Below are 56,232 nucleotides of genomic sequence, written 5' to 3' on the forward strand. Positions count from 1 at the left end.
TCATTCCCTTTGACCCATCGCATGATGCCGACGCCGATCAATCCATTGGCCGCAGCAGCCATCGTCGACAAGACACCTTCGGGCTCCCAGGTTTTTTGCAAGACCCGGCCAGGAATAAGGTTCTGATCTAGCCAGCCGCTTATCCCCTTGCCTGGCTCCATGCTTGGCGGCGCTCCATCTGGCGTTCCTACCTTCAGCAGCATCCACGAATGAACAACAAGCAGCATTACGGCGATAAGCATGGGCAGAACTGCGCTGCGCCTGATGAATATCACCGCCGCGCAGACCAGATAAACGATTCCAATACGCTGCAATACGCCGCTCCAGCGGATCATGTCAGGGTCGAGTGTCGGCCTAATCAGCCAGCTCAAAGCAACGCCGATAATAAAAAGCAGAAATACTCTCCTGCAAATGGCTGTCCAGCTGACAGTGTAACCCGCCTTATCCAGCGCCAGCGGGGCAGATAGTCCAACGATCAAAAGGAATATCGGAAAAACAAGATCGGCAAATGTCAGGCCGTTCCATTCGGCGTGCCTGAGCGTCGCAAATGCGGCGTTTCCATTACCCTGAACGTTCACCAATATCATCAAAAGCACGTCCAGCCCACGAAAGCTGTCCAGCGATGGATCGCGACCAGAAACGGAATTGCTCACAATATTGCAAATGGCCCGCGCAGTTCGCTCACAAACTCATATCGTTCGCCGCGATAGGCAGAACGGGTAAGTTCGACCGGACGCCCATCTGCCCGTCGGGTAATTCGCTCGATGCGTAATATTTCTGTATTTTCAGGGATGGAGAGCAAACTCGCCTCCGTTGGCCCCGCCAGTGCAGCCCGGATTTTCTGCTGCCCAATTATGGGCCGGTTACCGTGCTGGTCGAGTGCCTGATAAAGCGAATTTCCCAGATGCGCCATATCAGGCAGCATTTCCGCAGGTACAACCGCATTCTCTATTGCCAGCGGTTCTCCGCCAGCCATTCGAACGCGGCTGAGCCGAGCCACATCAGCTCCGTTCGGTAACTCGAGAATCCGCGCTTCTTCTTCGGACGCAACAGCGATGACTTTCATCATCCAGATCGTGCCGGTTGCCTCTCCGCGTGCTTCAGCATCTTCGCTGAAACTGCTCAGAAAGGAACCGGGAGCCTGAATCCGGGGCGTTACATATGTTCCTGAGCCCTGACGTCTCGACAGTAGACCGTCTTCGATCAGCAGTTCGATTGCCTTACGCACGGTCACTCTTGACGCGCCGATGATCTTGCAAAGGTCGCGCTCGGAGGGAAGCGCTTCACCCGCGCTGATGTCGCCATCCTCGATCTGCTGCCGCAAGCGATGGGCAAGCTGCATGTAGATGGGCGAATTGCGATGTTCGCTGGTATGCGCAATGCTCGGCTTCACGATGGGCTCCTGTCCAATGTCTCTACCGCGTCGCGCAATATGCCATTATGTTCGCGCAGTAACTGAGCAGCAGCAGCCGGGTCTTTCCCAAGGGCAATCAGCACCGCAGCTTTTATATCGTTTTGGGCAAGACCTACGGCTTCCATCGCGACAGCTTCGCTGCAATTGCTCAAGGCCCTAACGATGCCGAACGCCCTGTTGAGAAGCTTATCATTGGAAATGACCATATCCACCATCAGGCCGCGATACACGCGGCCAAGCCGAAGCATGATGGCTGTAGACAATAGATTGAGAATAGCCTTTTGGGCGGTTCCAGCTTTCATCCGGGTCGATCCGGCGATGGCCTCGCTGCCGGTCGCCGCCAGCAAACCATATTGTGCTGCGCGAAGAAGGTTTGTCCCCGCATTATTGACTATCGCAATGGTCAGTGCACCTGCGTCATTTGCTGCATTCAGCGCCGCTATCGTAAAGGGTGTTCTGCCACTGGCCGCGACCCCGATTACGACATCGTCAGCGCTGACCCCGGATTCCCTAACCCGTGACCTTGCATCATCCGCATCGTCTTCCGCGCCTTCTGCGCTGTGGACGAGCGCATCGATGCCGCCTGCCATCAAATATAGGAGGCGCTCGCTCGGCCAGCCGAAGGTCGGGCCAAGTTCCACACCGTCCTGAACCGCAACCCGCCCCGAGGTTCCTGCGCCGACATATACAAGCCTTCCGCCGTTCTGCAGGCGCGCGGCGGCAGCTTCGGCAGCCTCAGATATCTGCTGTGTCTGGCTTTTAATCGAGGCGATGGCCGACATTTGACCCTCAAGCATAGCTTCAACGGCCTCGATTGTCGGCCAACTGTCGATATCCGAAAATCGCGGGTTGAGGCTCTCGGTATTAGGCATGTTCGATACTCTTTGTAACGGATTTCGATTGCGAGCCGATAAGGCAGACAGCGGTTGCAACAACAGTTCCAAGGCAGAGCTGCCACGGGAACGCTATAGTTTTCATGACTTGCGGTAGGCCCAAATTGTCAACGACATATCCCTGAAAAGCGAGAATGGTCACAAAGCCTGCTATCAGCGCTGCAATCACTGAAGTCGACGATCCGCGGCTGGTAAAGATCGCGGTAAAATAAACCCCAAGCAATCCCGAATAGGCGAACGCCATAACACCCAGTACAAATTCCAGCAACGGCAGACTACTGTAGCGCTGCCAATAATAGCACAGGATTGACATTGCAAACAGCGCCAGACCCAACAAAACTGTTGTCACGCGCCCTGCGAGAATGAAATGTCTTTCGCGATGCTCACCGCGACACTCTTTCCATGGCCGATAGAAATCATTGATCAATACCGCCGCCATCGAGATCAATCCCGAATTTATGGCAGCGGCAGCGATAACGCCCACCGTCACAAGACCGCGAAGTCCAGGCGGAATCTCGCTCAATATGAAATGCATGAAGACCGTTATTTTTTCGCCTTGGAAAGTCTGGATTACTTCACTTCCGTTCGATCCCATCAAATCGGGCCGCTCGTAAAATATATGTAGCAAGGAGCCGATGACGAGGAACAGCAGGATGACAGGAATGGAGGCCCATACCGATGCATACAGCGCCCGGCTGCCATGCTTGGCACTGTCGCAGGCGAGTAAGCGTTGCGTGGTGTCCTGGTCGAGACCCGAATTGCCGATATTCAACAGAACGAGCCCGGTAACAGCTGCAAAAATCGAAAAGGGCGCTGTAAAGTTGAAAGACCAGTCGATTATCTGCGTCTTGTCTCCGGATGGCGATAGGGTCAGGCTGCTCACAATTTCCGGCAATGGAACCGGTATTTTGACCAGCAAAAAGATCAAAACCATGATGGCAGCGCCGACATACAGCACCACCTGCACCAGATCGCTCCATATTACGGAGTTTAATCCACCCATGAAGGTAAAGGCCAATCCGAATATGAGCAGCGTGAATGATGCGATGACGATATGCTGCGGCTCGACGTCAAGAAACATGATCATCGAGACCGCGATCGCCGCCAGATACAGTCTGGCACCACTCGCGAAAACACGGCCCAAAAGATACATGGCGCCTGCGGCCCGACGCGCGGTGACATCAAAGCGCTGCTCAAGGAGTTCGTAGACGGTCGTAGCCCCAATGGCATAAAATCTGGGTATTAAGATTTTTGCGACAAACCAGGCGGCAAGCAAAGCGCCGATGGTGCTGGTCAGATAAGTATAATTTCCACGAAAACTATTGTCAGGCACGCCAAGGAAGGTGGCTGCAGACTGGACGGTTGACAGCACGGACACCGCCACAAGCCAAGTCGGCGCATGATGACTTGCGAGGAAATAATCGTCAGCATTCTGCATATTGCGTTTGGTGGAAAAATATCCCGCCGCAGCAAGTATGCCGACATAACCAGCCAATATGGTCCAATCCAGTGCGGTGAACTGCAGTGGCGTCATCCGCCAAATCTCCCCATTTTCCGCAGCCTAAATGCCCGCAAGGCGAATGTCATGATGAATAGTGTTTTTGGCAGAACCGTAGAGGGACAGCATCGAAATGCTGCCCCCCTTCACGCGCTTATCTGCGGATCGTAAGCGAAAAGCCGAACGTTCTGCCAAGCACGTCATATGTGTCGGGGAAAGTATTGAACGCTCCCGGATTGACCGCAAGGGGCGGTTTCTTATCAAAAATATTGTCGATGCCGAACGTCAGCGACAAGCCTTTGATCGGCGGGCGTAGGGCGATGTTCAGATCGAAATAGTTGAATGCATCGATCTTGCCTACACTGCCTGCTGTGCTGTCTTTGACAGAACCGATCCGCTTCCAGCCGAATTGCACGGTGAGGGGCTCACTGTCCCAGGTAAAGGTCGCACGATGACGGTAATCGGGAACGACAAGCGTTACGAGATCGGAGGAGCACCGCGATCCGTAACTGCCTTTGCAGTCTACAGGGGTCAGGACCGCATTACGCTGGATCGTGTAGTCGGTTACGAAGCTTCCCTGATAACCAAAGCTCCATCTGTCTCCCGGCAAACCAAAGGGAACATCGAAGCCATATTTCAGATCGACATCGATCCCCTCTTGCTTGATCGAAGCCAGATTGCGGTCGTCGACAAATGCATTCTTGATAAATCCGGTAACGGGATCGCGTGTCACTGCCGCACATAGCGGATTGTCCGCGCTGGGGTCAGTTACGTAACAACTTGTGATAGCATCGATCGGCTGGATCTGGCCCACGGCGTCACGAATGCTAATCTTGTAATAGTCAACTGAGAGGTTGAGGCCCGGAATGAAGCTAGGCGTTAGCACGCCGCCGATTGTATACGTCTTGCCGCGCTCCGCCTGGATATTGGCGTTGCCGCCGAAGAAATATCCGCCGGTCAAATTGGCCGGATTGTTGGAATCATAAGCGGCTTTATAACCTTGGGCCGTGCACTGGGTGACCGTCGCGGCGTTTGTGGCACCGACACAGGGGTCGCCCGCGTAACGAGGAAAGAGGCGCGCCACTGTCCTAAGGTTTGCAAACGGTATCGAGAATACCGGATTGGCAAACTCGCCGATATTCGCATCGCGGATAACGGTTTGGCGCGTTGCGCGAAACCGCAGATCGTCACTGACCGTCCAGTTAATACCGACCTTGTTGGTATCGTAACTACGGTCGGGTCCGACGGATTTTTCATACCATGATCGGCGATACGCTCCTTCGACATTAAGCTGCTTGATCAAAGGTACATCCGACAACAACGGTACGACCAGTTCGCCGAACAACTCGTTGACCTGGATGAACGGCGGAATCGGTGGAGCCGATTCCGCACCCTGGTTAAACGATGTGCCAAGATTGCTGCCATAAGCGAAGCGTCCGGTTTCCTTGCGGAACTCATAGCCCGCTGTAAACCCGACCGGCCCTGCCCAGCCGTTGAAGAAATCGCTGGTGTCGCCAGCAATATAGGCCGAGGCTACCTGCTGGGTACGCTCGCGGTCGCCAAAATCAAAATCTTGCAGTACGCTGGTAAAATTACCGCCGGGACCGAAGATGTCGGTTGTGTTCACAAGGCCGGCAAAGCTGGCTTTAAGGCCGTCACCCTTGACCGTTATAGACTCTTTCGAACGTCCATATTGATAATATGCATCCCAGCTAATTGCTGGCGTGATCTCGCCTCGCAATCCGATCTGGGCCTGAATATTATCCCGTTTGTTTTCTGCAAAGGTCGCCCCCAATTCGCCGAGAGAACGGCGGACGTTGACGTTGGCAAAACCATTCACAAAAGTCAGTTGCGCGCGCGCCTGCGGGTCGAGGAACGGATTGGTCTGCGCTATTTGTACGTTAACACCCGCTGCTCCTGTCGTGGGTGGGTTCTGCCCCGAACGTGTGCCACCTTGGGTTTTGACTGTCGAATACATGACCCGGCCGTAAGTTTCGACGCCCTCGAAAAGCTCATATTTGAAGAATGCGTTAGCATTGATACGCCGGAGCGGCTGCGAAAGCAGGAATAGCGGCGTATAGTCGGTGGTCTGGGGCGTCAGTGTAAATGCACCATTTGCGTCATATGAAAATGTACGTCCGCTGACTACATCGGTGAAGTTGCCTCCGATCGGAAGCGTCGCCGCCCCGTTTCTGGCAAAGCTACGCTTACCCGCAAGCAGAGGGTCACGATCCGTATATTCGACATAACCGACGATGCTCCCGCGATCGCCCAGGTTCATGCCGCCCATCAAATGCGCACTTTTTTGAGAAGCACCGCCAGCAACGGCACGATAGTTGATGTTTGCCTGTAACCCTTCGAAATCGTCATTGATTATGAAGTTCACCACGCCTGCAACTGCATCGGCGCCATAGACCGCTGCTGCACCACCTGTGAGAACATCGACGCGTTCCAGAAGCGGCGCGGGTATGGAGTTCACGTCAACCGCGTTGCGGAAGCTGAATGGCAGTGCGCGTGTTCCGTTGATCAGAACCAACGTCCGATTCTGCCCCAGATTGCGCAGATCGAGAGTTTGTGCGCCAAAAGCGTCGCTGCCGACCGATGTCGAGTTCACACCGCCAGCAAGTTGCGGAACCTTGACCGAAATATCTTCGATTGTGACGGCGCGCTGCAGTTGGATCTGCTCGCCATCAAGCGTGCTGATCGGGCTCGTTGAAGAAAGGCCCGCACTCTTGATCCTCGTTCCTGTAACAACGATTCCGTCATCCGCTTCTTCAGCGGACACCGCATCCTGCGCGATTGCACTCGTTGAAATGGTCGACGCGACCAATCCAAGAAACGCGCAACTCCCATAGAGTATTTTTGATGTTTTTCTTCTCATTGCCAATCTCCCTTCCCATTGTGCTTTTCGGCAAAGCTGCAAGGAGTTAACCGGCTTGTCTAATTTATGCAATACCATTTTAATACCAATGTAAACTAGGGCCAGGACCCGAGGGCCAGGACCACTTAGCTGCTTGATTGGTGTGGCACGTTGCTATAGCTCGCCTGTCAGGGGGAGAGTTATTTATGCCAAGTTTTGCCGCCAGCTTTGCTGGTTTTGCGCTGCGCACCACGGGCTATTATCGCCGGATGTTTTCTGGTGGGCCGCAATTTGAAAAGAATATTGCAAAGGTCCGTTCCGGGCCGTTGCCATCGCCCAAAACGCATGCCGACGTCGATATTCGGCAAAGCGAGTTTCAGGGCCGTCCTGTCTGGCACCTTGCGCCCAAGGGCCGTGCGCCGTCGGTGCATATCCTGTTCTGGCATGGCGGCGGCTATGTCTATCCGGCAACCGACATCCATTGGAAATTTCTGTCGCGCATGGCGGCGCAACATGGCTGGTCCATCACCGCGCCGCTCTATCCGCTCGCGCCCGAAAATACGGCCGCCCATATCACCAATTGGGCCATGGACTATTATACAGGCTATCTGACGGAGATGGGCGAAAAACCGTTTGTCATGGGCGGCGACTCTGCAGGTGGCGGACTGACCGCTGCTTTGGCGCACATGGCGCGCGATAGGGGCCAAACTTTGCCTGCCAGTCTGTTGCTCATTTGCCCATGGCTCAACCTTGACCCGGCGCATCCCGACCAGTTGAAGACGGAACCACGCGACGGCATCCTGACCATCAGCGGTATTTCCGCAGGCGGCATGCTTTATGCGGGCGATTTACCCCGCGATGACCCAAGATGCAGCCCGATTTTTGGCAATTGGGACGGATTACCGCCGATCCTGGCCTTTGCCGGCGGCGACGACATATTGGTTACTGACTCGCGGGCATTAAAGGCTAAGCTGCCGTCGGTGGAGCTTATCGAGCATGCGGGGATGCTGCACGATTGGCCGATTTTCAGCTTCCGTGAGTCGCGCAAGGCGCAGGCAAAAATGGCCAATTTTGTCGCACCGGCGGTGACGTAACGCATTTGCGCGGACCACTTATGCCGGCCTTATCGCCCGCTTTACGGTCGCCCTTATTGGGTGAGTTATCACAACGAGCATCATCTGTTCATGGGTGTGCCCTGCTACCATCTGGCGGCGACCCATCGCCTGCTCGGAACGGGCGGCTATCATCCGAAGATGACCCTATCGCCCAATTATCGCGACGTTCTGGCGCAGGCCGTCAACTGACCGAGGCCGCACGGGCGCTTTCGCGTTCGATGATTTCCAGAAGCGCGTCGATTTTTGCATGCAAGCGCAGGATTTCTAGCTCGGCGCGCAAATTGACTTCATAATCATGCGCGGCGGCAATGCGGTCTTTGGCCGACTGGCGATTTTGGCTCATCATGATGATGGGCGCTTGAATCGCCGCAAGCGTTGACAGCATCAGGTTCAAAAAGATGAACGGATAGGGGTCAAAGGGCGTGCCCAATTTGCCCAATATCTGCGAGTTCAAAAGCATCCAGCCAAGCAATACAGCGGCAAAGACCATGATGAATTTCCATGATCCGCCAACCGCCGCGACCTTGTCGGATAGGCGCTGACCAAAAGTCGCCTGTTCGTCGACAATATCGCCAACGTCGCGGCTGGTGCGCTGCACATGGTGAATATGGTGCAGCACCTTGGCCTCTTCGGCCTCCAACTGGTCCAGCGACTTTCCAAGCAGGTCAATCGCCAGTTTTTCGACCGAAGGCACCTCTTTCATGTCAATACTCCTGCAATGTTCCAAACGGACGGCGCTCGCGCTTAGCTACGCAAGCGCCTCTGCGATGAGCTGGCGGCTATTGGCCACGCCATATAAAGCGATGAAGCTGCCCATGCGTGGACCGGCGCTGGACCCCAATAAAGTTTCATACAAGGCCTTGAACCAGTCGCGCAGATTTTCAAATCCACCCTCTTTGCCGATGGCATAGACGATGTTCTGAATATCCTCGGCGCTGGCATCCGCAGGCAATTCCGCCAGTTGCGCATCGAGCGTTTGCAAGGCGGCAATCTCAAAGCCTTCGGGCTTGCGCTTGTGCAAGGTCGGCGCAACGAAATCGCGGTTATAGGCAAGCGCAATAGGGATCAACTCGGCCAGTTCGGGCGCGTTTTCGGGCGAGACATTATCGGCATAATTGCCAAGATAGGCCCAAACCTGCGCCTCGGTGGCACCTGCACCCATCACGCCGACAAGGTTCAGCAACAGGCCGAACGTCACCGGTGGCTGTCCGCTGGGTACTTGGCCATTGTGGACATGGTGTACAGGGTTGCCCAGCCGCTTTTCAATCGGTTGTTCATGCCATTGCGCGCGGAACTGGAAATATTCGTCCACGGCCTTGGGCACGACGCCCAAATGCAGTTGCTTGGCGCTTTTGGGTTCGCGAAAGGCGTAAAAGGCAACGCTGTTTTCGGTGCCATATTTCAACCAATCCTCAAGCGCGAGGCCATTGCCCTTGGACTTGGAAATCTTCTCGCCTTTTTCATCGAGGAACATTTCGTAAATCAGGCTTTCGGGCGGACGCCCGCCAAGCACGCGCGCGATCTTGCCCGATTGCACGCCGCTGTCGGTCAAATCCTTGCCATACATTTCATAATCGACGCCCAACGCGACCCAACGCATCGCCCAATCGACCTTCCATTGCAGCTTTGCCTTGCCGCCCAAGACCGATTGCGTGACCATATCGCCATTGTCATCAAAACGAACAAGGCCAGCCTCGGCATCGACAACCTCAACCGGCACCTGAAGCACGACGCCCGTCTTCTCGCTGATCGGCAGTATCGGCGAATAGGTCGCGGCGCGTTCCTTGCGCAACGTGGGCAGCATGATGTCCAATATGCCCTGATAGTTGCGCAGCACATTTTTCAGGGCATCGTCAAACGCGCCGCTTTCATATTGCGACGATGACGAGATAAATTCATATTCAAAACCGAACTGGTCGAGGAAATCACGCAGCATCGCATTGTTATGCGCGGCAAAGCTCTCAAACTTTTCAAACGGATCAGGGATGCGCGACAAAGGCTTGCCCAAATGTTCGGTGAGCATCGCCTGATTCGGCACATTGTCTGGCACCTTGCGCAGGCCATCCATATCGTCCGAAAATTCGATGAGCCGCGTGGGCGCGTCGGACAAGGTCCGGAACGCATTGCGCACCATCGTCGTGCGCAGCACTTCGTTAAAGGTGCCGATATGGGGCAGACCCGATGGGCCATAGCCACATTCAAAAATAATCGCCTGACCATCGGGCTTGCCATGGGGATAGCGTTTCAACAAACGCCGCGCCTCTTCATAAGGCCAGGCTTTTGATGCCAATGCTATGTCGCGAAGGTCAGTCACATGTTGCTCTTTCGTTCCAAATAGCCCAACAGGGCGCATGGAAACTCCACTAGCCTTTCCTGCGCTCCACGCAAGCCATGCCGGTATTTGGATGGGCAGCAATGGCGGACATGTGCAAACAATTGGCAAGGGTGAAGCGGCGGGCCGGGCGGCGGAAACGCCGATGGTCATGCTGAATGCGCCTTTGGTGGCACAAAGGCTTGGCTATCCCGATTTGTCGGGGCTTGACCTTCTGGAGCTATATGCCTTTGTCTACCCCGCGCGCTTTGCCGTTCCAACGCCCAAGGGGTTGGCAAAGATGCTGAACTTACCCGCCCCTGCGACCGATCAAGATGTTCCTTTATTCTTGCTGCGCGCCGCGCATAATTTGCTGTCGGTGCTTGGCGATCCTGCTTGGGCCGAACGTGAAGGCGCGTGGGATTCGGCCCAAGCACTGATGCGGCTGCGCTGGCCATGGGCCAATCTGGTGCTGGCGCAACTCAAAAAGCCCGAGCGATCGGAACGGTGGCTGTTCAGCCGCCTGCCCGAATGGGAGGAGGCCGCGCCGCGCACCCCGCCGCGCGTGGTGACGTTGCAGGCGGAAGCTGTGCAAGAACGCTTGGCATCTTTGGTCGGCGGCTCTGCGGAAACACGGCAAGGGCAGCGCGATTTTGCCCAAGCCGCAGCGGCCATTTTCGCACCGCGCACGCGCAAGGGCGAACCGCATATGGTACTGGCGGAGGCCGGCACAGGTATTGGCAAGACGCTTGGATATTTGGCACCTGCCAGCCTGTGGGCGACCGCCGCCGACGGCACGGTGTGGATTTCCACTTTTACCAAGGCGTTGCAACGGCAATTGGTGCGCGAGGCAAAGCGCATGTATCCCGACCATGAAACGTTCAAGTCCAAGGTTGTCGTCCGCAAGGGTCGCGAAAATTACCTATGCCTTTTGAACCTGGAGGATGCCTTGCAAGGCGGCTTTGCTGGGCGCGCGGCGACCCTTGCGCATCTGGTGGCGCGATGGGCGGCCTATTCGCATGATGGCGACATGATCGGGGGCGATTTACCCGGATGGTTGCCGACCTTGTTCCGGCGCAATGGATCAACCGCGCTGACCGACCGGCGCGGCGAATGTATTTATGCCGGATGCCCGCATTATAAAAAATGCTTCATCGAACGTGCCGCACGTTCATCGGTGCAGGCCGAAATCGTCATCGCCAATCATGCTTTGATGATGGTCAACGCCGCGCGCGGGCGAGATGAACAAAACCGGCCAAGCCGGATCATTTTTGATGAAGGTCATCATCTGTTTGATGCCGCCGATTCGATGTTTGCCGCCGCGCTGACGGGGCAAGAAACGATTGAGTTGCGCCGCTGGGTCATTGGTCCCGAAGGCAAGGCACGCGGGCGACGGCGCGGGCTTTCTGCGCGGCTTGCCGATGTCGCGTCTTATGATGAAGAAGGTGGCCTTGCCATTGAAATGGCGCGCGTCGCGGCTGAGGCTTTGCCCGGCGACGGATGGTTGGCGCGTTTGGCCGAAGGCACGCCATCGGGACCAATTGAACGATTGCTGTCCGCCGTCCGGACGATGGTGTTCGCCCGCGACGAAACCAATGCAACCGAAAGTGGCTATGGTCTGGAGACCGAGCTTGCCGATCCAGACCCAAAAGTCATAGACGCCGCCGCCGATGCCGCCATCGCGCTGGAGGCGCTGGCAAGGCCGCTGACGGTGCTTGGGCAACGTTTAGAGGCGATGATAGCCGACCCGCCCGATTGGCTCGATGGCAGCGCCCGCGCGCGTGTCGAGGGGGCAATGGCAAGCCTAAGCTGGCGCATCGACACATTGCGCGCTTGGATATCGATGTTGGCGCGCGCCGTCGGCCCCGTTGACCCCGAATATATCGACTGGCTGGCGATTGACCGGTTCGAAGGCCGCGAAATGGACATTGGCATGCACCGCCGTTGGCTCGACCCAATGAAGCCGGTGGCGGAGGTCTTGCTGAAGCCGAGCCATGGCGTGCTGGCCACCTCAGCAACCTTACGCAGCGGTGGCGACTGGCAAAATGCCGAGGCGCGGACCGGGGCAAGTCATCTGGATAAGCCAGCGACGCATTTTTCGGCGATCAGCCCGTTTGACTATAAAGCGCAGGCCGAAGTGCTGATCGTCACCGATATTAAAAAGGGCGATGCTGCCGCCTTGGCGGGTGCGTATGCCGCGTTGATTACCGCGTCAGGCGGCGGCGTTCTGGGCCTGTTCACCGCGATACGGCGGTTGCGATCCACCTATGCGCGCATCGCCGACCGCTTGGCACGCGACGGGCTGCCGCTGTATGCGCAACATGTGGACCCCATTGATACCGGCACACTTGTCGACATATTCCGCGATGACCCGCATGCAAGCTTGCTTGGCACCGACGCTTTGCGCGACGGGGTGGACGTGCCCGGCCATTCGCTGCGGCTAGTCATCATGGAGCAAATCCCTTGGCCCCGCCCCGACATCTTGCACCGCGCGCGGCGTTTGAAACATGGCGGCATGGAATATGACGACCGCATCATCCGTGCAAAAATGGCGCAGGCCTTTGGCCGCCTGATCCGGAGTGCCGGCGACAAAGGGCATTTTGTGTTGCTGTCATCGGCGGTGCCAAGCCGCCTTTTGTCGGCATTTCCATCGGGCACGCCCATCCGCCGGGTGACGCTGGAAGAGGCGGTAAATTCCGTTAAATCAGGTCTTTCGTCTGACACAAATTTGCGGCAGGACGCTGCAAACATGTTGGAAGCGAGCAACCCGATTTGACCTTCACCCTTACCTTGTTCCGCCATGCCAAATCGAGTTGGGATGACGCCGTTCCACGCGATTTTGACCGTCCGCTCAATAAACGCGGGGAAAAAGCGGCGCTTATCATGGGCATCTGGGTAAAACGCAATGGATTTACCTTTGACCATGTCGTCGCAAGCCCCGCGGTGCGCGTGATCGAAACGATTGATCATTTTGTGAAGGGCACTGGTGGTCGGATCGAGCCCAATTGGGACCGCCGGATTTATCTGGCGTCCTCTGCGACGTTGATGGACGTGCTGCGCGATCAAGCCGATGCACATAAAAACCTGTTGATGGTCGGGCATAATCCGGGGCTAGAGGATCTTGTGTTCGACATCTGCCCCGACGACGGCACATCGCCTTTGCGCGATTTGGTTTGGGAGAAATATCCGACCGCCGCGATTGCGCGAATGGAATTGAACGTCGCGCGCTGGGCCGATGTGGATCGCAAATGCGGGCAATTGACGCACTTCATCCGGCCTCGCGATCTTGACCCAGAGCTCGGACCCGAGACTGAATGACGCCCATCATCTGGCGCAAGGCCGATGTGCGTGATGCCGAAGCGCTGAGCTTTCTTGGCGCGGCAACGTTCATGGCCACCTTCGCTTTTGACCATCCCGGCCAACCAATGATGGAACATCTGCGGCAAGAACATAGCACCGCATATTACGCCGCGGCACTTCGCGATCCGGCAACCGATATCGTGCTTGGCGAAACCCCGCTTGGCGCGCCTGTCGGCTATGCCATGGTCACACCTGCGGCCCATCCTGCGGTGCAGCAAGACAGCGATATCGAGTTAAAGCGTATTTATATGCTGGGGCCGTGGCAGGGCGGTGGTAATGGCAAAGACCTGTTAGATCTGGTGTTCGCGGTGGCCGAAAAACGCGGGGCAAGACGCATGTTGCTGTCCGTCTACGAAAAAAATGTGCGCGCCATCGGCTTTTACGAACGGGCTGGCTTTGTGGCGATTGGCGAAACGGTCTTCATGGTGGGCAAAGTGCCCTTTCGCGATTTGGTCTACGCGCGGAATATGGCTTAAGCTGCGGCCAAAGCGGACGCCAGCCGGTCGCGCACCGCCTGCAAAGCACCAAAGTCGAACGCTGCAACCGACGATTGCTCGGGCGCAGGTGCATGAGGCCGCGCATCCAGTGCCCCGCCTTCCGTCAGAAAACGACGCGCGCCCTTTACGGTATAGCCTTCTGCATACAATAAGCGATGGATAGTGTGCAGCAGGACGACATCTTCGGGCCGATACAACCGTCGGCCACCCGCACGCGTCAGTGGCCGCAGCATGGGGAACTGTTCTTCCCAATACCGCAATATATGCGTGCGAACGCCCAACGCCTCGGCCATTTCACCAATATTACGGAAGGCGTCAGCCGATTTTTCGCGCATAAAAGTTATTTTACCTTTTGGCGCATGCCTTGGCTTGCACGGAATGTAAGCACCCGGCGCGGCGTAATTGGCACTTCCACGCCTGTTTTGGGATTGCGCCCGATACGCTCGGCCTTGTCCCGAAGAACAAAAGTACCAAAACCAGAAATTTTGACATTGTCACCGTCCAGTAACGCACTGGTCATATGGTCGAGAATTGATTCGACCATCGCCGCGGCGTCTGCACGCGACAAACCGATTTGACGGTTAAGCATCTCGGCCAAATCAGCGCGAGTTAAAGTTCCTGCATCAGCCATATTCGTCTCCGGACCTTGACATCGAATGGTAAGATCATAGCATACAACATAAATTTGAATTGTAAAATAGAGAATAAAATAGAGATAATGTGAAAAACTTAGAGTCTGACTCATAATTATCATGTTTAATATCATAGTTTTGCGATTCGTCTAGCGAGGAACTGGACGGAGGCCATGAACAGCCATGCCGTTGCGGAAGCGATGCTGCGCTCGAAGTCTTTGGCAAGGCGCCGGTTGCGGTTTAGCCATGCGAACGTTCGCTCGACGACCCAGCGGCGCGGTAGAACAATAAAGCCATTTGCCCGGTCAGAACGCTTTATGATTTCGATGGTCCAGTCGCCGATCTTGGTCAGCGCGGTTTTGAGCTTGTCACCGGCATAGCCGCCATCGGCAAAGACATGGCGCAGCCAAGGGAAGCTATAACGGATGTCGGAGAGCACGATCGGCGCGCCGTCGCGGTCCTGTATATCGGCGCTGTGAATAATGGCGTGTACCAGAAAGCCGTTCGTATCGGTGATGATATGGCGCTTGCGCCCCTTCACTTTCTTGCCCGCGTCATAGCCGCGTATGCCGCCGCTTTCCGTCGTTTTGACAGACTGGCTGTCAATCACTCCGGCGCTGGGTGAAGCCTCGCTACCCTGCGCCACCCGGGCATCCTGGATCAGATAATGGTTGATCCGTTGCCATGTGCCATCATCGCGCCAAGCGTAAAACCAACGCTGCACCGTCGAGGAAGGTGGAAAGCCCGGCGGCAGCATCCGCCATGGCAGGCCACCGCGTAGCAGATACAGCATCGCTTCTACTATCCGCCGCATCGGCCATTTGCGCGGACGGCCGACAAAGGACGGCAGCGGAAAAAACGGTTCCAGAACCGCCCACTCCTCATCAGTTAAATCACTTGGCAAAGCCAATCCGTTGCGTGCATGATGCGCGCGAGTGGTGTCGGTCCACATCGTTGAAATCCTTCGGGTTGTTGCAAAACCGCTGAATCAATGATGTGGAAAAGCGTCAAGCTAACTCGCTGACACTACTCAACTTAATTTCGGGTCAGACACTTAGGGTCTTGACCCTACATCCGTACGATTGATGCGCCCCAGGTGAATCCGCCACCCATCGCTTCCAGAACGACAATGTCCCCTTTTTTGATCCGGCCATCGCGCACGGCGACATCCAAGGCCAACGGAACCGACGCCGCAGATGTATTGGCGTGCTGGTCAACGGTGAGGACGACTTTATTCGGGTCAAGCGCCAGTTTCTTGGCCGTCGCCTCAATAATCCGGGCATTAGCCTGATGCGGAACGACCCAGTCAATGTCGGCTGGCGTCAAGTCTGTCGCGGCAAGCACCTCGTGCAATACATTGGTGAGATTGGTCACGGCATGGCGGAACACCTCGCGACCCTTCATCCGCAATTGGCCGACGGTGCCCGTGGTGGATGGACCGCCATCGACATATAATAATTCATTATGTTGACCATCGGCATGCAATTTGGTCGCCAGCGCGCCGCGAATGCCAACCTCGCCTGACAAGACAACCGCGCCAGCGCCGTCACCAAATAATACGCATGTCGTGCGGTCTTCCCAGTCCAATATGCGGCTGAATGTTTCGGCCCCGATGACTAATGCATTATGGGCTGACCCTGCGCGGATCATGCTTTCCGCGACAGAAAAGGCATAGAGAAAGCCCGAGCAAACCGCGGCCACATCAAAGGCAACGCCGCCATTGCAGCCAAGCGCATGTTGCACGATGGTGGCAGAGGCGGGAAAAGTCTGGTCGGGCGTAGCGGTCGCCAATATGATGAGATCAATGTCGTTCGCCGACATGCCAGCCGCGTCAAGCGCCCGGCGCGATGCTTCGATCGCAAGGCTGGATGTTGTTTCATCGGGCTCGGCGATGTGGCGAAACTTTATGCCCGTCCGCTCTGTAATCCATTCATCGGTCGTATCGACTCTGCGGGCCAGTTCAGCGTTCGACACGCGGTTGCGTGGAAGCGCCGACCCAGTGCCTTTGATAACGGCACGAAGAGCGACTTCGGTCACTGCGCCTGTATCCGCGCAAGATCTTGCGTGATCCGCGCTGTAATGTCTTCTTCGACCAATCGCGCCGCAACCTCGACCGCATTGGCCACGCCCTTGATATTGGCGCTGCCATGGCTTTTGACGACGACACCGTTCAGTCCCATGAACACAGCGCCATTATGATTGTTGGGATCAAGTTGGTGCCGCAGCAATTCGGTGGCTGGACGCGATACCAGAAAACCGAATTTCGAACGGATCGAACTGGTGAAGGCCCGGCGCAAAAGATCTGTGACGAAACGCGCCGTGCCTTCGATGGACTTCAACGCGATGTTGCCGGTAAAGCCATCGCACACAACGACATCACATTCGCCTCGGTTGATCTTGTCGGCCTCAACAAAGCCCTGAAAATCCATGTGTAGCCCGGTGGCGTCGCGCAAATGCTGCGCCGCATCACGAAGTTGATCGGTGCCCTTCATTTCCTCTGTACCGATGTTCAGCAAGCGGACACGCGGACGGTCAAAGCCGAAAATGATACGCGAATAGGCCGCACCCATGACGGCAAACTGGACAAGGTTTTTGGCCTCACATTCGGTGTTTGCCCCCAGATCCAACATCACCACATCAGTATCTTCCAACGTCGGCAGCAAGGCAGAAAGCGCTGGCCGGTCGATGCCGGGCATCGTGCGCAGGGCAAGTTTGGCGGTAGCCATCAATGCGCCGGTGTTGCCAGCGCTGACGGCGGCACTGGCATTGCCTGACTTTACGGCATTGATCGCCATGCCCATGGAGCTGGTTTTGGCCTTGCGCAAGGCGGCGCTGACCTTGTCATCGGGCGTAACGACGACATCGCTATGGAGGATTTCGGAGGCTGCCCGCAAATTGGGGTGCTTATCGAGCGCAGACTTAATCTGCGTTTCGTCACCCACCAAAAGAAATTTGAAACTGTCGTGCCGGTGACGTGCCAAAGCCGCGCCTGCGATCATCACAGGAACGCCTTCGTCACCGCCCATCGCGTCAATGGCGATACGCGGTTTCATCGACACCAGCTATTCTCCTTGAACAGGATTAGGCGACTGCTACCACTTCGCGGCCATTATAGTGGCCACAGGCATCGCACAGATGATGTGGACGCTTCAATTCGCCACAGTTGGCGCATTCTTGGTACGCGGCAACCTTGAGCGAATCATGGCTACGACGCATGCCGCGCTTCGAAGGGGATGTTTTTCTTTTGGGGACAGCCATTTCGGCACCTGTTCCATTTCAAAATCAATAAGTTCTAGGGCATGATAGGCGAAAGAGATGGTCGTGGCAAGTACGCGCCAGAATCGGCCTCATTCGTCCGCACATGTCTGTGTGAGCGGCGCTCTATACTTGTTTTTCGGTGCTTTGCAAGCCGAGAGATAGCAGTTAGGGTCAGGCACCGAACAGGGAGAGAATATATGTTGAGTTTACCCGTTACCCTTACAATAGCCGCAGGTGCGGCATTGGTAAACATCTGGCTCATGATCCGTTGCGGTCAGGCGCGGACAAAAGAAAGCGTGTCGATTGGCGATGGCGGCAATGAATTTGTCATTCGCCGGATGCGCGCGCACGCGAACTTCGTGGAAAGCGCGCCCTTCATTTTAATCCTGATTGCTGCGCTTGAGGCGACAAGCGGAACCAACCAATGGCTTTGGGGCTTGGGCATCGTCTACATTGTCGGGCGGCTTGCGCATGGCCTGGGCATGGATGGCGGTTCATTGGGCAAGGGCCGGATGGTCGGCACGCTGACCACGATGATAACGCTGCTTGGCCTTGCAGGCTGGGCCTTGTGGAACGTGTACGCAGCGATTCTTTAAACTAACGAGCCGTTAGGGCCAGGACCACGTGAATCTGCCACAGCGGTGGTGGATTTAAATGGCCCTGGCCCTCAGCACGTCGTCTGCGACAAAGGCGTTGTGCTTGCGCTCATAACCAAATTGGCTGGTGGGGCCATGTCCGGGGATGAAGGTTACATCATCGCCCAATGGCCATAATTTTGTCGTGATGGCGTTAATCAGGTCGGCATGATTGCCGCGCGGGAAATCGGTACGGCCGATGGACCCTTGAAACAGCACATCCCCAACAATCGCCAGACGGCTGGGTTGATGATGAAAAATGACATGTCCAGGCGTGTGGCCGGGGCAGTGAAGGACATCGAGCGTGAGATTGCCGACGGTCACGGTGTCGCCGTCGATCAGCCAGCGGTCGGGTTCAAAACTATGCGCCTCCATGCCATAGCGCGCGCCGTCATTGTCGAGCTTCTCGATCCAGAAACGGTCGTCCTCATGCGGGCCTTCAATCTTTAGCCCAAGCTCTTGCGCCAGCATCCCAGCTTGCCCGCAATGGTCGAGATGGCCATGCGTCACCAATAATTTTTCAAGCTGGACGCCCGTTTGCGCGACAGCGGCTTTCAATTTGTCGAGATCACCGCCTGGGTCAACCAAAGCGCCCTTGTTCGTCTGCGTGCACCAAAACAGCGTGCAATTCTGCTGCAACGGCGTGACGGGAATGATCGCGGCCTTTAGCGGCGGGGTCTTTGTGGGCGTGGGTGTGACAATCGACATGCATATTCATGTGCCGCACTGACGCGGCCGAGGCAAGCCTTCAAAGGCGCCGCCCTGCCCAAACAACCCTGCCGATGATAGCGACGGTTGCGCGGTCAACATCTGACCAACCGGGATAGGCCGGATTGTCCGACAACACCGACAAACGCCCGCTTGGTCCGCTGGCGAGCCGTTTGACCATCAGCGCATCATCCAGCCGAATGACATGAATGCCGTCGCGCAACGGGCCAGCCGCGGCGCGATTGTCGACCATGATGTCATCGCCATGGTTCAGTGTCGGCGACATCGAATCGCCCTCCACCTGAATCAACGAAAGCTGTGCCGGGTCCAGCCCCTGCTTGCGCAACCATTTTTCATCAAAACCGATTTTGCCGGCCAGCGTTTCGCGACCCGGAATGGCACCGGGACCAGCCGACGCGCCAACCGCCAGCTTTGGAATAAGCCGAATGCCCGTTCTGGTCGCGCCCGCGTCCGGCCCACCCAGCACGCTTTCATCCACACCAAAATATCGTGCCAATATCCCACGCTCCGTCTCTGGCAGTTTTTTGGGTGACCCGCGTTTGATAAATTGTTGAATATAGGTGGGATTACGACCGATCAATTTCGACAGGCCAGCGAAATCTTCTGCGCTTTCCGCGATCAAGCGCTCCAAAACAGCCCTTGGGTCTTCTCCCATGTTGTTCCCTCCGGTTTGGTTGGAAATTTCCTAGACATGTAGGATTTATCCTACCACTTATGTTCTATATTTGTTCTAACCGATTCGGGCAAGCCAATCCGGGTCGATCATGGAGGAGACATCATGCACATCAAGCGCCTTATTGAGCGGTTTCTTCGGGAGCAGGACCTGCCACCGACCAAATTCGGGCGCTTGGCTGCGGGTGATCCCCGTCTTGTGCTGGACATGCGCATGGGGCGAGAAATTAGACCCGAAATGGAGTTAAAACTGCGGCATTTCATATCCAACTATGGCCAACTCGTCCAAATCCAAGGCAGGAAGGGGATATGAGCATGCCAACACAGGCGGCCGCCCTGCACAAAGCCTTGCGCGCAATCATCCCTGTTGCCGACATCAGCATATTGCACGAGCGGCCATGGCACAGCCTCACTTTTTGCGGCACGCAACTGTGCCTGTCCGTACACATGCAGGATGGAACATGGCATAGCGACGCGGAGGCGCTATCGCAGCTTTTGTCAGAACATGAATTTGATTTGCCCCGCCAGATCGTCGCCGACATTGCGGTAACGCAGGCGGTTATAGCCAAAGGCGCGCAATGTTTGATCATTGATGCACTATTGCTCGATAGCTGATGCGCGGTGGTGGACATGCATGACAAGACTGCTGCCGCACCGCAAAACTTGTGCACCGTCGCCATCGACCGTAAACAGGGTGCATGACCACACAAACCGCATCGACCTTAGCGCGCATCGCTCCGGAAGCCATTGGCCCGCATCTGCAAATTTATTGGGACGCCCTGACCATCTGGGTGCAGAATAATTATGTCGAACTTGGCATTGCCGTGGTGGCGGCCATCATCGTGTTCGTTGCGCTAAGCTGGCTGAAAAGAATCGCCGCAAACATCGCCCGCGCCAGCGAGCACCGCGCCCATCTGAAATCCATCGTCGCCCGCACCTTGGCGCGGACGAGCAAATTTTTCCGCATCATGGTGTCGATTGAACTGGTCAACCAAATTGCGAATGCGCCAGCGGCACTGACCCAGACCGTCGATATATTGTTCACCATCGCGATTGTCATTCAGGTCGCCATCTGGCTGCGCGAAATCATCTTGGGCTTGATTGAACGGCGCGCAGGCGAAGGCATTCATGAACATGACACGTTGCAAAGCGCGATGGTGCTGATCCGGTTGCTCGTCAGCTTTGCCTTGTTTGCCGTCGCCGCCATTGTGGTGCTTGATAATCTGGGTGTTAACGTCACGGGCCTTGTTGCGGGTCTTGGCGTTGGCGGCATTGCGATTGGCCTTGCCGCGCAAGGTATTTTCTCCGACCTGTTTGCGGCAATCTCAATCATTTTTGACAAGCCATTCCGGCGCGGAGACACGGTGTCTTATGACAACACCATTGCGCGGGTTGAAGTCATCGGCATGAAAAGCACGCGACTGCGCGCACTGACGGGTGAAGAAAAAATCATCTCGAACAGCAAATTGCTCGAAAAAGAAATCACCAACAACACGCTGACCTTGTATCGGCGGGTCACTTTCGTACTCACCCTTGTGTACCAGACACCCCCTGCCCTTGCCCGGCGCGTGCCGGATGTTTTGCGTGCAGCGGTTGAGGCCAATGGAGCGCAATTCATCCGCGCCGGGTTCAACAATTTTGCCGCAAGCTCGCTCGATTTCCATGTGGTGTTCGACATTGAAAGCGATGATGTCGAAGAGATGTTTCAGGCACGCCACGATATTGGTATCGCGATCCTCGATAGCTTTGCCCGCGAAGGGATTTCTTTTGCCTATCCCACGCAGACGACTTTCACAGCCGCGCCCGATGGCAATTTGGTGATGCCCTATGCCGCGCCACCCAGTGCCGAGGCGCGTTCAAAAAGCTGATTCGCTGCTTATGGGTCAAACAGCCGCTAGCATGCCGTAACGGCAAACAAGCGGGGCTTGTATTGCTTGTATCAAACCGCCACGATAGGCCGAAGTTAGGAAGCAGGAGACTCCGTATGACCGCAATTACACCCGCTGAACTCGCGACGAAGGTTGGCGAAAACATCGGCGTATCGGAATGGATTTTGGTTGATCAGGACATGATCAACAAATTTGCCGATGCAACGGGCGACCATCAATTCATTCACATCAACGAAGAAATGGCCAAGCAAACGCCGTTTGGCGGCACCATTGCCCATGGTTTTTTGACCTTGTCTTTGTTCCCGGTGATGAGCGCCAAGTCCGATTGCCCCAAGGTATCTGGCGTTAAAATGGGTGTGAATTATGGTGGCAACAAAACCCGTTTTCTCGCCCCTGTCCGTTCGGGCAAGCGCGTACGCGGCCATTTCAAACTGCTTGAACTTGCCGAAAAACGCCCCGGCCAATGGCAGCAGACGCTTGAGTTCACTGTCGAGATTGAGGGCGAGGAAAAGCCTGCACTTCAGGCGGAATGGATCAGCCAGTTTTTCGTATAATTTTCACTTTAAGGAACCCCTCTCATGCGTGACGCAGTAATCATATCCACCGCCCGTACCGCCATTGGCAAAGCCTATCGCGGCGGGTTCAACGCAACGTCCGGACCAACGCTCGGCAGCTATGCGTTGAAGGCCGCTGTGGAACGCGCCGGCATAGAAGGCGGCGAAATCGACGATGTTCTGTGGGGCTCCGCGCTGCAACAGGGCACGCAAGGCGGCAATCTTGCCCGCCAGGTGGCGCTGCGCGCTGGTCTACCCGTATCGGTATCAGGCATGACGATGGATCGCCAATGTTCATCGGGCCTGATGTCGATTGCGACCGCGGCAAAGCAGATCATTGTCGACAATGTCGATGTAATGGCCGCTGGCGGACAAGAATCGATCTCTTTGGTGCAAACCAAGGAAATGCGCGTTCAGCCAGACCGTGAACTGATCGAAATGCACAATGCCATTTACATGCCGATGCTGCAGACCGCCGAAGTCGTGGCCAAGCGGTACAATATCGGCCGCGATGCGATGGACGAATATGCCCTGCAGTCGCAGCAGCGCACCGCCGCTGCACAAGCCGCTGGCTATTTTGATGCCGAAATCGTGCCCGTGACCACGGTCATGAACGTCGTGAACAAGGAAACCGGCGAAGTCAGCCAGAAAGACGTGACCATAGCCAAGGATGAAGGCAATCGCGCCGATACACAGTTGGCCGGTCTGCAAGCGCTTCAACCCGTGCTTGGCCCCGACATGACGATCACCGCCGGAAACGCAAGCCAGCTTTCCGACGGTTCCTCCGCCTCCATCCTGATGGAAGCAAAATTGGCTGAGAAAAAGGGTCTCAACCCGCTTGGCCGTTATGTCGGCATGGCGGTTGCAGGGACAGAGCCCGATGAAATGGGCATTGGTCCCGTATTCGCAATTCCGAAGCTGCTGCAGCGTTTTGGCCTGAAGATGGACGATATCGGCATCTGGGAACTGAACGAGGCATTTGCCGTGCAAGTCCTCTATTGCCGTGACAAATTGGGCATCCCTAACGAATTGCTGAACGTCAATGGCGGATCGATTTCGATTGGCCATCCTTATGGCATGACGGGCGCACGCTGCACGGGCCATGCCTTGATCGAAGGCAAGCGTCGCGGTGCGAAATATGGTGTCGTCACCATGTGCGTCGGCGGCGGAATGGGCGCCGCTGGCCTGTTCGAAATCTTTTAATCGCACACAAAAAACAAGGAGCAGCCTCATGTCCGCCATTGGTGTAATCGCAACGTTGACTGTTGCCGAAGGCAAGAATGAAGATTTTGAGGCTGTTTTTGCAGAACTGGCTGCTGCAGTTAGGACGAACGAACCGGGGAACGTGTTTTACACGCTCACCCGGTCACGGTCCAACCCGCAAGTGTACAAAGTGCTTGAGCAATATGTCGATCAAGACGCCCTGACCGCGCATGGCGCCAGCGACTATTTCAAAGCGGCTGGACCCAAGCTTGGCCCCTGCCTCGCCGGTGCACCCGACATTGAGTATCTCGACGCGCTATAAAGCGGATACGCCGCATTAAGTAGCGTCCCCACCAAATTACGGTGATGTTGTGGACGGCGCACTGTTGAGTTGATTCGAGCTTTCCGAACCTTCAGAATAATTTAATGCACTGTCATTGTGATTGCCGTAATTCCGCTGTCACCGTAATTCCGTAATTCGTCCGTAATTCAGAACTGCAAATAGCGGACCGTTTTCAACAATATATTGTTAAAATTTGTGAATTAATCGGTTGACTTCAGAATAGTGAAACTTAGCCTATGTCCAGAAGAGCTATCGGGGCAGATATGTCAGACAAATTCAACATTGCCGATTTCCTGTCAGACGACGGGCCTGAGAATCAATACCAAGAGCAGCTGAAACGCATTCAAGCTGCTGAGAACCAAACTGAATGTATTGAAGATGCAGTTAACGGTGCTTTAGCTAATTTATCAGACGGGACGCAAAAGTCGTTTGTCATATATGGCGAACCGCAGAGCGGTAAGACCGAAATGATGATTTGCCTCACAGCTAAGCTGCTAGATGAGGGCTTTCGGTTCATCATTCATCTCCTGAACGATAGTGTTGACCTACTCGGTCAAAATATGAGCCGCTTCCACAGCTCCGGCCTTGCGCCATCTGCTCAGAATTTTGCTGAAATCTTGGATCCTTCGGTAGATGTTAAGAATGGCAAGCACATTGTTTTTTGCAAGAAAAATGGGAGTGATCTGAGAAAGCTGATTAACAAGATCGGAAATATGAAGAATGTCATCGTGATTGACGATGAGGCAGATTATGCAACTCCAAATTCGAAGGTAAATAAAGGTGACAAAACGTCGATCAATGATCTAAGTGTCTGACCCGAAATTAAGTTGAGTAGTGTCAGCGAGTTAGCTTGACGCTTTTCCACATCATTGATTCAGCGGTTTTGCAACAACCCGAAGGATTTCAACGATGTGGACCGACACCACTCGCGCGCATCATGCACGCAACGGATTGGCTTTGCCAAGTGATTTAACTGATGAGGAGTGGGCGGTTCTGGAACCGTTTTTTCCGCTGCCGTCCTTTGTCGGCCGTCCGCGCAAATGGCCGATGCGGCGGATAGTAGAAGCGATGCTGTATCTGCTACGCGGTGGCCTGCCATGGCGGATGCTGCCGCCGGGCTTTCCACCTTCCTCGACGGTGCAGCGTTGGTTTTACGCTTGGCGCGATGATGGCACATGGCAACGGATCAACCATTATCTGATCCAGGATGCCCGGGTGGCGCAGGGTAGCGAGGCTTCACCCAGCGCCGGAGTGATTGACAGCCAGTCTGTCAAAACGACGGAAAGCGGCGGCATACGCGGCTATGACGCGGGCAAGAAAGTGAAGGGGCGCAAGCGCCATATCATCACCGATACGAACGGCTTTCTGGTACACGCCATTATTCACAGCGCCGATATACAGGACCGCGACGGCGCGCCGATCGTGCTCTCCGACATCCGTTATAGCTTCCCTTGGCTGCGCCATGTCTTTGCCGATGGCGGCTATGCCGGTGACAAGCTCAAAACCGCGCTGACCAAGATCGGCGACTGGACCATCGAAATCATAAAGCGTTCTGACCGGGCAAATGGCTTTATTGTTCTACCGCGCCGCTGGGTCGTCGAGCGAACGTTCGCATGGCTAAACCGCAACCGGCGCCTTGCCAAAGACTTCGAGCGCAGCATCGCTTCCGCAACGGCATGGCTGTTCATGGCCTCCGTCCAGTTCCTCGCTAGACGAATCGCAAAACTATGATATTAAACATGATAATTATGAGTCAGACTCTAATAGAAAAAATAATAGGCAGTACTGGTCATTACATTGGTGTCACGGCGACTCCAGCTCGATTAAACTTAAATAACACTTTAAATAATGATTCCAAGTTGTGGGTAAAATTTCCGCCACACAGAATGTATACGGGGCAAGATGATTTCTTTCCAATGAACATAGATGAAATTGGAATTGCTGGTTTAAGTTATCAATTAAAATTGATGAGTGCGCGAAATGACGACGGAAGCGAAGAGCGATCTGCTTTGTTCAGGTTCATGGTCAATGTTGCACATTTGAATATGAGCTCAGAGCGCGAACAAAACTATGCTTTTTTAGTACATACAAGCGGCCAAAAGATTGATCATCGCAAAGATTTAGACGTATTTAGGAATGTATTTTCAGCTCTTTCCGACAAATCGGGGCGAAAATTTGCGAAATATACTGAAGAAATATGGAACATCGCCAATGCGCGTTACAAAGATATAAATGCGACAAATATAACTAAGTATATTGTAAGCAATATAAGTCGTCATGCAATGATGGTGCTTAATAGTGAGCCGGACTTCAAGAAAGTAGGTGGAAATGCAACTAATCCATCGTCACTATTTACAATAGTTATAGGTGGAAACATTGTTTCTCGTGGTGTTACATTTAATAATCTTTTGGGTATGTTTTTTACACGTGACGTAAAAAATAAACTTCAGCAAGATACGTATATCCAGAGAGCGAGAATGTTCGGGAGTAGAGGCAAGTATCTGCGACATTTCGAGCTGACCATACCAACACCGCTCTTTACGGATTGGCATAGGTGTTTTGTTTATCATCGTCTGGCGCTTGACTCTATTGAGAGTGGCTTGGGTTCACCGGTTTGGATCGCTGACAAGCGAATTGCGGCCGTAGCTAGCGCCAGCATAGATCGATCAACGGTTGATTTGGACAAAGGGGAAATGAGTTTTTCAATTTTTGACTATGATCCTAAGATTGATGAAGTGGCGAATAATATAAACGACCCAGCGAAGATCGTAGACGCGCTGGCTAATCTACTGGGCGATGGATTTCCGGAGTATTTGCAAACTTTTCTACGTCAGTCCCTTTCCCGGAAAACCGTTGGGTTGAAGTTATTTCCCAGCGGTAACGTCTTCCCGAAAATGTCGCCTCTTGAAAAAGAGCGGATTGAGCGTCGACGAGGTTTCCTTACCATTAGGGAGGCAGATCGGGCTGGAAATAATATCCATTTTCTGCGAGTATTTAAAAATGAAGCAGGCAAAGCTCGTCTTTTCTACAAGTTTGACGGCTCGGTCAGTTTCATTAAAAATCTGAAATGATTGGCGAATTTGAACGATATCATGGCGCTGCCATTCGCGACTTGGTGGTTGGATGCCAAAAGCCGCTTCGCATTGAGTCGAACGATGATGCCGGCCGGGTAAACACATTCATTATTAACAGAAAGATTGGGATATATATTAAGCATAGTGCTCGTAGGCTACCTGGGCACCTCCATTAACCGTTGATTTTGGTCAAGCGGCCTCGATATGCGCGTTGCAGGCACCTGATCGGTGCATTTCGGGCTGAGATTGGCTCTATTGCCGCTGTTTTGGCTCCTATTTCTGGATTTTGGACACAATTATCCTGTCGCCGCTCGTCGTTCGTGGAACAGCAGGCGCTGCATATTGTACGCAAGATTGGCGAGCATGATCTTCGTCTCGGCACGCTTGATGCCGATGGTGCGGATGAACAGTCCCATATGCGCCTTTTGCTGCGCAAAGACGTGCTCGACCCTTGCACGTATCTTCGACTTTGTTCGGTTGGCTGCACGAAGCGCTTCTGACCGTGGCTTGCCCTTTGGCTTCTTGCGGTGGATGCGGCTGACCCGGCCATGGGCTGCAAGCCACGCTTCATTGGTCTTGGACCGGTAAGCGGTGTCGCCCCACACATCAGATGCAGTGTTGTTTGTCGTGACCACTTCGCGCAGTTGTGATCCATCATGACGCGCGCCGTGCGTGACCACAGCCTTGCGGATGAACCCGAAGCGCTGATCGATAGCTATATGATTCTTGTAGCCAAAGCTTGGGATCGCAATGTCGATCTGCGGCTTGCCGTTCGCAGCCATGCGCGCTTTGGCAAACTTCACCGTCCAGCGCGCATCTGTGTCTTTCTGCGCAGCCTTGGCGGGTTGGTCGGGCCAGACTTCCTGTGCCGTCTTGCCCGTTTTGATTGCATCCTTCTCGTCTTGCGTATTGCGCTGCTTGGGGGCTGCAATCAGCGTTGCATCGACGATCTGGCCGCCCATTGCCAGATATCCATTGGTTCGCAGCCGGTGGTCAAAGGCGTCAAACAGCACCTGCAAGGTTCCGGCATCGGTCAACTTCTCCCGGAATAGCCGGATCGTGTTGGCATCAGGCGTTGGCGCTCCAAGATCAAAGCCCAGAAAACGCAGCCAGCTCAACCGATCACGGATCAGATACTCCATGCGGGCATCGGCCACATTGTTCTGCGCCGCCAGAATAAGGATCTTGAACATCGATACGCAGTCATAGGGCGGTCTGCCACCCTTCGAACCGTCCGAATAAGCCAGTGCATTGTCCAGGATCACACGAAAGCCTTCAAAATCAACTATCCGCCCCAGCGCCTCAAGCGGATCGCCATTGGCCGAAAGCCGCTTCAAATGATCCGATAAACCGAACAAACCCGCCTGCTTCATAATCGCCTCCCGATGGGGACCGTTGAATCAGATCACACGCTCAAATGCCAGAGGTTTTTGGAGGTGCCCACCTCCTTGGCAGTTTACTTATGGCGACGAGAATATGGCCGAGATAGAGCGCCTAAGGAAAAAGTGCCGAAGCGTTTGGCTAATCCACGTTTGTGGACAAGATGGATTTGTAGCTCTCACTCTCAGTGAATTTAATTCGATCAATTCTGTAGACGCTCAAACAACTCGGTTTGTGAGGGTGGATCGAGATAGAAATACAATGTATCGAGTTAATGGAACCGATGGTAAACTTGGTCGTTCTAAGCGGCGTGGGTTGAACGCCATCTATGAGGAACTGTAAGAAGCGTGTCGCCATCTATCCATCCTTTTCCTGCTCGGATGGCGCCTGATCTCGCGCTGAATTCACTGGCGTCTTTGACATCTGGAATCGTTCTCGACCCAATGACGGGTTCGGGAACGGTTGCCCGCGCGGCAAAAAGCCAAGGCCTGCGTTCTATGGGCTTTGATCTCGATCCTCTTGCTGTTCTTATCAGTAAAGTAGGAACAACGAGTGTCGACGATGAGATTCTGGAACATTTTGAAAAGCGATTTTTGGCGATCCTAGACGCAACCGCTGCCGACCAGACGGCGTTGCCGTGGATCGACGGCGACAAAGAGGCAGAGCGTTTTGTGGACTTTTGGTTTGCCGAGCCCCAGCGAGTGGATTTAAGGCGGATCGCTGGTTTGCTTTATAACAACGTTGAGATCGAGATGCCGGATGATGTTGCCGATGTATTTCGAATTGCATTGAGCCGGATTATCGTAACCAAGAAGCAAGCCGCTTCGCTTGCCCAAGATACTTCTCACAGCAGGCCTCATCGTGTCTCTCTAGAATCGGACTACGATGTGGTTGCTGGGTTCATGAAATCGCTCCGCGCAGTTCGAAAACGTGTTGCGCACGTTCCCAAGCAGGGCTTCGTCACAATAAGGCGTGGCGATGCAAGAGATTTGTCTGCGGTGGACGCTGAAAGCGTTGATGTCGTTCTCACGTCACCGCCTTATTTGAACGCGATTGACTATATGCGCGGTCACCGCCTGTCTTTGATCTGGCTAGGTCATAAATACGGCGATTTAAGCAAAGCACGCTCAAACAGTATCGGTGCAGAAAAACGTCCCGACTTACCATTTGATACAGCGTCCTTTCAGTCGATAAAAAATTCGATGGGTGAGCTCGACACCTTGCCAAGTCGTTATCATGGCATGATTGAACGTTATGTTGTGGATTTACACAAAATGATTGGTGAGGTGGCGCGTGTCATGAAACCTCAGGCTTTTGCCACATTCGTCATGGGAAATTCTTGCCTCCAAGGTGTGTATGTTCAAAATTCAGAGGCACTGGCTAAGGCTGCCGAAGCGGTAGGCCTGACTGAAACGAGTAGGCACGAACGAGACTTGCCCAGCGGTAGCCGTTATTTGCCAACACCTGATTCCGGAGCCTTAAGCAAGCGAATGCGTAAAGAAGTTATTCTTACTTTTGCGAAATCTTAGATGTCGAATTACGATGATGTTGTGGCCGGGGACAAGCGTCCGTCTGCAAAGCGGAATCCGCCCGGCCGATCATGTTGCAATAACGCAGGTCCATCAAGGTCAACCCAAGACGCCGTCTGCGCCACCAGAAACGCCGCCTGAATGGCCATGCTGGTCGACAGCATACAACCAACCATGATATCCATCTTTGCGCTCTCAGCGGCCTTGCAGAGCGCCAGCGCCTCGGTCAGGCCACCGGCCTTATCCAGCTTGATATTCACGCCTTGATATAATCCGGCGAGGCGCGGGACGTCCGCCGCAATATGGCAGCTTTCGTCGGCAAAAATGGGCAAGGGCGATGATAGCTTGGCAAGCGCGGTGTCTTGGCCTGCGGGCAAGGGCTGCTCAATCATCGCAACGCCAAGTGTCTTTAACGCCGCCGCTTCGGCCATGATATCCACCGCGCCCCAGCTTTCATTCGCGTCCACAATGATCCGCGCCTTGGGTGCGCCAGCGCGCACGGCGGCAACACGGTCGCGGTCAGCCTCGCCGTTCAATTTAAGCTTGAGCAGATTATACTTATTGTCCGCCGCAGTCCGCGCATCGGCATGCATCGCATCGGGCGTTCCCAAGGATATGGTGAAGGCGGTCTCCAGCGGCATGGGCGGCGATTTCATGCCGATCAATTCCCAAAGCGGCTGTCCGGTCTGCTTGGCCTCCAAATCCCACAGCGCACAATCCAACGCATTGCGCGCCGCGCCTTGTGGCAGGCGGGATTGCAAGAGCGCACGGGCCATGGGCACGGCGTGCGCGGCAAGTTCGCTGGTGACGCGCGCGATATCGCGCACGCATTTTTCTGCGGTCTCACCGTGATAATAGATCGCGGTGCCCTCGCCATAACCGATATGCGTGCCATCGCTGACCGCGACCACGAGCAGGTCGACAAACTTCTTTGCCCCGCGCGCGATGGTAAAATGGCCATCCACCGGCCAGCGTTCGACTGTGGCGTTAATATGCAAGGTCATCGCTGAAAACCCGCAGGAATCGGTGCTAGGCAAAATGCTATTAAGCAGGTCGAAATAGCGGGGGACATTGCGTCGCTCAATTGTGGCTGGATGTCCAATCTTCGACAACGGGCGCAATTTTTTCGCGCCATTTGCTGCCGTTGAAAATGCCATAATGGCCGACTTCTGGTGCCATATGATATTTCTTGAACGCCGCAGGCAAGCCCGTTGCAAGGTTCAACGCCGCCTTTGTCTGGCCCAGGCCGCTGATATCATCGCGCTCACCCTCAATCGCCAGCAAGCCAATATCGGTGATGGCAGCAGGGTCCACCAAATGGCCGCGATAGTTGAATTCCCCCTTAGGCAGCAAATGGCGCTGGAACACCGTATCCACGGTTTGCAGATAAAATTCCGCCGTCATGTCGCAGACCGCGCGATATTCGTCGTAAAATTCCTTATGCCGGTCGGCACTTTCGCCATCGCCTTTCACAAGGTCGGAGAACATCGACCAATGGCTCATCATATGGTTGCCCAAGTTCATCGACATGAAGCCCGAAAGCTGCAGAAAACCGGGATATACGCGGCGGCCAGAGCCCTTGTAATAAGGCGGCACAGTCGCAATCACATTTTGCACAAACCATGCATGCGGACGCTGGGTCGCGTGGTTATTGACGGCGGTCGGCGCTTCGCGCGTATCGATCGGGCCGCCCATCATCGTCAATGTGCGCGGACGCAGCGGATGATCCTTCGCGGCCATAACGGCCGCAGCGGCATAAGCCGGAACCGACGGCTGGCAGACCGCAAGCATATGTGCGCCGCGCCCGCCTGCGCCGGGGCCAAGAAATTCAAGCCATTCAATGAGATAATCAATATAGGTTTCAAGGTCGAACCCGCCACCGGTCAGCGGCACATCACGCGCGTCTTTCCAGTCGGTGATGTAGACGTCATGCGTGACCATCATGCGCTCGACTGTGCCGCGCAAGAGCGTCGCAAAATGCCCGGACATGGGCGCGCAGATAAGAAGCCGTGGCTTTTCGCTGCTGCCTTCGTAGACGAAACGCTTCAACTGCCCGAATGGCTTACGCGCAAGATTTTCTTCCTGAACCGCCAAAATTTTGCCGTCGATGACAACTTCATTCAATCCGAACGCTGGCTTTCCACGCGGCAGAACCGAATGGGCAAAAACTTCCAATGCAGAAGCCGCGATGGGTGCCATTCCGCCGTAATTGAACGGCGAAGGCAGCGCGCTGAGCCATTCCGCCTGTTTCTGCGCAACCCAGCCTGCGCCAGCAAGCCAGCCGCGTTGAAGGTCATATCCGGTGTAAAGCATATTGAGGCCTTTAATATTCGCGGCGGAATATTCTGCCGCAATTGGATGTACCTTTACGTGTTTATTGTGCATTGCACCATAGGAAAAGCATTTACATTCTCCGTGGCGGATTGTTACGGGTTCGGCGCACTGCTAGGCGAGCGCGATGACAAACGATATTTCCGAAACGCAAAGCGTGGATACATCCGAGGTAGCCGAAGCAGTCCCGGCCAAGCCCAAGCTTAATTTTGGCAGTTTGCGCATGATCGGGCATTTCACGATCCGTTATCCCCGCCAGATCACCTATGCCCTGCTCGCGCTGATTGCAGCAGCAGCGTCTACGCTTGCCATCCCTTATGGCTTGCGGCTGATCATCGATGAAGGCTTTGTCAAAAATGGCGGTGATCCTGCGCCATATTTCTACTTGTTATTAGGTATCGTCGTCATCATCGGCATTTCGACGGCATTCCGCTTTTACTTTGTCAGCTGGCTGGGCGAGCGTGTCGTGGGTGATATTCGTGTTGCGGTGCAGCAAAATTTGTTGCGCTTGGCTCCGCGCTTTTTCGAAGAAAACCGCCCTGGGGAAATAGCTAGCCGGATGACCGCCGATACGGCGATTATCGAACAAATTGTCGGCACCACTGTGTCAGTTGCATTGCGTAATACCTTTATTGGCGTGGGCGGCGTTACCTTGCTCTTCGGCCTCGCTCCAAGCCTGACCATATGGTTGCTCGCGGGCATTCCGGTCGTCGTTTTACCAATCGTCTTTCTGGGACGGCGGCTGGAAAAGGCATCGCGTAATAGCCAGGACAATGTTGCCAGCGTCGGCACAATCATTTCAGAAGCGCTTGGCGCAATTAAAATTGTCCAGGCGTTTGGGCAAGAAAGCCGCGAAGGTGCAAGATTTGCCGATGCTGTTGAAGCCACGTTCAATGCCGCGAAAAAACGTATCCGTTTGCGGGCATTTCTTACCGCACTTGTAATGGCGCTGATATTTGGCGGAATCACATTACTCGTTTGGGAAGGCACCGACCAAGTGAAGGAAGGCGTCATATCCTCCGGAACCTTGTTCGCGGTCGTCTTGTACGGGGCATTGGTCGCAGGGTCATTTGGCGCGCTGACTGAAGTATATGGTGACCTTGTGCGCGCATCGGGCGCGGCATCGCGGCTCGCCGAATTGCTGAACGAAGTGCCCGAAATTGCGCCCCCTGCTAACCCAGTTATCATGCCGCCAGCGCGCGGGCAGTTGGAATTCCAACATGTTCGCTTCCGCTATCCTACACGGCCCGAGGTCGCGGCGCTTGACGATTTCAGCCTGAAAGTATCGCCGGGGGAAACGGTTGCTGTTGTAGGGCCGTCAGGCGCAGGCAAATCAACTTTGTTCCAACTGGCGGAACGCTTTTACGACCCCGAAAACGGGACCGTGCGCATTGACGGTGTTTCCCTGACTAGCGCAGACCCCGCAGAATTCCGACGCCGGATATCGTTAGTGCCACAAGACACGGTGTTGTTCGCGGCCTCCGCGCGCGACAATCTGCGTTACGGCCAATGGGACGCAAGCGACGAGGCGATCTGGGCGGCAGCAGAAAAAGCAAACGCAGCAGGGTTCTTGGGTGATTTACCGGAGGGTCTGGAAACCTATCTTGGCGAGGGCGGCGCCCGGCTTTCCGGCGGCCAGCGGCAACGGCTCGCTATCGCGCGTGCCTTGTTGCGCGATTCGCCAATCTTGTTGCTTGATGAGGCCACGAGCGCATTGGACGCCGAAAGCGAGAAATTGGTGCAAGACGCGCTGGAGCGCCTGATGGTTGGGCGCACCACAATCGTGATTGCACACCGGCTGGCAACCGTGCGTTCTGCCGACCGCATCATCGTGATGGACCAAGGCAGGATTGTTGAAGAGGGCGATCATGCAACGCTGAGCGCCGCGGGCGGCTTATATGCCCGCCTCGCCAGCCTGCAATTTGATGCTTAACGGGATGAAATCATCCTTTGCTCCAGCTTAGGCTATGATATCCGGGACCAATTGGTCTTCCACACGCCTGATACGGTCCTTCAAAATCAGTTTTTTCTTTTTCAGTCGCGCGATTTGAAGTTGGTCGATCAACGTTTGGGCGTTGAGCGCCCGGATGGAATCGTCGAGATCCCGATGCTCAATCTTTAGTTGTTCCAGTTGCTGCTGATAGCCATCGTCGTTCATGCCCCTTTCTAAACAGACTGCGGCGAACAAGTCATCGTTAAAAAAAGGGCGTTTGGCCCAGATCTGAGTTTGGTGCGCGCCCCGACGATAATTATCGGCAAGACTCCAGTCAAAATTCGTGATTTACTCCGTGGTTCAGATCGCCGAGTCCCAGACTGAAGGAGAATGATGTGCATATTAATCATCTGTCCGCGCTTCGTAACAAGCATGCCGAACTCGAACAAAAACTGGAGCGCGAAGAAAACAGACCGTTCCCCGACAGCAGAACCGTTCTCGATCTGAAAAAACAAAAGTTACATCTTAAAGACGTTATACTGCATGAATCGGCATCAACTAGTTGACTACGAATAATTTGATACTGGGTATCGCTTGCCCTCTCGGTCTCTGCTAGGTGCGGCCTATGGAAAGCGCTACCCGTTCTGCCCGTAATATCCTGACTGGTCTGCACGAGGTGATGGCCTCGAAAAACCATGCGCAGGGTAAGCTGAATCATGTGGTCAACATCATCGGCGAAGCGCTTTCGAGCGAAGTGTGTTCAATTTACTTGTTGCGCGATGGCGCACTTGAGCTGTTTGCGACACGCGGGTTGAACCAAGCTGCCGTGCATATTACGCGTTTGGGTCTGGGCGAAGGCCTTGTTGGGACAATTGCTGAAAATGTCGAAACACTGAACCTGGATGAAGCGGCGGCGCATCCGAATTTCCGTTATGTCCCGGAAACGGGTGAAGAACGCTTTCACAGTTTTGCCGGTGTGCCAATTGTCCGCTCCGAACGGGCCGTCGGCGTGCTCGCGGTCCAGCATGTCGAGCCGCGTAAATATGAAGAGGTCGAGATTGAGGCGCTTCAAACCGTCGCCATGGTGTTGTCTGAACTCATTGCCAACGCCGACCTAATCGACGAGCCAACTGCCCGGGGCGGCAATGAGACCGGCACGATTAGCCTCACAGGATTGCCACTTGTTAAAGGCGCAGCCGCTGGCGTCGCTATTTTTCACCAGCCAAATGTGCGCATCGAGCACACTGTTGCCGAGGATATCGAAGCCGAGCGTCAGCGTGTCTATTCCGCCTTCGATAAAATGCGCGAGCAAATCGACCGCATGGCGAGCCAGATAGATTTTGGCACAGGCGGAGAACATGAAGAGGTCATCGCGACTTACAAAATGTTCGCTTATGATGAGGGCTGGAGCCGCCGGATAAACGAAGCCATTGACAGTGGCCTAACCGCCGAAGCAGCAATTGAACGCGTTCAGCAACGCACACGCATGCGCATGCGGCAGATTGACGACGCGCTGCTTGCCGATCGCATGCACGATCTGGAGGACCTGTCGAACCGTTTGCTGCGCATCGTTTCCGGACAAATGAGCACCGCGGCGCAGCTTGGGCTGAAGAAGGATTCCATCCTGATCGCGCGCAATTTGGGTCCCGCAGAATTGCTGGAATATGACAAAAGGCGCCTGCGCGGTGTGGTCCTAGAGGAAGGCTCGCTTACGGCACATGTGGTGATTGTGGCACGTGCCATGGGTATTCCGGTTCTTGGCCGGGTGCGCGGCATTCGCCACAAGGTGCGCGACGGCGACATGCTGTTGCTGAACGCTGACGACAAAAGCGTTATCGTGCGCCCTTCGTCTGCGGCAGAAGAGAACTTTCAACATAATCTTGTTGATCGGCAGAAGAAAAAAGCGCGCTATGCAGCGATGCGCGATGAAGCATCGGTCACTAAAGACGGGGTGCCAGTTACGTTGATGATTAACGCTGGTTTGCGCGATGACATGTCAGCTTTGGCGACAACCGGCGCAGAAGGCGTTGGCCTTTTCCGGACCGAGTTCCAGTTTCTGATTTCGGCGACGCTGCCGCAACGCGAACGGCAGCAGCGCTTTTACCGGGATGTGCTTGACGCAGCCGGCGACAAGCCCGTCATTTTCCGTACGCTCGATATCGGCGGAGACAAGGCGCTTCCCTACCTCAAGGATGAAAGGAGCGAAGAGGAAAATCCCGCGCTGGGCTGGCGCGCGCTGAGGCTGTCGCTTGATCACGCCGGATTGATGAAGGCGCAGGCACGCGCGTTGATTGAGGCGGCGGCTGGTCGCACGCTCAACGTCATGTTCCCGATGGTCTCTGAGCCATGGGAATTTGATGCGGCCAAGGCCATTTTCGACGGCCAGATTGAATTTCTGGGGCGACAGAAAAAGATATTACCCAACAAAATCCGTTATGGCGCGATGCTTGAGGTCCCGGCTCTGGCTGAGACGCTCGACATCCTGCTGCCCAAGATTGATTTTCTGTCCATTGGCACCAACGATCTGACCCAATTCCTTTTTGCTGCGGACCGGGCTGATCCCCGCTTGGCAGAGCGCTATGACTGGCTGAGCCCCGCTATCCTGCGCTTCATCCGAAGGGTCGTCAAAGCTACCGAGGGCCATGAAGTCGATGTCGCGGTGTGCGGCGAAATGGGTGGACGGACGCTTGAGGCGCTTGCCCTCATGGGCATTGGCATTCGTCGATTATCGATCACACCAGCCGCCGTCGGGCCTATCAAGGCCATGATCCGCTCAACCAGCCATTCTGATGTCTGCGCAAAAATGGAAGAGTTGCTCGACAATCCTACAGAGAATTTGCGTGCAGCATTGACTAGCTGGGCGATTAGTCAAGGTATTGAAACCGCATAATTAATTTAGGCATGATATTTGATTATCCGCAATCCACGTTGACATTATCTTTTTGATGCCCATTATCCGCCCGACTGCACGAAGAAGCGGGGGAACGGGTCGTGGAGATGGCAGTGGACGAAATTCCTCGTTTGGAAGCGGAGCCTATGACTGTAGGCGAAAAACTTAAGTCCGCGCGCGCGCGGAGGGGCATGAGCCTGTCTGACCTCGCCGCGGAGACACGCGTGCCCATGCGACATTTGGAATCTATTGAGCGATCCGAATTCAGCGCTTTGCCAGGACATACATATACTGTTGGTTTTGTTCGGTCTTACGCCCGCGCGGTTGCGCTAGACGATATTGCGATAGTGAATGCGCTGCGCGCGGAATTATCTAGCGGAGGACATGAAAGATATGAGGCCCCACTCCAGAATTATGAGCCAGCAGACCCTGCGCGTGTTCCTTCCAAGACCTTGGCGTGGACTGCTGCGGCAGTTGCGGCGCTAGTTTTGGCCGCCTATTTTATTTTCAAAAGCTACGCATTAGTCCCAACTGCAGCGCTGCCAACGGCGACATCAGTCCCCACAACAGCACCGAAGGCAGCAGCACCCAAGCCGGTCGCTGCCCTGAATGATAGTAGAACCACAGCGAATGTCGGCATGGACGAACAAGCTCCTCCGCCCGGCACAGCTTTGGCAGCCACCCCAAATCAGTGAGACCAGTCATTACGGCCGGAAATTCCGATGAATTTCAATTTTTTTATACCGAAATGCAGCGTTGGCCTTTATCACGGGATTGCTGTAAGCTATCGCTGCAACTCGACTTTAGTAAAAGGAAGTAACTAAATGTATTTTCGGCGCATTATCCTTGGCGGCGCAGCGTTCGCGCTAAGCGCACCTGCAATGGCGCAGGATGCGAACATGGACGGGCGCGTGGGCAAACTCGAGAAGGAAATGCGGGCCGTTCAGCGCCAAGTGTTCCCCAATGGTGCCGGCAGATTTGTCGAGCCTGATATACAGTCACCCACAGCGCCAAGCGCGACGAACAGTTCAACCAGCGCAACTGTCGATCTGACCGCGCGCGTGGATGCGTTAGAGGCGCAGCTTGCGACTCTGACTGGTCAGGTCGAATTGCAAGGCAATAATATGCGCGGACTTGAAGCCAGGCTGAAGGCGCTTGAGACACAACTGGCTACCCAGCCAGCATCGCCCGTTGAAACGGTGGCACCAACGGCAACGCCCGCAGCAGCAGCGCCGAAAACCAGAGCCGGCGTAGTTCCGACAAAGCCCGTTACGACCGCTAAGCCAAACCCGGCCCGCGTCGCTGCGGTTGCCGCAATCGAACGCCCCGCCAGCGGCGATGCGTTCGAGGATGGCTACAGTTATGGCTTCCGCTTATGGGAAGCCAAATTCTACCCTGAATCGCAGGCAACGCTTGAAGAAACCTTGGCCAAATTTCCCAAACACAAACGCGCAAGCTATGCGCGCAATTTGCTTGGCCGGGCATGGTTGGATGACAAAAAACCAGCGACTGCGGTGAAGGTTTTCTATGACAATTATAAGGCTGATCCGCGTGGTGACCGCGCGCCTGACAGCTTGTTTTTCTTGGGATCGGCTTTGACTGACCTTGGGAAGGCGGCTGAGGCATGCGAAGCTTTTGGTGAACTTGCAAGGGCGTATCCAGATGCGGCGACTGGCCGCTTGGCCGAACGGATCACATCTGGCAAAACAAGGGCGAAGTGCAAATAACGCTAAAGTCGGCCTTTCTTGGCCGTTTTAGGGCAGCACTTCACAGGCTGGAAAGTGCTGATGATCGCTTATTGTGCGCGGTGTCGGGCGGCCCCGATAGCCTTGCGCTGTTGTTGTTGGCGCAGCAAGTTGTGCCCGGCAGATTGGTTGCCGCAACAGTAGACCATCAATTGCGGGCCGAGTCCGCTGACGAGGCGCAGATTGTTGCCGAAATTTGCCGCAATCTTGGCATTCCGCATATCATTTTAACACCTGACGAAAAGATCTCAGGCAATCTCCAGTCATCCGCGCGCGCAGCCCGTTACGCGTTGTTGGAACGTGCGGCAGATAGGCAAAATTGCCAACACATTGCCACGGCGCATCATGCCGATGACCAATTGGAAACACTGCTCATGCGGCTGGCGCGGGGCAGCGGCGTTGATGGGTTGTCCGGCATTCGCGCCCGCAATGGACGCGTGGTCAGACCACTACTGGAATTCACAAAAGCAGAGCTTATCGACATCTGCTACAGCAATGGCATTCAATCGGTCAACGACCCCAGCAACGCAGACATTGATTTTGACCGGGTTGCGATGCGGAACTGGTTGGCTAGCACGCAGCATCCATTTCCTGCAACCCGCGCGCTGCGCACGGCAAGCGCATTGGCCGATGCATCCGATGCTCTGGTCTGGATGACGGACACGCTGGCCGTGCACAGGGTAAGCCACAAAAATGACGTTATCGTTTGCCAGGCCAGCGGCCTTCCCCGTGAATTGAAGCGGCGGTTGTTAATCCGCTGCCTCAGGACGATAGACATCAATCTTGCGCCGCGTGGTGACGCAATCGACCGGGTGTTAACCGACCTCGAAAATGGGCGGACTGCCATGATTGGCAATATCAAATGCGTCGGCGGAGAAGATTGGCAGTTTTCCAAAGCACCGCCCCGTCGTGGTTGAGAAAAACAGCCTGTAAGTTTTGCCAATCACTATATTGTCATTCACGCATTCGCTCTTACATTAGCAGCATATCTCCGAGCATTTAGCGCGGTCAAAGAACAAGGCAGTGATGATGAACGACGAACAAGAACCCAAAAGCAACCCGATGCTCCGCAACTTGGCCATTTGGTCGGCGATCATTGTCGCGCTTTTGCTTGTCGCGTCCATGTTCAACGGGGCATCCACGCCAACCAACGGCATTACCTATTCGTCTTTTCGAGATAAGGTTGAGTCTGGCGAGGTTAAGTCCGTAGCCATCGCGCCGGAACGCATCAACGGCAAGTTGCAGAATGACGAAACGTTCGCCACAGTGCCGCTGCCAAATGATAGCAGCCTTATCCCCCTGCTCAGGGAAAAAGGCGTAGTGATTGAGGTCAAAACCGCAGAACAGCCAAGCCTGCTTCTCCTGCTTGTATATCAGGCCCTGCCATTCTTGCTCATCCTTGGCATCGCATTTTTTGTCTTGCGGCAAATGCAAAAGGGCGGCGGTGCTGGCGGTGCCATGGGCTTTGGCAAGTCAAAGGCAAAATTGCTAACCGAAAAGCATGGCAAGGTAACGTTTGATGACGTGGCCGGCATTGATGAAGCCCGCGAAGAGCTTCAGGAAATTGTCGAGTTTTTGAAAGACCCGCTTAAGTTCAGCCGCCTTGGTGGCAAAATTCCCAAGGGCGCTTTGCTGGTTGGCTCACCAGGTACCGGCAAGACGTTGCTCGCCCGCGCAATTGCTGGCGAGGCTGGCGTACCATTCTTCTCGATTTCTGGTTCTGACTTTGTCGAAATGTTTGTGGGCGTTGGTGCAAGCCGTGTACGCGACATGTTCGAACAGGCGAAGAAAAACGCACCCTGCATCGTCTTTATCGACGAAATCGATGCGGTGGGCCGCAGTCGTGGCGCTGGACTTGGCAATCAGAATGACGAGCGCGAACAGACTTTGAACCAGCTACTGGTCGAAATGGACGGTTTTGAAGCCAATGAAGGCATCATCATCGTTGCCGCAACCAACCGACCTGACGTCCTTGACCCGGCCCTGTTGCGTCCTGGCCGTTTCGACCGTCAGGTAGTTGTGCCGCGCCCGGATATTGATGGGCGTGTCAAAATCCTAGCCGTGCATATGAAAAAGGTTCCGTTGGCACCTGATGTCGATGGCCGCGTGATCGCGCGCGGGACACCGGGTTTCTCCGGTGCCGACCTCGCCAACCTTGTGAACGAAGCTGCCTTGCTGGCCGCACGTCGTGGCAAGCGGTTGGTCGCTATGCAAGAATTTGAAGATGCCAAAGACAAGGTGATGATGGGCACCGAACGCAAGTCGATGGTCATGACCGAAGATGAAAAGAAAATGACCGCTTATCATGAGGCCGGCCACGCAATCGTGTCGATCCATGAAACCGCGTCTGACCCGATCCACAAGGCAACCATCATTCCCCGTGGCCGTGCCTTGGGTATGGTCATGCGCCTGCCCGAGCGGGATAATTACAGCTATCATCGCGATAAAATGCACGCTAACCTGTCCGTATCCATGGGCGGACGCGTGGCAGAAGAATTAGTCTTCGGCTATGACAAAGTCAGTTCAGGCGCATCCAGCGACATCCAATATGCAACCAGCCTTGCGCGCGACATGGTCACCCAATGGGGCATGTCGGATGCGATGGGCCCGCTGCAATATGAAGAGCGTCAAGAAGGCTATCTCGGCTATGGCATGTCCCAACGCTCCGCTATGTCGGATGAGACGGCACGAAAGATTGACGCCGAAATCCGCAAGCTAGTTGAGGGCGGGCATCAACGGGCGACCGAGTTGTTGACGACGCATAACGAACAATTGCACCTGCTCGCCAACGCACTTCTGGAATTTGAAACGCTCTCGGGCGACGAAATCAATCAGCTTTTGGAAACGGGCAAATTTGAACGTGACGATGGCATGGTCGTTAAGCCTTCATCCATTCCAACGGTGGGCACAGCCATACCAAAGGCGGGACGCGGCAAATCTGCGCCGGTCGGAGGCACCGCGCCACAAAGCGCCTAGTTTTCAGCTTTTATTCGCGGCCTCAACGCTCTATCCTCCATGGGGGGAGATTTGAGGTCGCAAAATGAAATATGCTGTGCTTGTGGTCATGGGCGCTTTGTTGTGTGCCGTTCCTGCAAACGCCATGGACGCGGAAACCTTTTTTGCGAAAGCTGTGGTGTTGCAGAAAAAGGGTCTGGGCGCAGTCTTTGCAAAAGACCTGAAGCCTATGATCCGCGTTTTTGAAGAAGCGGCGAAGTCGGTCAAAGCCGAGAATGAAGCCGCGCGCGCCGCAGGGACCCCCTTATTCTGCGCGCCTAAGAAATACCGACTGAACGCAGAGCAGTTCATTGGCGAATTCAGCCGAATCCCCAAAGAGCGCCGACAGGTCCAGTCAGTCCGCGATGCGTGGCGCGAAATAGTCATCCGCCGTTTTCCCTGCTAACCTCACATAATTTGAGGAGCAGTCAGCATGCCGATCTATTGCGATGAGTCAGGCGGTGTTGGGCGTGGGGTCATGACACTGGCTGCCATATCCGTTGAAGACAATGATGCTGACGCGGTAGTGGCCCGCTTTCGGGAGATTACCGGCCTAGCCGGTGAACTTAAGGGCAGCCGTATTGATTTGGCGGAGCGCGGATTGTTGTTTGAGCTGCTTGGTCAAAAGCCTTGGGTCGCAACTATAGGCATCGCGATTTCCGCGCTCGCGCCCGATCCGGACGAAGACCGGGGTTCGCACGACATCGACATCTATGTGCAATTGCTTGAGGAGGCCGTTACGCACATCATAAAAGGCAGTGATCATTGCGTGCAAGTGGTTATTGACGACGGTCGCTATGGCCCCGAGACGCTGGCCCTAATCCGCAAAGATATCGCAGACTTCATTGGTCCTTGCGGTACTGCATCCCTTGATCTTAGTCACCGCCGGTCGGGGCTTCAAATTGCGGATGTCATCGCCAACACCTTCTTCAACCGCGCGATGGCAACCGAGCGCCAAGGCCGAATGGCAGCCATCGTTGCCCCATTTTTGGAAAGTGGCAAAATTAGCCTACGGGTACTTTCACGCGACACCAAGAGTGATTGAAGGCACAAAAGAAAAGGCCCGGACGAGCCGGGCCTGATTCATTCAATAATGATATTGAAATTACCGGTCATAATCGCGCTGCATACCTGCGCCGCGTGCTGGCGCAGCGGCGGTCAAACGAAGGGCTTCGGCGGACAGGCTGATCGAGCCGACTTCATCCGCTTCTTCATCTTCATCAACCTGAACCTTCTGAAGCGACTGCACGAGGCCTTCTTTCAATTGATCCGGACGAACGGTTTCCTCGGCGATTTCGCGCAAAGCAACGACCGGATTTTTATCACGATCACGATCAATGGTCAGTTCAGCGCCACCAGAGATTTCACGCGCACGTTCGGCGGCGAGTAATACAAGGTCAAACCGGTTGGTGATCTTGTCGATGCAATCTTCAACAGTAACGCGTGCCATATTGGCTCCTGATTCTTCGTAAATTCGGGAAGTTGCTCGCGCCTAGAGATAATGGACCAAAATGTCAATGAAAAGGGCTGGTCGCTTGCCGTGCGCTGCGCAAAGCGGTATCGCTAGCAACATGGCAGTGCAATCAGGCAATCCCGGGTTCCCCGGAACGCACTTTCAGGTTGCGGGCCATGACCTGCACCTGGTTCATCAGCCGCAAGATCGACTCAACGCCGTTTTGCAGCTTATCGCGATGGCGCAAAAATCGATTCACATGTTTTTCTACATGTTTTGTGCCGATGAAACTGGCCGGGAGGTGCGCGACGCGCTCGTTGCTGCGGCGACACGCGGTGTGCACGTGCAATTGATTATAGACAGCTTTGGATCAACGCAGGTGAGCAATCGATTTTTCGACGCCTTGCTTGACGCTGGCGGCGACTATCACAGTTTCAGCACCCGCAAAAGCCTGGGTTACCTAATCCGTAATCACCAAAAGATGCTGATCATCGACGGCGCATACGCGCTTGTAGGCGGTTTTAATATCGCCGATCCATATTTCGGGCGTGCCGGTGACGATAGCTGGGAAGATCTCGGCATAATCGTGTCTGGCCCGCAGGCGCAACGGCTAAGCGATTATTTCGAGGAGATGGCGCACGCGTCGAACGGCGGCAACGTCAGCTTCTGGCAGATCCGCAATATCATTCGACAATGGCGACCGGGCATTGGTCAAGTGCAATGGCTGTTGGGCGGGCCAACCAACCGCATTTCGCCATGGGCACTCACGTTCAAGCGGTCATTGGATGCGGGCAAGAGATTTGACATCGTTTCCGCTTATTTTTCGCCGTCCCAAACCATACTGCGACGCCTTGCAAAGACTGCGAGACGCAACAAAGGGTCGCGCCTCGTGATGGCTGGAAAAACCGATAATGGGGCAACGATTGCCGCTGCGCGTTTGCTTTATCGCTATCTGTTGCGTCGTAAGACCCAGATTTTTGAGTATACACCGCATCCACTCCATATGAAGCTGATGGTCATTGATGACACGGTTTATATTGGCTCAGCCAATCTGGATGTCCGAAGCATGTTTATCAATTTGGAGATTATGGTGCGTATCAAGGACGCTGGCCTTGCGTTGCATATGCGAACACTGGTTGACGGACTCGTCTCCCAATCGGAAGAACAGACACGGATTTTGTTAAAGAGGCGCGACACTATTTGGAGCCGGTTTAAGTCGGGCCTTGCCTATTTCTTAGTCAATTCGGTCGATTACACCATTGGTCGGCGAATCAAATTCCGCCTGATCCGTAGCAAATAATCATTCTTTCCAGCCCCAGAACAGATGGCAAGGCAATATATTCCATAAAGCATAACCATTGTCGATCTTACGGAAATGCGGAGTCATGAAATCACGGGCACGGGCGCGGAATTGATAGACCAGAAATGCGCCGCCGGGCCGGATCGCCTTTGCTGTTTCCTCGGCGATCACGGGGCCAAGATTATTGGGAAGCGTCGAAAATGGCAGGCCAGAGAGAATATAATCGGCATGTGCAAACCCGAAATTGTTAATGATTGCGTTCACATCCGCTGCCGAACCATGGACAGCGATGAAGCGGCTATCGCGAACAGTTTGACGCAGATATGTAATAAAATCCTCGTTAAGATCAATGACCAGCAACGTCGCGTCGGGGCGCATGCGGTCCAGAATGGGCTGACAGAATGTACCGATGCCCGGGCCATATTCCACGAACAATTTGGTGTTGTCCCAGTCAACCGGCGCAAGCATTTTTTTCACGGTGAAGGATGATGACGGGATGATTGACCCGACCATCACCGGATGTTTGATAAAGCCTTTAAAGAAAACACCCCATGGGCCAAAAAAGCGGCTTGCGCGTCTTTTCATGCGGTTCAGCACCGTCGTTTTAACCAAGCTTGAAGAAATCATAGGTTGAGTCCGGGGGAAGTTGTCACGAAGCATGCTCACTCGCAAATTGATGCAGTTAGTGCAACCGCGTTTAGCAACTAACTGTTCCACCTAGGGTCAGGACCTAGCTTGCATTGCAGATCAAATCAGTCTTATGCTGCCGCCATGCCAAAGCTAAGCTGTAGCACTATATCCGTTATATTTGTGGCACAGCGCACGCAATTGGACGTCGATGGTTACGCAAGGGCTGCCGCGATGATGGAAGAACTTGCCGCACGACAAGAGGGCTATGTTGGCATGGATTCGGTGCGTGGCGCAGATGGCCTTGGTATAACGATCAGCTATTGGACGGACGAGGCCAGCGCAAAAGCATGGCGCGATCATCCCGATCACGCCGAAATTCGCGATGCTGGCCGGGACCGATGGTATTCGGATTACAGCCTGCATGTGGCGCAAGTCATAAGAAGTTATGATTGGAAAAAGCCATGAGCGCGGTTCAAGCTATCCCCAATAGCCGCGTTGTCGTGCTGTTCCTCGTGATGCTTGTCGCAGCGGCTGGCAATACCGCGATGCAGTCCGCCCTTCCCGCAATCGCTAGCGAATTGGATATGCCCGACGTGTGGGTCAGCTTGGCCTTTAGCTGGTCTGCATTGTTATGGGTTATCACTGCACCCAAATGGGCGCGCCTGTCGGATCGCCGGGGCCGCAAGCAATTGATGAGTATCGGCATCATCGGCTTTGTTGCCTCGATGGGCATGTGCGGGCTGGTGCTGTGGCTTGGGCTGGCTGGCCTGATTGGTCCAGTGGTGACCTTCATCCTGTTTGCCTTGTTCCGAAGCCTCTATGGCGGCTTTGGTTCAGCCGCCCCGCCTGCCGTTCAGGCCTATGTCGCCGCACGCACCGAACGCGTCGAGCGCACCAAGGCGCTATCAATGCTTGCATCATCTTTTGGCGTTGGCACCGTGATTGGCCCTGCCACCGCGCATTATTTTCTGTTCCCACCTTTCGGTCTGGCCGGACCGCTCATCATGTTTGCCGCCTTTGGTGTCGCCGTGTTGATTGCGTTGCATGTTCAATTGCCCAATGACACCCCGCGTTTTGAGGCTCGCGGCGCCGTTGCGACTTACCCGAATTCAGCATCCATGAATTCGCCGGATGATGAAGATGTCGATGGTGATGCTTTGGGGTCCGTGTTGCCCACCCGCGAAATCCGCCTGCCATGGCGCGATGACCGATTGGCATCTTGGTTGATTGCAGGTTTGATCGGTGGCCATGCACAGGCAATCATTTTGGGCGTGGTGGGTTTTCTGGTGCGCGACCGGCTGGGATTGCATGATCGTCCGTGGGAGGCTGTGCAAGCCAGCGGCTCGGTTATGCTGATTGGCGCAATGGCAACCTTGTTGGCACAATGGGGCCTCATCCCTATGCTGTCACTTGCCGCGAGAAGTTCCGTACTCTGGGGCGCGGGCCTCGCGTTAGTGGGCACGATCTTGACAGGCATCAGCCATGATTTTTATGGCATTAGACTCGGCTTTGCCATTGCCTCGCTTGGCTTTGGGCTGTTCCGGCCGGGCTTTACCGCAGGTGCATCTCTAGCAGTCCATCGGCATGAACAAGGCGACGTTGCGGGCAAGATCGCCTCAATCAACGGTGCGGCCTATATTTTCGCGCCTGCGGTTGGCGTTGCATTGTTCAATTATTGGGAACCCGCCACATTCATCCTGATCTCGGCGTCTTTGCTGTTCCTGATCATTTGGGGACGGCGCGCTCTGGTCGTGCCCGACGGCGCACAGTAATTGAGCCAATCCGGCTAGGGTAAGGACCACTTAAATCCACCTTCGCGGCGTCAAAATGGCTAAGATATCGAAGGAAAATGTCCGCCGCAGGCAGTCACTTCTGCCTGCAAGGGCATTTTGCTTTGAGATCGAAGCTATTTTGGCGTCCTTCGGATTTGACCCATTTTGTCCATTGCCACGTTGGCAAGCTTGGACTTAGAACCACTAAGCCTGCGCTTTGCCGCCTGGCACTGAACAGTATGGCCTCAAACCGCGAAGGTGGATTTAAGTGGTCCTGACCCTAAGACACAGATCATGCCTAATTCGGATAAAAAAAGGGCCGACCGAGGCCGACCCTGAAAAAGTCTTTAGGAGAGGATGCCTAAAAGGCCTTTCTTCTTTGGTTGGGTTTCATTTTTTTTGCAAGTGCGAACAGTGCAATAGCTGTTGCAAATGATGCAACTACAATTTATAGGTTTAGCATGTTTTTCGTGACATTTGCACGATCACGAAAGCAGAAATGTTTTGTTGCAGTGCGGCAAAATTAGGAGATGATATGCGCAGATTGCCCCCCCTACGCTCGCTGGAAGCCTTTTTGCGCGTCGCTAAGCTGGGTTCGGCAAAAGCTGCCGCGAGCGAACTCGCATTATCTCCGCCCGCGCTCAGCCGTCGTATCAAGGCGCTGGAAGACTTCATCGGCAAGTCCCTTTTTGACCGCCGCGCACAAGCGATGGTCATTAATGCGGATGGTGAGGCACTTCTGGCGGCCGTTGAACCAGCGATGGACGCAATGGCAGAGGCGGTTGACGAGCTGGCCGGTCGCGGCGGAGAATATCGCCTGCGCTTGGGGCTCTTGCCGCTTTTTGGTTCGCAAAGACTGATTCCGCGCTTGCCTGAACTGCGTAAGGCGTTCCCGAAGCTTCATATCGATGTAGACACATCTGGCCATGCTGAAAATCTGCTGGGTGATGTCGTCGACGCAGCAATTATCATCTCAGCAGACGTCGACCCCAAGCTTTACAGCGTCCGCTTAGACCGCAATCTTGTTTACGCCATCGCCTCTGAAAAATGGGCGAAGGAGCATAATGTCGAAAAGCCTGAGGACCTCGCAAAATACACCGTCATGGTCCACAGTGACATGCCGATGATATTTGACGCATGGCGGCAGGCCATGGGGGTTCCCCGCCTGAAGCCGGCTGCGATCGATAGCCTTGATAGCGGCGCATTGATGCTGGAGGCGGCCGCAAACGGCCTTGGCGTTGCTATCATGCACGGAAGCCACTTCTCCGACGCGCGCGACCCGCGCCTGACACGGCTTTTCAGTGCAGAAGTCGAAAGCCCCTACAGCTATTACTTCGTGTGTCGCCCCCGCGCGCTGAAGCAGAGAGCCGTGAAAATCTTTCACGACTGGTTGTTGAAGTCAGGCGTATAAATACAAACCTCCCCTCAACTCCCGTTCGTGACCCTAAACGCGTTTTGGCTCTAATTGCCCGTTTAACGCTAATCTGATGTGCACTTCTGGACTGGCAAGCTTCGTCATCAACCGATGGCGATGGAGCGAAGCACTTGACCCAGTCGGCGGTGGGCGTCATTGCAGAACTATGACTCAAGACGTTGCCGACATGAATTTTGAAACCGCGCTGCGTGCGCTTGAAGACATCGTCCATAAGTTGGAAAGCGGTGAGGCTCCGCTCGACGAATCCATCGCCTTGTACGAACGCGGCAATGCGTTGCGGGCCTTGTGCCAACAGCGGCTTGATACAGCAAAGGCGCGTATTGAGGCCATTGTGCAAGGGCCGGATGGATCGCCAACGGGTACAACAACATTCGATGCCGGTTGAGCAATATGGCGGCGCAAATATCATTGTTACAGGACTCACTCGCGCAAATTGCAGCGGACATTGATCACGAATTTGACGCGCTTCTGACGCTGCCCGGCGACGCGCGGGACCGCCTATATGCCGCGATGCGCCATGCGGCGATTGGCGGCGGCAAGCGCCTGCGGCCGTTGCTTGTGACTGCGACCGCGGCTCTGTTCCATGTGGACCGCGCGGTTGCCTTGCGCGTTGGCACGGCTGTCGAAGCCATTCATGTTTACTCTTTGGTGCATGACGATTTGCCCTGCATGGATGACGACGACATGCGGCGTGGCAAGCCGACAGTGCACCGCGCGTTTGATGACGCGACGGCGGTTCTGGCGGGCGATTCTCTCCATGCCTTGGCATTCGAGATACTCGCGAGCCCGCAAACACATGGCGACCCGTTCGTGCGCGGTGAGTTGGTATCTACCCTAGCATTGGCAAGCGGTCCGGAAGGCATGGCCGGCGGCCAAATGATGGACATCGAGGCCGAGAAATCCGTTGTTGATTTGCAAACCGTCATGCGCCTGCAAGCGCTGAAGACGGGTGCTCTGATTGCCGCCAGCGTCGAAATGGGCGCGATATTAGGGCATATCCCGACAGAAGGCCGAACGCATTTGCGGGGATATGCCCGGGACATTGGCCTCGCCTTTCAGATTGCCGATGACATCATGGATGTTGAAGGCGATCCTGAACTGGCAGGCAAAGCGCTTCAAAAAGACGCAGCAGCCAATAAAGGCACATTTGTATCTCTAATGGGCCTCGAACGCGCCAAGCAGCAAGCGGACATGCTTGTGCAGCAGGCCAATGACCATCTGTCGACTTATGGTGCCGAAGCCGATCTTCTGCGCGCCATTGCAAATTATATTACCGAAAGGGATCGCTAAATGACACACCGTATTGGCGTATATCCCGGCACATTTGACCCAATCACCTTGGGCCATATGGACATCATCCGGCGCGGCGCAAAATTGGTGGATGAGTTGATCATCGGCGTAACCACGAACGCGGCCAAATCCCCGATGTTTTCCGATGATGAACGGATTGCAATGGTCGAGCGGGAAGTTGCCAGCATCGGTTCGGCGCATATTCGCGTTGTCGGGTTCAACTCATTACTTATGGATTTTGCCGAAGCGCACGGCGCAAGCACCGTCATTCGCGGTATTCGCGGCGTCACGGATTTCGAATATGAATATCAACTCACGGGCATGAACCGCCAGTTGAACGACCGCGTCGAAACGCTATTTTTAATGGCCGACGTGTCACTACAACCCATTGCCTCGCGGTTGGTGAAGGAAATTGCGATTTACGGCGGCGAAATCGGGAAGTTTGTGACCCCCAATATTCGCGCCGAAGTCATTGCGCGCGTGCAAAACTTGGGCAAAAAAGGCGGTTAAGCGCTAAACTGGCTTGTGTCGCTTGCGTTCCTTAGGGTCCGGACCAAATCTCAACATCATGCCGATCCACCGCCTCGGCCAGAAGATCAAGATACAGTGCATTATCGGCCTCTTCAGAAAACGTGCACTCACGCCTGTTACCGGGCTGCGTCACATGATGCGGAATGCCGGGCAAAACCATAAGCGGAAGACGTGCCATATACCCTGCCTTACGAAAACCAGAGAAGCGATAATTTCGGGGACGACGCAGATGTCACCGGCATTCCCTAATTCCTCGTCATTCCCGCGCAGGCGGGGAACGAAGTGACCAGCGGTCAACCCAACTCCCACGCAAGAATGCACCATCCCCGTTGCTGAGAATGTCGCCGTCATGAGTTGGGTTCCCGCCTGCGCGGGAATGACGCAGAGTTTTGGGGGAAAGGCGCATGGAGCAAACTACCGTCATAGTAAAAAGCTATTTCGGGGATGACGCAGATGTCATCGGGGTTCTAAGTTTACAAACATATATGCAAAACGCGGTATTTCTGTAAACTTACCGCCACTTTGCGACGTTGGCTTACCGGGTCCGAAAGCCGGGCTGGGGTTCAACACATTCAAAGAGCCGGTCGCGCAACAATTGCGGGCGTGAAGCACAGAATCTCAAAACAAATCCTACATTGCAAGCGAAACCTGGGCACCTCCAAAAACCTCTGGCATTTGAGCGTGTGATCTGATACCAACCTGCAATGATCATAACCCACTGGCCCATTTGCGGTGCCCGATGGTCATAATGCGCCAAGGCTGATCTATGAGTTTGTTCCACGCCTCGCAGCAGAGGTCGACGATATTGTCGTGGGAAGTGAACACCCGGTTGGAGAGCCAGTTGTCGCGCATGAACTGCCAGATATTCTCAACCGGGTTGAGTTCAGGACATTTGGCCGGGAGCGCTATGATGCTGATATTGTCAGGCACGTCCAGCTTGTCAGTCATATGCCAACCGGCTTGATCCATCAGTATAACAGCGTGAGCGCCAGGAGCGACGGCGAGCGCTATTTCTGTCAGATGGAGCGTCATGGTTTCGGTATTGCAGAACGGCAGCACCAGCCCCGCGCCCTTGCCGTGCTCCGGGCAGATCGCGCCGAAGATATAGACCGATTTAGTTCGCTGATCTTTGGGTGCCGATGGCCGCGTCCCGCGACGGGCCCAGCGCCGCGTGATCTTGTTCTTCTGCCCGATCCGCGCTTCGTCCTGAAACCAGATCTCTATCGGCGTGCCCTTCGGGAGAGATCTTCTGACCTTTGCCAGCTCGGCGGCAAAGCCCCCTTTTTAAAGGCCTCCATCGCAAGCTCGTTTTGCGCGTGGTGGCGAGGCCGTGCCGTTAGTTTGACATAACCCAGTCTCTTCAGTTCACGCCCGACGGTCGTTGTATCAAGCGAGACCGCAAATTCGTCATAAAGCCACCGGGTCAAATCAATCAGTCGCCAGCGAACAACGCCATGGATCGAGGGGATCGGGCCGGACTCGACCATTTCGACAAGCGCACGGCGCTGGGCATCATTGAGCAGCGATTGTCTTCCAGGCGCTTTGCCATCTAGCAGCCCATCAGGACCACGCGCATTAAAGCGAAGCACCCAGTCACGCACAATCTGCAAGCCAACACCGCCGATCCGCGCCGCCGTTGTCCGGCGGCCGCCGTCATAAATCTCAGCCAATGCCAAAAGCCGCCGCGCCTGGTTCGCACTTTTCGACTTCCGCGCCAGTCGCCTCAAGGCAGTGCCGTCAAAATCATCCCGCAAGCTAATCGCTGATCCCATGTCACGTCCTCCAAATGAAGAGCAACATAGAATCAGACTTTCCACCGTTTGGGAATCCCAAATCTGAGTCAGCCTCAGCGCAGCTTGGTATGATTCAACGGTCCCCATCGGGAGGCGATTATGAAGCAGGCGGGTTTGTTCGGTTTATCGGATCATTTGAAGCGGCTTTCGGCCAATGGCGATCCGCTTGAGGCGCTGGGGCGGATAGTTGATTTTGAAGGCTTTCGTGTGATCCTGGACAATGCACTGGCTTATTCGGACGGTTCGAAGGGTGGCAGACCGCCCTATGACTGCGTATCGATGTTCAAGATCCTTATTCTGGCGGCGCAGAACAATGTGGCCGATGCCCGCATGGAGTATCTGATCCGTGATCGGTTGAGCTGGCTGCGTTTTCTGGGCTTTGATCTTGGAGCGCCAACGCCTGATGCCAACACGATCCGGCTATTCCGGGAGAAGTTGACCGATGCCGGAACCTTGCAGGTGCTGTTTGACGCCTTTGACCACCGGCTGCGAACCAATGGATATCTGGCAATGGGCGGCCAGATCGTCGATGCAACGCTGATTGCAGCCCCCAAGCAGCGCAATACGCAAGACGAGAAGGATGCAATCAAAACGGGCAAGACGGCACAGGAAGTCTGGCCCGACCAACCCGCCAAGGCTGCGCAGAAAGACACAGATGCGCGCTGGACGGTGAAGTTTGCCAAAGCGCGCATGGCTGCGAACGGCAAGCCGCAGATCGACATTGCGATCCCAAGCTTTGGCTACAAGAATCATATAGCTATCGATCAGCGCTTCGGGTTCATCCGCAAGGCTGTGGTCACGCACGGCGCGCGTCATGATGGATCACAACTGCGCGAAGTGGTCACGACAAACAACACTGCATCTGATGTGTGGGGCGACACCGCTTACCGGTCCAAGACCAATGAAGCGTGGCTTGCAGCCCATGGCCGGGTCAGCCGCATCCACCGCAAGAAGCCAAAGGGCAAGCCACGGTCAGAAGCGCTTCGTGCAGCCAACCGAACAAAGTCGAAGATACGTGCAAGGGTCGAGCACGTCTTTGCGCAGCAAAAGGCGCATATGGGACTGTTCATCCGCACCATCGGCATCAAGCGTGCCGAGACGAAGATCATGCTCGCCAATCTTGCGTACAATATGCAGCGCCTGCTGTTCCACGAACGACGAGCGGCGACAGGATAATTGTGTCCAAAATCCAGAAATAGGGGCCAAAACAGCGGCAATAGAGCCAATCTCAGCCCGAAATGCACCGATCAGGTGCCTGCAACGCGCATATCGAGGCCGCTTGACCAAAATCAACGGTTAATGGAGGTGCCCAGCTCTGTCCCCCGGACAGAGCCAAAAGCCGCGCTGGGTGGGGCCTGTCGGCGTTGCGCAAGCCTATATGCCCCACCCCAACCCCGTGGAGGGGGACTAGTCCCTCCACGCCTGAAGGGGAGCGGCTTAATTTCGCAATATGCAACGCAGCAAGATTATTTCGGGGGATGACGCACCTGTCACCGTAATTCTAGATATGGAAGCTAAAACCGGACTGAGACTCGCACCGGAAAAGCGCGGACCAAAGCCAAAGCAACAGTGCACCTGATTAGGGGTTATTGCACGTGTCACCGTAATTATTTCGGAAAATGAACTCCGGCGTCTTGTAGATACTATTTTTCGGAACAATTATGACACCTCCAGGTTTTTCTTGGATAGTTTTACGCAAAGAAGTTCCAGTCATTATTTTTCACCTAATATCTGAACAGATTGTACAACCATAACTCCATCAAAAACAACTGGAGATTTACACTTTACTTTTCCCCGCCACTGAAGTACGTTTAATTTTATTTTTTTTCAACTAGTAATGGGTAAAAATTGGATTCCAAAGGGAAATATACAAAATACATATCGACTTTTTTTATTAAATCGTTATCTATTATTGCAATTCTCGTTCGTATTGTGTCGTATAGATATACTTGTGAGTAAAATATACTTGTCTTTTCTACGTCACCCAGCTTGATATCACATTCATCAAGCGATAAATTGTCGCCATATTTGTCTTTACCCCATTGATAATTATCATTATGCCATTTAAAATATTCAAATGAATTTGGATTTTTTGGCTCATACCAACCTGCAATGATCATAACCCACTGGCCCATTTGCGGTGCCCGATGGTCATAATGCGCCAAGGCTGATCTATGAGTTTGTTCCACGCCTCGCAGCAGAGGTCGACGATATTGTCGTGGGAAGTGAACACCCGGTTGGAGAGCCAGTTGTCGCGCATGAACTGCCAGATATTCTCAACCGGGTTGAGTTCAGGACATTTGGCCGGGAGCGCTATGATGCTGATATTGTCAGGCACGTCCAGCTTGTCAGTCATATGCCAACCGGCTTGATCCATCAGTATAACAGCGTGAGCGCCAGGAGCGACGGCGAGCGCTATTTCTGTCAGATGGAGCGTCATGGTTTCGGTATTGCAGAACGGCAGCACCAGCCCCGCGCCCTTGCCGTGCTCCGGGCAGATCGCGCCGAAGATATAGACCGATTTAGTTCGCTGATCTTTGGGTGCCGATGGCCGCGTCCCGCGACGGGCCCAGCGCCGCGTGATCTTGTTCTTCTGCCCGATCCGCGCTTCGTCCTGAAACCAGATCTCTATCGGCGTGCCCTTCGGGAGAGATCTTCTGACCTTTGCCAGCTCGGCGGCAAAGCCCCCTTTTTAAAGGCCTCCATCGCAAGCTCGTTTTGCGCGTGGTGGCGAGGCCGTGCCGTTAGTTTGACATAACCCAGTCTCTTCAGTTCACGCCCGACGGTCGTTGTATCAAGCGAGACCGCAAATTCGTCATAAAGCCACCGGGTCAAATCAATCAGTCGCCAGCGAACAACGCCATGGATCGAGGGGATCGGGCCGGACTCGACCATTTCGACAAGCGCACGGCGCTGGGCATCATTGAGCAGCGATTGTCTTCCAGGCGCTTTGCCATCTAGCAGCCCATCAGGACCACGCGCATTAAAGCGAAGCACCCAGTCACGCACAATCTGCAAGCCAACACCGCCGATCCGCGCCGCCGTTGTCCGGCGGCCGCCGTCATAAATCTCAGCCAATGCCAAAAGCCGCCGCGCCTGGTTCGCACTTTTCGACTTCCGCGCCAGTCGCCTCAAGGCAGTGCCGTCAAAATCATCCCGCAAGCTAATCGCTGATCCCATGTCACGTCCTCCAAATGAAGAACAACATAGAATCAGACTTTCCACCGTTTGGGAATCCCAAATCTGAGTCAGCCTCAGCGCAGCTTGGTATCAGTGTCACATGAAGCAATCAAGGGCAAAAGGGAGACAAAAATCAAGTATTTCATAAATAATTCTGCCTTAAAAATGCACTATTCTTAAAAACAGCAATGTCTGGGCCTCCCAAATCATCAGACAGTAACACACTGTAGTTACGGTTGAACAGCAACAACAAAATACCTTTGGCAAATAACAATAAGCAAAACGGAATCATTACCCAACCTCTTCCAAAGTCTTCAGTCTCCGTTGCGCCTCGGTAAGACCATATTGCTTTGGTCCCGACTGAGCCGGAACCACCCGCCCGCTGGTCCCATTGCCCACGGGCGGCGTATACACCCACATCGTCCCCCCGCTGTCGGACGCGGCTTGGCGGTACAGCTTCTTCGCTGCGGCGAGGTCACGCGCAACGCCAGCCCCTTCTTCAAAGCGTATCCCCAAATCCAACTGCGCCTGCTTATCCCCCGTCGATGCGCGCGCCGCCAAAGCCTGCACCGCCGGATCAGCGCCGCCGGGCTTTAACGACACACCCATATATTGCTGGCTCGCGCATCCGCTCAACAACATCGCCGCCGCCAAAAGCGCCGAGAGGCAAGGCAAATTGGCATTGGTCTTCATCCGCATCGCCCCCTCCCCGACTCGATATAAGTCCACTTTGCGTAGCATAATGGACCAATCCGCCAGATTGGCAAGTAACGTCATGGAGTTAAACCTAAATTTTACAATTCGATACGCGCTTTAGGATCAGGACCACTTAAATCCACCTTCGCGGCGTCAAAATGGCCTCAAACCGCGAAGGTGGATTTAAGAAGTCCTGACCTTAGGTTTTGGGGGCGGTGGTAGTTCGAGATATTCCTCCGGCACATAAATGGCATAGGTCGCCAGCCGGATTTCACGAACGAACTGGAACAGGCAGGCAGATAGCAACGCCAGGGCGAGCATGAACAACGCCACGGCGACCCAAGCAGCGGGCGTGTTGGTGAGCCCTAACACAAACAGCGCGACAATCATCACGCATACCGAAATGGCCGACA

Annotated in this window: 60 protein-coding genes (2 of these 60 cut by a window edge); 33 read left to right on the top strand and 27 right to left on the bottom strand. The window is 54.7% G+C overall.

Annotated elements, in window-relative coordinates; genetic code table 11:
- From HEQ18_RS06825 to HEQ18_RS06845, 5 genes are all read right to left on the bottom strand, one after another.
- Window positions 1-653 carry the 5' portion of an acyltransferase family protein gene (locus tag HEQ18_RS06825; RefSeq protein ID WP_432814145.1) on the bottom strand. It extends 433 nt beyond the left edge of the window, so only the first 653 of its 1,086 coding nucleotides appear in the window; it begins with the start codon at window positions 651-653; its stop codon lies beyond the left edge, outside the window.
- On the bottom strand, window positions 650-1,393 hold the full coding sequence (locus tag HEQ18_RS06830) for a GntR family transcriptional regulator (RefSeq protein ID WP_432814146.1): 744 nt from the start codon (window positions 1,391-1,393) through the stop codon (window positions 650-652). The genes HEQ18_RS06825 and HEQ18_RS06830 overlap by 4 nt, the downstream gene beginning before the upstream one ends.
- The gene (locus HEQ18_RS06835; protein ID WP_432814147.1) at window positions 1,390-2,286 is read right to left on the bottom strand and encodes an N-acetylmuramic acid 6-phosphate etherase; all 897 of its coding nucleotides are present in this window, start codon (window positions 2,284-2,286) and stop codon (window positions 1,390-1,392) included. Before HEQ18_RS06835 ends, HEQ18_RS06830 begins: the two co-directional genes overlap by 4 nt.
- Window positions 2,279-3,841, bottom strand: coding sequence for a sodium:solute symporter (locus HEQ18_RS06840; protein ID WP_432814148.1), 1,563 nt, complete (start codon window positions 3,839-3,841; stop codon window positions 2,279-2,281). The genes HEQ18_RS06835 and HEQ18_RS06840 overlap by 8 nt, the downstream gene beginning before the upstream one ends.
- Before the next feature lie 118 nt (window positions 3,842-3,959).
- Window positions 3,960-6,764, bottom strand: a complete 2,805-nt coding sequence (locus HEQ18_RS06845; protein ID WP_432814149.1) for a TonB-dependent receptor plug domain-containing protein — start codon at window positions 6,762-6,764, stop codon at window positions 3,960-3,962.
- Window positions 6,765-6,871: 107 nt separating this feature from the next.
- On the opposite strand from HEQ18_RS06845, the gene HEQ18_RS06850 reads away from it, so the two are divergent.
- Together HEQ18_RS06850 and HEQ18_RS06855 are read left to right on the top strand one after the other, a co-directional pair.
- Window positions 6,872-7,759 carry an alpha/beta hydrolase fold domain-containing protein gene (locus tag HEQ18_RS06850; protein WP_432814150.1) on the top strand — a complete coding sequence of 296 codons (888 nt, stop codon included), beginning with the start codon at window positions 6,872-6,874 and terminating at the stop codon, window positions 7,757-7,759.
- 60 nt (window positions 7,760-7,819) lie between these two features.
- The gene (locus HEQ18_RS06855; protein WP_432814151.1) at window positions 7,820-7,969 is read left to right on the top strand and encodes a fatty acid desaturase; all 150 of its coding nucleotides are present in this window, start codon (window positions 7,820-7,822) and stop codon (window positions 7,967-7,969) included.
- Here the strand turns inward: HEQ18_RS06855 and HEQ18_RS06860 are convergent.
- Both HEQ18_RS06860 and HEQ18_RS06865 read right to left on the bottom strand, forming a co-directional pair.
- On the bottom strand, window positions 7,962-8,483 hold the full coding sequence (locus HEQ18_RS06860) for a DUF1003 domain-containing protein (RefSeq protein ID WP_432814152.1): 522 nt from the start codon (window positions 8,481-8,483) through the stop codon (window positions 7,962-7,964). The two genes, HEQ18_RS06855 and HEQ18_RS06860, sit on opposite strands and share 8 nt — an antisense overlap.
- A 45-nt stretch (window positions 8,484-8,528) precedes the next feature.
- On the bottom strand, window positions 8,529-10,133 hold the full coding sequence (locus HEQ18_RS06865; RefSeq protein ID WP_432814153.1) for a lysine--tRNA ligase: 1,605 nt from the start codon (window positions 10,131-10,133) through the stop codon (window positions 8,529-8,531).
- Here HEQ18_RS06865 and HEQ18_RS06870 point away from each other — a divergent pair.
- Genes HEQ18_RS06870 through HEQ18_RS06880 form a run of 3 tightly spaced genes read left to right on the top strand, consistent with a single transcriptional unit; the run spans window position 10,132 to window position 13,927 of the window.
- The gene (locus HEQ18_RS06870; RefSeq protein ID WP_432814154.1) at window positions 10,132-12,867 is read left to right on the top strand and encodes an ATP-dependent DNA helicase; all 2,736 of its coding nucleotides are present in this window, start codon (window positions 10,132-10,134) and stop codon (window positions 12,865-12,867) included. The two genes, HEQ18_RS06865 and HEQ18_RS06870, sit on opposite strands and share 2 nt — an antisense overlap.
- Window positions 12,864-13,409, top strand: a complete 546-nt coding sequence (locus HEQ18_RS06875) for a SixA phosphatase family protein (RefSeq protein WP_432814155.1) — start codon at window positions 12,864-12,866, stop codon at window positions 13,407-13,409. Before HEQ18_RS06870 ends, HEQ18_RS06875 begins: the two co-directional genes overlap by 4 nt.
- A complete protein-coding gene (locus tag HEQ18_RS06880) occupies window positions 13,406-13,927 on the top strand; it encodes a GNAT family N-acetyltransferase (RefSeq protein WP_432814156.1) in 522 nt (173 codons plus the stop codon). The genes HEQ18_RS06875 and HEQ18_RS06880 overlap by 4 nt, the downstream gene beginning before the upstream one ends.
- On the opposite strand, the gene HEQ18_RS06885 is transcribed toward HEQ18_RS06880, so the two are convergent.
- The 6 genes from HEQ18_RS06885 to rpmF form a co-directional block, all read right to left on the bottom strand.
- Window positions 13,924-14,283, bottom strand: a complete 360-nt coding sequence (locus HEQ18_RS06885; RefSeq protein ID WP_432814157.1) for a MerR family transcriptional regulator — start codon at window positions 14,281-14,283, stop codon at window positions 13,924-13,926. The two genes, HEQ18_RS06880 and HEQ18_RS06885, sit on opposite strands and share 4 nt — an antisense overlap.
- A 5-nt stretch (window positions 14,284-14,288) precedes the next feature.
- Entirely contained in the window at window positions 14,289-14,579 is a 291-nt protein-coding gene (locus HEQ18_RS06890) for an integration host factor subunit alpha (RefSeq protein WP_432815970.1), read from the bottom strand.
- A 131-nt stretch (window positions 14,580-14,710) separates the two neighbouring features.
- Window positions 14,711-15,532, bottom strand: coding sequence for an IS5 family transposase (locus HEQ18_RS06895; protein ID WP_432814158.1), 822 nt, complete (start codon window positions 15,530-15,532; stop codon window positions 14,711-14,713).
- Between the two features lie 116 nt (window positions 15,533-15,648).
- Window positions 15,649-16,617, bottom strand: a complete 969-nt coding sequence (locus tag HEQ18_RS06900) for a beta-ketoacyl-ACP synthase III (RefSeq protein WP_432814159.1) — start codon at window positions 16,615-16,617, stop codon at window positions 15,649-15,651.
- Window positions 16,614-17,633: a phosphate acyltransferase PlsX gene (plsX, locus tag HEQ18_RS06905; RefSeq protein WP_432815971.1), complete on the bottom strand. Its 1,020-nt coding sequence runs from the start codon at window positions 17,631-17,633 to the stop codon at window positions 16,614-16,616. The genes HEQ18_RS06900 and plsX overlap by 4 nt, the downstream gene beginning before the upstream one ends.
- Window positions 17,634-17,661: 28 nt before the next feature.
- Window positions 17,662-17,838: a 50S ribosomal protein L32 gene (rpmF, locus tag HEQ18_RS06910; RefSeq protein ID WP_125229645.1), complete on the bottom strand. Its 177-nt coding sequence runs from the start codon at window positions 17,836-17,838 to the stop codon at window positions 17,662-17,664.
- A gap of 197 nt (window positions 17,839-18,035) precedes the next feature.
- Here rpmF and HEQ18_RS06915 point away from each other — a divergent pair, with 197 nt between their 5' ends.
- Window positions 18,036-18,434, top strand: a complete 399-nt coding sequence (locus HEQ18_RS06915) for an MAPEG family protein (protein ID WP_432814160.1) — start codon at window positions 18,036-18,038, stop codon at window positions 18,432-18,434.
- A 54-nt stretch (window positions 18,435-18,488) separates the two neighbouring features.
- Here the strand turns inward: HEQ18_RS06915 and HEQ18_RS06920 are convergent, their stop codons facing one another.
- Window positions 18,489-19,181 carry an MBL fold metallo-hydrolase gene (locus HEQ18_RS06920; RefSeq protein ID WP_432814161.1) on the bottom strand — a complete coding sequence of 231 codons (693 nt, stop codon included), beginning with the start codon at window positions 19,179-19,181 and terminating at the stop codon, window positions 18,489-18,491.
- A 40-nt stretch (window positions 19,182-19,221) separates the two neighbouring features.
- A complete protein-coding gene (locus HEQ18_RS06925; RefSeq protein ID WP_432814162.1) occupies window positions 19,222-19,857 on the bottom strand; it encodes a S24 family peptidase in 636 nt (211 codons plus the stop codon).
- Window positions 19,858-19,980: 123 nt separating this feature from the next.
- Between HEQ18_RS06925 and HEQ18_RS06930 the strand changes: the two genes are divergently transcribed.
- The 9 genes from HEQ18_RS06930 (at window position 19,981) to HEQ18_RS06970 (ending at window position 26,934) form a co-directional block, all read left to right on the top strand.
- Window positions 19,981-20,187, top strand: a complete 207-nt coding sequence (locus tag HEQ18_RS06930; RefSeq protein ID WP_432814163.1) for a hypothetical protein — start codon at window positions 19,981-19,983, stop codon at window positions 20,185-20,187.
- Window positions 20,184-20,489, top strand: coding sequence for a hypothetical protein (locus tag HEQ18_RS06935; RefSeq protein ID WP_432814164.1), 306 nt, complete (start codon window positions 20,184-20,186; stop codon window positions 20,487-20,489). The genes HEQ18_RS06930 and HEQ18_RS06935 overlap by 4 nt, the downstream gene beginning before the upstream one ends.
- Window positions 20,490-20,572: 83 nt before the next feature.
- Window positions 20,573-21,742: a mechanosensitive ion channel family protein gene (locus tag HEQ18_RS06940; RefSeq protein WP_432814165.1), complete on the top strand. Its 1,170-nt coding sequence runs from the start codon at window positions 20,573-20,575 to the stop codon at window positions 21,740-21,742.
- Between the two features lie 116 nt (window positions 21,743-21,858).
- Window positions 21,859-22,317, top strand: a complete 459-nt coding sequence (locus HEQ18_RS06945) for a MaoC family dehydratase (protein WP_397604913.1) — start codon at window positions 21,859-21,861, stop codon at window positions 22,315-22,317.
- Between the two features lie 24 nt (window positions 22,318-22,341).
- Window positions 22,342-23,520, top strand: coding sequence for an acetyl-CoA C-acyltransferase (locus HEQ18_RS06950; protein ID WP_397604912.1), 1,179 nt, complete (start codon window positions 22,342-22,344; stop codon window positions 23,518-23,520).
- 28 nt (window positions 23,521-23,548) lie between these two features.
- Window positions 23,549-23,842 (top strand): putative quinol monooxygenase, encoded by a 294-nt coding sequence (locus HEQ18_RS06955; RefSeq protein WP_432814166.1) that lies wholly within the window; start codon window positions 23,549-23,551, stop codon window positions 23,840-23,842.
- Window positions 23,843-24,126: 284 nt separating this feature from the next.
- A complete protein-coding gene (locus tag HEQ18_RS06960; RefSeq protein WP_432814167.1) occupies window positions 24,127-24,678 on the top strand; it encodes a DEAD/DEAH box helicase family protein in 552 nt (183 codons plus the stop codon).
- A 94-nt stretch (window positions 24,679-24,772) separates the two neighbouring features.
- A complete protein-coding gene (locus HEQ18_RS06965) occupies window positions 24,773-25,594 on the top strand; it encodes an IS5 family transposase (protein ID WP_432814158.1) in 822 nt (273 codons plus the stop codon).
- A gap of 17 nt (window positions 25,595-25,611) precedes the next feature.
- Window positions 25,612-26,934 (top strand): Z1 domain-containing protein, encoded by a 1,323-nt coding sequence (locus HEQ18_RS06970; protein ID WP_432814168.1) that lies wholly within the window; start codon window positions 25,612-25,614, stop codon window positions 26,932-26,934.
- Between the two features lie 299 nt (window positions 26,935-27,233).
- Here the strand turns inward: HEQ18_RS06970 and HEQ18_RS06975 are convergent, their stop codons facing one another.
- A complete protein-coding gene (locus HEQ18_RS06975) occupies window positions 27,234-28,310 on the bottom strand; it encodes an IS5 family transposase (RefSeq protein WP_432814106.1) in 1,077 nt (358 codons plus the stop codon).
- 354 nt (window positions 28,311-28,664) lie between these two features.
- Here HEQ18_RS06975 and HEQ18_RS06980 point away from each other — a divergent pair, with 354 nt between their 5' ends.
- Window positions 28,665-29,846, top strand: coding sequence for a hypothetical protein (locus HEQ18_RS06980; protein WP_432814169.1), 1,182 nt, complete (start codon window positions 28,665-28,667; stop codon window positions 29,844-29,846).
- Between the two features lie 8 nt (window positions 29,847-29,854).
- Here HEQ18_RS06980 and dgcA read toward each other — a convergent pair whose 3' ends face one another.
- Both dgcA and HEQ18_RS06990 read right to left on the bottom strand, forming a co-directional pair.
- Complete coding sequence (gene dgcA / locus HEQ18_RS06985; RefSeq protein ID WP_432814170.1) at window positions 29,855-30,850, bottom strand: N-acetyl-D-Glu racemase DgcA; 996 nt, start codon at window positions 30,848-30,850, stop codon at window positions 29,855-29,857.
- A gap of 76 nt (window positions 30,851-30,926) precedes the next feature.
- Complete coding sequence (locus HEQ18_RS06990; RefSeq protein ID WP_432814171.1) at window positions 30,927-32,159, bottom strand: polyhydroxyalkanoate depolymerase; 1,233 nt, start codon at window positions 32,157-32,159, stop codon at window positions 30,927-30,929.
- Window positions 32,160-32,304: 145 nt separating this feature from the next.
- Here HEQ18_RS06990 and HEQ18_RS06995 point away from each other — a divergent pair, with 145 nt between their 5' ends.
- On the top strand, window positions 32,305-34,110 hold the full coding sequence (locus tag HEQ18_RS06995) for an ABC transporter transmembrane domain-containing protein (RefSeq protein ID WP_432814172.1): 1,806 nt from the start codon (window positions 32,305-32,307) through the stop codon (window positions 34,108-34,110).
- 27 nt (window positions 34,111-34,137) lie between these two features.
- Here the strand turns inward: HEQ18_RS06995 and HEQ18_RS07000 are convergent, their stop codons facing one another.
- The gene (locus HEQ18_RS07000) at window positions 34,138-34,335 is read right to left on the bottom strand and encodes a YdcH family protein (RefSeq protein ID WP_432814173.1); all 198 of its coding nucleotides are present in this window, start codon (window positions 34,333-34,335) and stop codon (window positions 34,138-34,140) included.
- Window positions 34,336-34,505: 170 nt separating this feature from the next.
- Here HEQ18_RS07000 and HEQ18_RS07005 point away from each other — a divergent pair, with 170 nt between their 5' ends.
- The 8 genes from HEQ18_RS07005 (at window position 34,506) to HEQ18_RS07040 (ending at window position 42,784) form a co-directional block, all read left to right on the top strand.
- A complete protein-coding gene (locus HEQ18_RS07005; RefSeq protein ID WP_432814174.1) occupies window positions 34,506-34,676 on the top strand; it encodes a YdcH family protein in 171 nt (56 codons plus the stop codon).
- A 59-nt stretch (window positions 34,677-34,735) separates the two neighbouring features.
- A complete protein-coding gene (gene ptsP, locus HEQ18_RS07010) occupies window positions 34,736-37,000 on the top strand; it encodes a phosphoenolpyruvate--protein phosphotransferase (protein ID WP_432814175.1) in 2,265 nt (754 codons plus the stop codon).
- A gap of 146 nt (window positions 37,001-37,146) precedes the next feature.
- Window positions 37,147-37,695 carry a helix-turn-helix domain-containing protein gene (locus HEQ18_RS07015; RefSeq protein WP_432814176.1) on the top strand — a complete coding sequence of 183 codons (549 nt, stop codon included), beginning with the start codon at window positions 37,147-37,149 and terminating at the stop codon, window positions 37,693-37,695.
- A gap of 129 nt (window positions 37,696-37,824) precedes the next feature.
- Window positions 37,825-38,727 (top strand): tetratricopeptide repeat protein, encoded by a 903-nt coding sequence (locus HEQ18_RS07020; protein WP_432814177.1) that lies wholly within the window; start codon window positions 37,825-37,827, stop codon window positions 38,725-38,727.
- On the top strand, window positions 38,718-39,662 hold the full coding sequence (tilS, locus tag HEQ18_RS07025; protein WP_432814178.1) for a tRNA lysidine(34) synthetase TilS: 945 nt from the start codon (window positions 38,718-38,720) through the stop codon (window positions 39,660-39,662). Before HEQ18_RS07020 ends, tilS begins: the two co-directional genes overlap by 10 nt.
- Window positions 39,663-39,774: 112 nt before the next feature.
- On the top strand, window positions 39,775-41,721 hold the full coding sequence (gene ftsH, locus HEQ18_RS07030) for an ATP-dependent zinc metalloprotease FtsH (RefSeq protein ID WP_432815972.1): 1,947 nt from the start codon (window positions 39,775-39,777) through the stop codon (window positions 41,719-41,721).
- Window positions 41,722-41,785: 64 nt separating this feature from the next.
- Complete coding sequence (locus HEQ18_RS07035; protein ID WP_432814179.1) at window positions 41,786-42,145, top strand: hypothetical protein; 360 nt, start codon at window positions 41,786-41,788, stop codon at window positions 42,143-42,145.
- Between the two features lie 27 nt (window positions 42,146-42,172).
- Window positions 42,173-42,784, top strand: coding sequence for a DUF3800 domain-containing protein (locus HEQ18_RS07040; RefSeq protein WP_397604898.1), 612 nt, complete (start codon window positions 42,173-42,175; stop codon window positions 42,782-42,784).
- 60 nt (window positions 42,785-42,844) lie between these two features.
- Here HEQ18_RS07040 and rpoZ read toward each other — a convergent pair whose 3' ends face one another.
- Window positions 42,845-43,189: a DNA-directed RNA polymerase subunit omega gene (gene rpoZ, locus HEQ18_RS07045; RefSeq protein ID WP_125229626.1), complete on the bottom strand. Its 345-nt coding sequence runs from the start codon at window positions 43,187-43,189 to the stop codon at window positions 42,845-42,847.
- 67 nt (window positions 43,190-43,256) lie between these two features.
- On the opposite strand from rpoZ, the gene HEQ18_RS07050 reads away from it, so the two are divergent.
- Complete coding sequence (locus tag HEQ18_RS07050; RefSeq protein WP_432814180.1) at window positions 43,257-44,492, top strand: phospholipase D-like domain-containing protein; 1,236 nt, start codon at window positions 43,257-43,259, stop codon at window positions 44,490-44,492.
- On the opposite strand, the gene HEQ18_RS07055 is transcribed toward HEQ18_RS07050, so the two are convergent.
- Window positions 44,493-45,077 (bottom strand): class I SAM-dependent methyltransferase, encoded by a 585-nt coding sequence (locus HEQ18_RS07055; protein WP_432814181.1) that lies wholly within the window; start codon window positions 45,075-45,077, stop codon window positions 44,493-44,495.
- A gap of 225 nt (window positions 45,078-45,302) precedes the next feature.
- Between HEQ18_RS07055 and HEQ18_RS07060 the strand changes: the two genes are divergently transcribed.
- The 6 genes from HEQ18_RS07060 to coaD all read left to right on the top strand — a co-directional run bounded on the left by HEQ18_RS07060 (window position 45,303) and on the right by coaD (window position 50,129).
- Window positions 45,303-45,587, top strand: coding sequence for an antibiotic biosynthesis monooxygenase family protein (locus HEQ18_RS07060; protein ID WP_432814182.1), 285 nt, complete (start codon window positions 45,303-45,305; stop codon window positions 45,585-45,587).
- Window positions 45,584-46,894 carry an MFS transporter gene (locus tag HEQ18_RS07065; protein WP_432814183.1) on the top strand — a complete coding sequence of 437 codons (1,311 nt, stop codon included), beginning with the start codon at window positions 45,584-45,586 and terminating at the stop codon, window positions 46,892-46,894. The genes HEQ18_RS07060 and HEQ18_RS07065 overlap by 4 nt, the downstream gene beginning before the upstream one ends.
- Window positions 46,895-47,429: 535 nt before the next feature.
- On the top strand, window positions 47,430-48,305 hold the full coding sequence (locus tag HEQ18_RS07070) for a LysR substrate-binding domain-containing protein (protein ID WP_296199680.1): 876 nt from the start codon (window positions 47,430-47,432) through the stop codon (window positions 48,303-48,305).
- A 169-nt stretch (window positions 48,306-48,474) separates the two neighbouring features.
- On the top strand, window positions 48,475-48,714 hold the full coding sequence (locus tag HEQ18_RS07075; protein ID WP_295442584.1) for an exodeoxyribonuclease VII small subunit: 240 nt from the start codon (window positions 48,475-48,477) through the stop codon (window positions 48,712-48,714).
- Between the two features lie 5 nt (window positions 48,715-48,719).
- Window positions 48,720-49,619, top strand: a complete 900-nt coding sequence (locus HEQ18_RS07080; protein WP_432814184.1) for a polyprenyl synthetase family protein — start codon at window positions 48,720-48,722, stop codon at window positions 49,617-49,619.
- Window positions 49,620-50,129, top strand: coding sequence for a pantetheine-phosphate adenylyltransferase (gene coaD / locus HEQ18_RS07085; RefSeq protein ID WP_432814185.1), 510 nt, complete (start codon window positions 49,620-49,622; stop codon window positions 50,127-50,129).
- Window positions 50,130-50,160: 31 nt separating this feature from the next.
- Here coaD and HEQ18_RS07090 read toward each other — a convergent pair whose 3' ends face one another.
- Both HEQ18_RS07090 and HEQ18_RS07095 read right to left on the bottom strand, forming a co-directional pair.
- A complete protein-coding gene (locus tag HEQ18_RS07090; protein WP_432814186.1) occupies window positions 50,161-50,328 on the bottom strand; it encodes a hypothetical protein in 168 nt (55 codons plus the stop codon).
- Window positions 50,329-50,858: 530 nt separating this feature from the next.
- Window positions 50,859-51,922, bottom strand: a protein-coding gene (locus tag HEQ18_RS07095) for an IS630 family transposase (RefSeq protein WP_432814187.1) whose coding sequence is annotated in 2 segments (ribosomal slippage) — window positions 50,859-51,428 and window positions 51,431-51,922 — 1,062 coding nt in all. Because the reading frame shifts where the segments join, the coding sequence is not laid out codon by codon here.
- Window positions 51,923-52,042: 120 nt separating this feature from the next.
- Between HEQ18_RS07095 and HEQ18_RS07100 the strand changes: the two genes are divergently transcribed.
- The gene (locus tag HEQ18_RS07100) at window positions 52,043-53,119 is read left to right on the top strand and encodes an IS5 family transposase (RefSeq protein ID WP_432814106.1); all 1,077 of its coding nucleotides are present in this window, start codon (window positions 52,043-52,045) and stop codon (window positions 53,117-53,119) included.
- A gap of 641 nt (window positions 53,120-53,760) precedes the next feature.
- Here HEQ18_RS07100 and HEQ18_RS07105 read toward each other — a convergent pair.
- From HEQ18_RS07105 to HEQ18_RS07120, 4 genes are all read right to left on the bottom strand, one after another.
- On the bottom strand, window positions 53,761-54,063 hold the full coding sequence (locus tag HEQ18_RS07105; protein WP_432814188.1) for a hypothetical protein: 303 nt from the start codon (window positions 54,061-54,063) through the stop codon (window positions 53,761-53,763).
- A protein-coding gene (locus tag HEQ18_RS07110; RefSeq protein ID WP_432814187.1) for an IS630 family transposase occupies window positions 54,060-55,123 on the bottom strand; the annotation gives its coding sequence in 2 pieces (ribosomal slippage) (window positions 54,060-54,629 and window positions 54,632-55,123; 1,062 coding nt in all). Before HEQ18_RS07110 ends, HEQ18_RS07105 begins: the two co-directional genes overlap by 4 nt.
- Window positions 55,124-55,414: 291 nt before the next feature.
- Window positions 55,415-55,822: a hypothetical protein gene (locus tag HEQ18_RS07115; RefSeq protein ID WP_432814189.1), complete on the bottom strand. Its 408-nt coding sequence runs from the start codon at window positions 55,820-55,822 to the stop codon at window positions 55,415-55,417.
- A gap of 180 nt (window positions 55,823-56,002) precedes the next feature.
- Window positions 56,003-56,232: the 3' portion of a DUF2721 domain-containing protein gene (locus HEQ18_RS07120; RefSeq protein ID WP_432814190.1), read on the bottom strand. The gene runs 262 nt beyond the window's last position; the window shows 230 of its 492 coding nt (coding positions 263-492); the start codon falls outside the window, past its right edge — the gene reads right to left on this strand; the stop codon is at window positions 56,003-56,005.

Source organism: Sphingorhabdus sp. (genome assembly GCF_050921905.1).
In the GTDB taxonomy this organism is placed as follows: domain Bacteria; phylum Pseudomonadota; class Alphaproteobacteria; order Sphingomonadales; family Sphingomonadaceae; genus Sphingorhabdus_B.

Bases quoted from the DNA above. Each gene is read 5' to 3' on its own strand.
- HEQ18_RS06835 (WP_432814147.1), bottom strand. From the start codon at position 2,286: ATGCCTAATACCGAGAGCCTCAACCCGCGATTTTCGGATATCGACAGT.
- HEQ18_RS06840 (WP_432814148.1), bottom strand. From the start codon at position 3,841: ATGACGCCACTGCAGTTCACCGCACTGGATTGGACCATATTGGCTGGT.
- HEQ18_RS06845 (WP_432814149.1), bottom strand. From the start codon at position 6,764: ATGGTATTGCATAAATTAGACAAGCCGGTTAACTCCTTGCAGCTTTGC.
- HEQ18_RS06850 (WP_432814150.1), top strand. From the start codon at position 6,872: ATGCCAAGTTTTGCCGCCAGCTTTGCTGGTTTTGCGCTGCGCACCACG.
- HEQ18_RS06860 (WP_432814152.1), bottom strand. From the start codon at position 8,483: ATGAAAGAGGTGCCTTCGGTCGAAAAACTGGCGATTGACCTGCTTGGA.
- HEQ18_RS06870 (WP_432814154.1), top strand. From the start codon at position 10,132: ATGGAAACTCCACTAGCCTTTCCTGCGCTCCACGCAAGCCATGCCGGT.
- HEQ18_RS06865 (WP_432814153.1), bottom strand. From the start codon at position 10,133: ATGCGCCCTGTTGGGCTATTTGGAACGAAAGAGCAACATGTGACTGAC.
- HEQ18_RS06880 (WP_432814156.1), top strand. From the start codon at position 13,406: ATGACGCCCATCATCTGGCGCAAGGCCGATGTGCGTGATGCCGAAGCG.
- HEQ18_RS06885 (WP_432814157.1), bottom strand. From the start codon at position 14,283: ATGCGCGAAAAATCGGCTGACGCCTTCCGTAATATTGGTGAAATGGCC.
- HEQ18_RS06890 (WP_432815970.1), bottom strand. From the start codon at position 14,579: ATGGCTGATGCAGGAACTTTAACTCGCGCTGATTTGGCCGAGATGCTT.
- HEQ18_RS06895 (WP_432814158.1), bottom strand. From the start codon at position 15,532: ATGTGGACCGACACCACTCGCGCGCATCATGCACGCAACGGATTGGCT.
- plsX (WP_432815971.1), bottom strand. From the start codon at position 17,633: ATGAAACCGCGTATCGCCATTGACGCGATGGGCGGTGACGAAGGCGTT.
- rpmF (WP_125229645.1), bottom strand. From the start codon at position 17,838: ATGGCTGTCCCCAAAAGAAAAACATCCCCTTCGAAGCGCGGCATGCGT.
- HEQ18_RS06915 (WP_432814160.1), top strand. From the start codon at position 18,036: ATGTTGAGTTTACCCGTTACCCTTACAATAGCCGCAGGTGCGGCATTG.
- HEQ18_RS06920 (WP_432814161.1), bottom strand. From the start codon at position 19,181: ATGTCGATTGTCACACCCACGCCCACAAAGACCCCGCCGCTAAAGGCC.
- HEQ18_RS06925 (WP_432814162.1), bottom strand. From the start codon at position 19,857: ATGGGAGAAGACCCAAGGGCTGTTTTGGAGCGCTTGATCGCGGAAAGC.
- HEQ18_RS06930 (WP_432814163.1), top strand. From the start codon at position 19,981: ATGCACATCAAGCGCCTTATTGAGCGGTTTCTTCGGGAGCAGGACCTG.
- HEQ18_RS06935 (WP_432814164.1), top strand. From the start codon at position 20,184: ATGAGCATGCCAACACAGGCGGCCGCCCTGCACAAAGCCTTGCGCGCA.
- HEQ18_RS06940 (WP_432814165.1), top strand. From the start codon at position 20,573: ATGACCACACAAACCGCATCGACCTTAGCGCGCATCGCTCCGGAAGCC.
- HEQ18_RS06945 (WP_397604913.1), top strand. From the start codon at position 21,859: ATGACCGCAATTACACCCGCTGAACTCGCGACGAAGGTTGGCGAAAAC.
- HEQ18_RS06950 (WP_397604912.1), top strand. From the start codon at position 22,342: ATGCGTGACGCAGTAATCATATCCACCGCCCGTACCGCCATTGGCAAA.
- HEQ18_RS06955 (WP_432814166.1), top strand. From the start codon at position 23,549: ATGTCCGCCATTGGTGTAATCGCAACGTTGACTGTTGCCGAAGGCAAG.
- HEQ18_RS06960 (WP_432814167.1), top strand. From the start codon at position 24,127: ATGTCAGACAAATTCAACATTGCCGATTTCCTGTCAGACGACGGGCCT.
- HEQ18_RS06965 (WP_432814158.1), top strand. From the start codon at position 24,773: ATGTGGACCGACACCACTCGCGCGCATCATGCACGCAACGGATTGGCT.
- HEQ18_RS06970 (WP_432814168.1), top strand. From the start codon at position 25,612: ATGAGTCAGACTCTAATAGAAAAAATAATAGGCAGTACTGGTCATTAC.
- HEQ18_RS06975 (WP_432814106.1), bottom strand. From the start codon at position 28,310: ATGAAGCAGGCGGGTTTGTTCGGTTTATCGGATCATTTGAAGCGGCTT.
- dgcA (WP_432814170.1), bottom strand. From the start codon at position 30,850: ATGACCTTGCATATTAACGCCACAGTCGAACGCTGGCCGGTGGATGGC.
- HEQ18_RS06990 (WP_432814171.1), bottom strand. From the start codon at position 32,159: ATGCTTTACACCGGATATGACCTTCAACGCGGCTGGCTTGCTGGCGCA.
- HEQ18_RS06995 (WP_432814172.1), top strand. From the start codon at position 32,305: ATGACAAACGATATTTCCGAAACGCAAAGCGTGGATACATCCGAGGTA.
- HEQ18_RS07000 (WP_432814173.1), bottom strand. From the start codon at position 34,335: ATGAACGACGATGGCTATCAGCAGCAACTGGAACAACTAAAGATTGAG.
- ptsP (WP_432814175.1), top strand. From the start codon at position 34,736: ATGGAAAGCGCTACCCGTTCTGCCCGTAATATCCTGACTGGTCTGCAC.
- HEQ18_RS07015 (WP_432814176.1), top strand. From the start codon at position 37,147: ATGACTGTAGGCGAAAAACTTAAGTCCGCGCGCGCGCGGAGGGGCATG.
- HEQ18_RS07020 (WP_432814177.1), top strand. From the start codon at position 37,825: ATGTATTTTCGGCGCATTATCCTTGGCGGCGCAGCGTTCGCGCTAAGC.
- ftsH (WP_432815972.1), top strand. From the start codon at position 39,775: ATGAACGACGAACAAGAACCCAAAAGCAACCCGATGCTCCGCAACTTG.
- HEQ18_RS07035 (WP_432814179.1), top strand. From the start codon at position 41,786: ATGAAATATGCTGTGCTTGTGGTCATGGGCGCTTTGTTGTGTGCCGTT.
- HEQ18_RS07040 (WP_397604898.1), top strand. From the start codon at position 42,173: ATGCCGATCTATTGCGATGAGTCAGGCGGTGTTGGGCGTGGGGTCATG.
- rpoZ (WP_125229626.1), bottom strand. From the start codon at position 43,189: ATGGCACGCGTTACTGTTGAAGATTGCATCGACAAGATCACCAACCGG.
- HEQ18_RS07050 (WP_432814180.1), top strand. From the start codon at position 43,257: ATGAAAAGGGCTGGTCGCTTGCCGTGCGCTGCGCAAAGCGGTATCGCT.
- HEQ18_RS07055 (WP_432814181.1), bottom strand. From the start codon at position 45,077: ATGAAAAGACGCGCAAGCCGCTTTTTTGGCCCATGGGGTGTTTTCTTT.
- HEQ18_RS07065 (WP_432814183.1), top strand. From the start codon at position 45,584: ATGAGCGCGGTTCAAGCTATCCCCAATAGCCGCGTTGTCGTGCTGTTC.
- HEQ18_RS07070 (WP_296199680.1), top strand. From the start codon at position 47,430: ATGCGCAGATTGCCCCCCCTACGCTCGCTGGAAGCCTTTTTGCGCGTC.
- HEQ18_RS07075 (WP_295442584.1), top strand. From the start codon at position 48,475: ATGACTCAAGACGTTGCCGACATGAATTTTGAAACCGCGCTGCGTGCG.
- HEQ18_RS07080 (WP_432814184.1), top strand. From the start codon at position 48,720: ATGGCGGCGCAAATATCATTGTTACAGGACTCACTCGCGCAAATTGCA.
- coaD (WP_432814185.1), top strand. From the start codon at position 49,620: ATGACACACCGTATTGGCGTATATCCCGGCACATTTGACCCAATCACC.
- HEQ18_RS07090 (WP_432814186.1), bottom strand. From the start codon at position 50,328: ATGGCACGTCTTCCGCTTATGGTTTTGCCCGGCATTCCGCATCATGTG.
- HEQ18_RS07100 (WP_432814106.1), top strand. From the start codon at position 52,043: ATGAAGCAGGCGGGTTTGTTCGGTTTATCGGATCATTTGAAGCGGCTT.
- HEQ18_RS07105 (WP_432814188.1), bottom strand. From the start codon at position 54,063: ATGATCATTGCAGGTTGGTATGAGCCAAAAAATCCAAATTCATTTGAA.
- HEQ18_RS07115 (WP_432814189.1), bottom strand. From the start codon at position 55,822: ATGCGGATGAAGACCAATGCCAATTTGCCTTGCCTCTCGGCGCTTTTG.